The sequence below is a fragment of the Paenibacillus polysaccharolyticus genome (assembly GCF_900102085.1).
In the GTDB taxonomy this organism is placed as follows: domain Bacteria; phylum Bacillota; class Bacilli; order Paenibacillales; family Paenibacillaceae; genus Paenibacillus; species Paenibacillus polysaccharolyticus.
The window spans coordinates 1-57,671 of record NZ_FMVM01000012.1 but is presented as its reverse complement, the minus strand read 5'-3'; the positions used below and the strand labels follow the sequence as shown (position 1 = coordinate 57,671).

General features: G+C 43.2%; 50 protein-coding genes (1 of these 50 running past the window's edge). 47 read left to right on the top strand and 3 right to left on the bottom strand.

The genetic code is table 11. From position 1 onward, the window contains the following. The 4 genes from BLQ13_RS17440 to BLQ13_RS17425 all read left to right on the top strand — a co-directional run. On the top strand, positions 1-100 hold the final stretch of the coding sequence (locus BLQ13_RS17440) for a DUF2953 domain-containing protein (RefSeq protein WP_167375775.1). Its footprint begins 638 nt before the window's first position; only the last 100 of its 738 coding nucleotides appear in the window; its start codon lies beyond the left edge, outside the window; it ends in the stop codon at positions 98-100. 231 nt (positions 101-331) lie between these two features. After that, positions 332-805 carry a GerW family sporulation protein gene (ytfJ, locus tag BLQ13_RS17435; protein WP_090922394.1) on the top strand — a complete coding sequence of 158 codons (474 nt, stop codon included), beginning with the start codon at positions 332-334 and terminating at the stop codon, positions 803-805. A gap of 169 nt (positions 806-974) precedes the next feature. After that, positions 975-1,397: a phage holin family protein gene (locus BLQ13_RS17430; protein WP_244159356.1), complete on the top strand. Its 423-nt coding sequence runs from the start codon at positions 975-977 to the stop codon at positions 1,395-1,397. Beyond that, positions 1,397-2,188, top strand: coding sequence for a peptidoglycan recognition protein family protein (locus BLQ13_RS17425; protein ID WP_090922392.1), 792 nt, complete (start codon positions 1,397-1,399; stop codon positions 2,186-2,188). The genes BLQ13_RS17430 and BLQ13_RS17425 overlap by 1 nt, the downstream gene beginning before the upstream one ends. A gap of 434 nt (positions 2,189-2,622) precedes the next feature. Here the strand turns inward: BLQ13_RS17425 and BLQ13_RS17420 are convergent, their stop codons facing one another. From BLQ13_RS17420 to BLQ13_RS17410, 3 genes are all read right to left on the bottom strand, one after another. Further along, entirely contained in the window at positions 2,623-2,904 is a 282-nt protein-coding gene (locus tag BLQ13_RS17420; protein WP_090922390.1) for a hypothetical protein, read from the bottom strand. A gap of 141 nt (positions 2,905-3,045) precedes the next feature. Beyond that, complete coding sequence (locus BLQ13_RS17415; protein ID WP_090922388.1) at positions 3,046-3,309, bottom strand: hypothetical protein; 264 nt, start codon at positions 3,307-3,309, stop codon at positions 3,046-3,048. 183 nt (positions 3,310-3,492) lie between these two features. Beyond that, the gene (locus tag BLQ13_RS17410) at positions 3,493-4,233 is read right to left on the bottom strand and encodes a GT-D fold domain-containing protein (protein WP_090922386.1); all 741 of its coding nucleotides are present in this window, start codon (positions 4,231-4,233) and stop codon (positions 3,493-3,495) included. A gap of 203 nt (positions 4,234-4,436) precedes the next feature. Between BLQ13_RS17410 and BLQ13_RS17405 the strand changes: the two genes are divergently transcribed. The 43 genes from BLQ13_RS17405 to BLQ13_RS17190 all read left to right on the top strand — a co-directional run. Further along, entirely contained in the window at positions 4,437-5,096 is a 660-nt protein-coding gene (locus BLQ13_RS17405; protein WP_090922383.1) for a glycosyltransferase family 2 protein, read from the top strand. Next, a complete protein-coding gene (locus BLQ13_RS17400; RefSeq protein WP_090922382.1) occupies positions 5,074-6,147 on the top strand; it encodes a glycosyltransferase in 1,074 nt (357 codons plus the stop codon). The genes BLQ13_RS17405 and BLQ13_RS17400 overlap by 23 nt, the downstream gene beginning before the upstream one ends. Before the next feature lie 6 nt (positions 6,148-6,153). Further along, positions 6,154-6,798 (top strand): hypothetical protein, encoded by a 645-nt coding sequence (locus tag BLQ13_RS17395; RefSeq protein ID WP_090922380.1) that lies wholly within the window; start codon positions 6,154-6,156, stop codon positions 6,796-6,798. Between the two features lie 253 nt (positions 6,799-7,051). Further along, positions 7,052-7,873 (top strand): hypothetical protein, encoded by an 822-nt coding sequence (locus BLQ13_RS17390; RefSeq protein ID WP_090922378.1) that lies wholly within the window; start codon positions 7,052-7,054, stop codon positions 7,871-7,873. A 131-nt stretch (positions 7,874-8,004) separates the two neighbouring features. Beyond that, positions 8,005-8,484: a hypothetical protein gene (locus BLQ13_RS17385; RefSeq protein ID WP_090922376.1), complete on the top strand. Its 480-nt coding sequence runs from the start codon at positions 8,005-8,007 to the stop codon at positions 8,482-8,484. Positions 8,485-8,504: 20 nt separating this feature from the next. Further along, positions 8,505-8,837 carry a hypothetical protein gene (locus BLQ13_RS17380; protein ID WP_244159355.1) on the top strand — a complete coding sequence of 111 codons (333 nt, stop codon included), beginning with the start codon at positions 8,505-8,507 and terminating at the stop codon, positions 8,835-8,837. A gap of 65 nt (positions 8,838-8,902) precedes the next feature. Continuing rightward, a complete protein-coding gene (locus BLQ13_RS17375; RefSeq protein ID WP_090922374.1) occupies positions 8,903-12,733 on the top strand; it encodes a coiled-coil domain-containing protein in 3,831 nt (1,276 codons plus the stop codon). A 33-nt stretch (positions 12,734-12,766) separates the two neighbouring features. Further along, positions 12,767-13,417: an S-layer homology domain-containing protein gene (locus tag BLQ13_RS17370; protein ID WP_090922372.1), complete on the top strand. Its 651-nt coding sequence runs from the start codon at positions 12,767-12,769 to the stop codon at positions 13,415-13,417. A 48-nt stretch (positions 13,418-13,465) separates the two neighbouring features. Continuing rightward, a complete protein-coding gene (locus tag BLQ13_RS17365) occupies positions 13,466-14,869 on the top strand; it encodes a hypothetical protein (protein WP_090922370.1) in 1,404 nt (467 codons plus the stop codon). A gap of 15 nt (positions 14,870-14,884) precedes the next feature. Further along, the gene (locus tag BLQ13_RS17360) at positions 14,885-18,007 is read left to right on the top strand and encodes a M23 family metallopeptidase (RefSeq protein WP_090922368.1); all 3,123 of its coding nucleotides are present in this window, start codon (positions 14,885-14,887) and stop codon (positions 18,005-18,007) included. Beyond that, the gene (locus BLQ13_RS17355; RefSeq protein WP_090922366.1) at positions 18,007-18,423 is read left to right on the top strand and encodes a hypothetical protein; all 417 of its coding nucleotides are present in this window, start codon (positions 18,007-18,009) and stop codon (positions 18,421-18,423) included. Before BLQ13_RS17360 ends, BLQ13_RS17355 begins: the two co-directional genes overlap by 1 nt. Positions 18,424-18,441: 18 nt before the next feature. Further along, positions 18,442-18,852 carry a hypothetical protein gene (locus BLQ13_RS17350; RefSeq protein ID WP_090922364.1) on the top strand — a complete coding sequence of 137 codons (411 nt, stop codon included), beginning with the start codon at positions 18,442-18,444 and terminating at the stop codon, positions 18,850-18,852. A gap of 12 nt (positions 18,853-18,864) precedes the next feature. Continuing rightward, positions 18,865-20,748 carry a hypothetical protein gene (locus BLQ13_RS17345; RefSeq protein WP_090922363.1) on the top strand — a complete coding sequence of 628 codons (1,884 nt, stop codon included), beginning with the start codon at positions 18,865-18,867 and terminating at the stop codon, positions 20,746-20,748. Positions 20,749-20,763: 15 nt separating this feature from the next. After that, on the top strand, positions 20,764-21,909 hold the full coding sequence (locus tag BLQ13_RS17340) for a hypothetical protein (protein ID WP_090922361.1): 1,146 nt from the start codon (positions 20,764-20,766) through the stop codon (positions 21,907-21,909). A 79-nt stretch (positions 21,910-21,988) separates the two neighbouring features. Continuing rightward, positions 21,989-27,670: a hypothetical protein gene (locus tag BLQ13_RS17335; protein ID WP_139168916.1), complete on the top strand. Its 5,682-nt coding sequence runs from the start codon at positions 21,989-21,991 to the stop codon at positions 27,668-27,670. Positions 27,671-27,715: 45 nt separating this feature from the next. Further along, positions 27,716-32,368: a hypothetical protein gene (locus BLQ13_RS17330; RefSeq protein WP_090922357.1), complete on the top strand. Its 4,653-nt coding sequence runs from the start codon at positions 27,716-27,718 to the stop codon at positions 32,366-32,368. A gap of 16 nt (positions 32,369-32,384) precedes the next feature. Next, a complete protein-coding gene (locus BLQ13_RS17325) occupies positions 32,385-33,530 on the top strand; it encodes a hypothetical protein (RefSeq protein WP_090922355.1) in 1,146 nt (381 codons plus the stop codon). Positions 33,531-33,591: 61 nt separating this feature from the next. Beyond that, positions 33,592-35,367, top strand: coding sequence for an RHS repeat domain-containing protein (locus BLQ13_RS17320; protein ID WP_090922353.1), 1,776 nt, complete (start codon positions 33,592-33,594; stop codon positions 35,365-35,367). 2 nt (positions 35,368-35,369) lie between these two features. Beyond that, on the top strand, positions 35,370-35,717 hold the full coding sequence (locus BLQ13_RS17315; protein WP_090922351.1) for a hypothetical protein: 348 nt from the start codon (positions 35,370-35,372) through the stop codon (positions 35,715-35,717). 12 nt (positions 35,718-35,729) lie between these two features. Continuing rightward, entirely contained in the window at positions 35,730-36,791 is a 1,062-nt protein-coding gene (locus BLQ13_RS17310) for a hypothetical protein (protein ID WP_090922349.1), read from the top strand. Further along, entirely contained in the window at positions 36,791-37,732 is a 942-nt protein-coding gene (locus BLQ13_RS17305; RefSeq protein WP_090922347.1) for a hypothetical protein, read from the top strand. Before BLQ13_RS17310 ends, BLQ13_RS17305 begins: the two co-directional genes overlap by 1 nt. Before the next feature lie 15 nt (positions 37,733-37,747). Further along, on the top strand, positions 37,748-38,539 hold the full coding sequence (locus BLQ13_RS17300; RefSeq protein WP_090922345.1) for a hypothetical protein: 792 nt from the start codon (positions 37,748-37,750) through the stop codon (positions 38,537-38,539). Between the two features lie 849 nt (positions 38,540-39,388). Next, complete coding sequence (locus BLQ13_RS17290) at positions 39,389-39,790, top strand: hypothetical protein (protein ID WP_090922341.1); 402 nt, start codon at positions 39,389-39,391, stop codon at positions 39,788-39,790. Between the two features lie 12 nt (positions 39,791-39,802). Beyond that, complete coding sequence (locus tag BLQ13_RS17285; protein ID WP_090922339.1) at positions 39,803-40,720, top strand: hypothetical protein; 918 nt, start codon at positions 39,803-39,805, stop codon at positions 40,718-40,720. A gap of 76 nt (positions 40,721-40,796) precedes the next feature. Next, entirely contained in the window at positions 40,797-41,120 is a 324-nt protein-coding gene (locus BLQ13_RS17280) for a hypothetical protein (RefSeq protein ID WP_090922337.1), read from the top strand. Beyond that, positions 41,089-41,280 (top strand): hypothetical protein, encoded by a 192-nt coding sequence (locus tag BLQ13_RS17275; RefSeq protein ID WP_090922335.1) that lies wholly within the window; start codon positions 41,089-41,091, stop codon positions 41,278-41,280. Before BLQ13_RS17280 ends, BLQ13_RS17275 begins: the two co-directional genes overlap by 32 nt. 215 nt (positions 41,281-41,495) lie before the next feature. After that, complete coding sequence (locus BLQ13_RS17270) at positions 41,496-41,873, top strand: Na-translocating system protein MpsC family protein (protein WP_167375774.1); 378 nt, start codon at positions 41,496-41,498, stop codon at positions 41,871-41,873. 607 nt (positions 41,874-42,480) lie between these two features. Further along, positions 42,481-43,044 (top strand): sigma-70 family RNA polymerase sigma factor, encoded by a 564-nt coding sequence (locus tag BLQ13_RS17265; protein WP_090922332.1) that lies wholly within the window; start codon positions 42,481-42,483, stop codon positions 43,042-43,044. A 172-nt stretch (positions 43,045-43,216) separates the two neighbouring features. Further along, entirely contained in the window at positions 43,217-43,576 is a 360-nt protein-coding gene (locus BLQ13_RS17260) for a hypothetical protein (RefSeq protein WP_090922330.1), read from the top strand. A gap of 91 nt (positions 43,577-43,667) precedes the next feature. Further along, positions 43,668-44,111, top strand: a complete 444-nt coding sequence (locus BLQ13_RS17255) for a hypothetical protein (RefSeq protein ID WP_090922328.1) — start codon at positions 43,668-43,670, stop codon at positions 44,109-44,111. Further along, on the top strand, positions 44,102-44,317 hold the full coding sequence (locus BLQ13_RS17250; RefSeq protein ID WP_090922326.1) for a hypothetical protein: 216 nt from the start codon (positions 44,102-44,104) through the stop codon (positions 44,315-44,317). The genes BLQ13_RS17255 and BLQ13_RS17250 overlap by 10 nt, the downstream gene beginning before the upstream one ends. A 110-nt stretch (positions 44,318-44,427) precedes the next feature. Next, the gene (locus tag BLQ13_RS17245; RefSeq protein ID WP_090922324.1) at positions 44,428-45,252 is read left to right on the top strand and encodes a sigma-70 family RNA polymerase sigma factor; all 825 of its coding nucleotides are present in this window, start codon (positions 44,428-44,430) and stop codon (positions 45,250-45,252) included. 155 nt (positions 45,253-45,407) lie between these two features. Further along, a complete protein-coding gene (locus tag BLQ13_RS17240) occupies positions 45,408-46,595 on the top strand; it encodes a D-alanyl-D-alanine carboxypeptidase family protein (RefSeq protein WP_090922322.1) in 1,188 nt (395 codons plus the stop codon). Between the two features lie 61 nt (positions 46,596-46,656). After that, on the top strand, positions 46,657-47,283 hold the full coding sequence (locus BLQ13_RS17235) for a nucleoside recognition domain-containing protein (protein ID WP_090922320.1): 627 nt from the start codon (positions 46,657-46,659) through the stop codon (positions 47,281-47,283). 6 nt (positions 47,284-47,289) lie between these two features. Next, on the top strand, positions 47,290-47,823 hold the full coding sequence (locus BLQ13_RS17230) for a spore maturation protein (RefSeq protein WP_090922318.1): 534 nt from the start codon (positions 47,290-47,292) through the stop codon (positions 47,821-47,823). 63 nt (positions 47,824-47,886) lie between these two features. Continuing rightward, positions 47,887-48,705, top strand: coding sequence for a S1 family peptidase (locus BLQ13_RS17225; protein WP_090922316.1), 819 nt, complete (start codon positions 47,887-47,889; stop codon positions 48,703-48,705). Positions 48,706-48,927: 222 nt separating this feature from the next. Next, the gene (locus BLQ13_RS17220) at positions 48,928-49,677 is read left to right on the top strand and encodes a pseudouridine synthase (protein WP_090922314.1); all 750 of its coding nucleotides are present in this window, start codon (positions 48,928-48,930) and stop codon (positions 49,675-49,677) included. A gap of 134 nt (positions 49,678-49,811) precedes the next feature. Further along, positions 49,812-50,339 carry a redoxin family protein gene (locus BLQ13_RS17215; RefSeq protein WP_090922312.1) on the top strand — a complete coding sequence of 176 codons (528 nt, stop codon included), beginning with the start codon at positions 49,812-49,814 and terminating at the stop codon, positions 50,337-50,339. A gap of 14 nt (positions 50,340-50,353) precedes the next feature. After that, entirely contained in the window at positions 50,354-52,027 is a 1,674-nt protein-coding gene (resB, locus tag BLQ13_RS17210) for a cytochrome c biogenesis protein ResB (RefSeq protein ID WP_090922310.1), read from the top strand. Further along, positions 52,024-53,286 carry a cytochrome c biogenesis protein CcsA gene (gene ccsA / locus BLQ13_RS17205; RefSeq protein WP_090922308.1) on the top strand — a complete coding sequence of 421 codons (1,263 nt, stop codon included), beginning with the start codon at positions 52,024-52,026 and terminating at the stop codon, positions 53,284-53,286. Before resB ends, ccsA begins: the two co-directional genes overlap by 4 nt. A gap of 138 nt (positions 53,287-53,424) precedes the next feature. Beyond that, positions 53,425-54,141 carry a response regulator transcription factor gene (locus tag BLQ13_RS17200; protein WP_090922306.1) on the top strand — a complete coding sequence of 239 codons (717 nt, stop codon included), beginning with the start codon at positions 53,425-53,427 and terminating at the stop codon, positions 54,139-54,141. After that, entirely contained in the window at positions 54,110-55,594 is a 1,485-nt protein-coding gene (locus BLQ13_RS17195) for an ATP-binding protein (RefSeq protein ID WP_276326750.1), read from the top strand. Before BLQ13_RS17200 ends, BLQ13_RS17195 begins: the two co-directional genes overlap by 32 nt. A 194-nt stretch (positions 55,595-55,788) precedes the next feature. Then, a partial coding sequence (locus tag BLQ13_RS17190) for a collagen-like repeat preface domain-containing protein (protein ID WP_090922304.1) occupies positions 55,789-57,671 on the top strand: 1,883 nt, incomplete at its 3' end.

The window sequence follows — 57,671 nt, the reverse complement described above, 5'->3', positions numbered from 1 at the left end:
GGGTGGCTGGCGAATGTGGATTAAACTCCTTCGGGAGCAACGCCGCAAATCAAAGCAAAAGAAGAAGCATAGGCACATTGCGGAAAAGGAAGCTCGTTAAAACAGAACTTAACTAGTCTGAGATTGAATCCACTGTATTGGTGTTAAGGTTCTGCGACGAGAACATGCGATAACGATTCCCTGTATTGATTACATAAGTCCTGCAAGTTTGGGGATGATATGGTTAGATCAAAAACCTATATAAGTTGATTAATCATTGACACAACTTGTTTGTGTTAATCTGCTTAAGCTCAACGGATATAGTTTATTATTGAAACTGGAGGGAAGTCACATGTCAGATCATCCAATTCAAGGATTAATGGAAACTGCAATGGAAAATATCAAGGGCATGGTGGATGTCAATACAATCGTTGGCGATCCTGTAGAAACACCGGATGGTACGGTTATTCTGCCGATTAGTAAAGTTGGATTTGGCTTCGCGGCAGGCGGAAGTGATTTTAATGTAAGTGATGGAAAAGGTAACAACGCATCGAGCACAACGGAACATGCTCATTCCGCAAAGGTTGCTTCCCCATTTGGCGGTGGTAGTGGTGGCGGTGTATCCATCCGTCCAATCGCTTTTCTGGTTGTTGGCAAGCAAGGTGTGCACATCGTGCCGCTTGACAATTCGACGCACTTGTTCGAAAAATTGATTGATTCAACACCTTATGTACTCGATCGCATTCAGGAAATGTTCCGCCACCGTAATCATGGCACAACAGAACATGATGTGCGAGTGACAACGGATCATACAACGTATAGCTGAGTCATATGATTAATTCGTAATCCCTCTGGCACTTTAAAAGTGCAAGAGGGATTTTTGCTGTTTGCATAACGACAATTTATTGTATTTTAGGATGATTCCATTTTAGATGAGACAGAAGTCTGTGAACGGCCTAACCTAAACATCAAATAGATCTGAAGGGGGAAAGGCAGTGCATAGAGATACAGTATTTATGGTTATGTTTGGGTGGGCGTTATCAGCTGTCGTTTATTTGGTAGGTGGAATTAATCACCTATTGATTGCGGTGACCATTTTTGTGGGACTGGATTATATGACAGGTGTGATGGCGGCTTGGTATAAAAAGGAGCTTTCGAGCAGGATTGGATGGTGGGGACTTGCACGTAAATCTTTAACTTTTGTTTTCGTGATCATTGCTCATCAACTTGATATTGTGGCAGGCAATGAAAGTGATTTTATGAGAGATGCGATGTTAATGTTTATAATTGGCACGGAAGGCATCAGTATACTGGAGAATATGGGAAAGTTAGGGCTCCCTGTACCCAAATTTATTACATCTGCGTTGTTTAAACTCCGGGGCAATGATCATCAGGATGAGGATCGGGGGAATACATAATGGTACAACTTGTCGAAGACTACATTCCTTTAAATAAGTACAGCAGATCTGGTCTGAAGTTAAAAGCAAAGCGTGGGATTGTTTTGCATTACACAGCATCTCCGGGTGCTTCGGCAAAGAATATAAGCAAATATTTTGCGAGTCTTGCCAATCAAAAATCTAGCGATGGTGATAAGGGGCGTTATGCAAGTGCCCATTTTTCAGTGGATCGTACAACGATTTATTACAGCCTTCCCGATGATGAACTGGCATATCATTGCGGTAGTAAAACCTACACCAAGCAAGCTTTGCAACTATTGGGGAGTTACCCGAATAACAGTACGGTAGGTATTGAGATGTGTATCGAAAAGGATGGAAGCATTCATGAGGATACGTTCAATCAGGTTGTTGATCTGGCTGTGTATCTCATTGAACAACGAGGTTTTCCAGAAGTCTTTTTCACTCACAAAGAGGTCGTGGGTTGGAAGGAATGTCCATTACCATGGATTAAGCACCCGGAAGAATATGAAAGGTTTAAACAAAAGGTACATCAAAGGTTATATCCAATGCAAGATCAAGCGGTTACGGAGGATGAAGAAGATATGGATAAAGTGTTGGCTTATGCAGAGTGGGCATGGAATGAACTGGACAAATATATTGGCGATGCGTACAACGATCAAATCATTCATGAATGGACATGGGTGGAAAAGGTTCGGAAAAGAAAACTAACCTACGGAGAATTGCTTATGCTCAAGGTACTCATTGATGAGCGCAGACGTAAGGGGATTCAGGGACAGGGTCAAAGTAGTTAATCCTCGATTCTGGAAGAACCGAGCAAGGCACTGCGTGCTGGGGGTTGCACGCAGTGTAAATTAATGTTCAGTTACCCAAGCGTTGAAGTGAGCTATGTCCTTCAGAAAATAAAATTCTTGTATAATGACAATCCTCTCTGGATGCTCCAACTCATATTGAAGATGAAGGGAAGAGGAATCCACCGATCCGACCAAGGAGGTAGAATCCATCAACGACCGCTCATCCGGTATCATGGAATGCAATAGTACGATCAACCTTTCTGTGTAAAATTGAATCTGATGTAGAGCTACTTGAGATGAAATCAAGATCCTTTGTTCGTTATACGATTTCTGTTCTTCATGGTTAACCCCAAATTTAAAAAAGCAGAACCCTACGTCGATGTTGACGCAGGGTTCTGCTTTTTCTGACTTGAACGATGTGACAATAATGCTTTCTAAGAAAGTGGGACCTCCGATTGTGCAAACGTAGCTAGATCGTTATCCGTGAGTTCAAGATTACCAAAGGCTTTGCATAATTGTTGAAATGCTCTGATCGTATTCGTCTCATACAGAATTTCCATAGGATCGAATCCTAACATGACCAGCGAATCTACAAGTTCTGATTGATCTACTTCTTGATACTGAAGAACTTCGAACATGGTTTCTATTACGGTTAAATATAAAATAGCTTTGTGAACGGGCTCGATGACGTTTCCCTCCTCTGGATTGTATCCCATATGCGCCTATGATTTCCTCGCATATGATTAGAGTAAGTCCAGGGAGAAATAAACTAACAAAAAGTTGATAGGGGACGGTGTGTCATGGATGAATTGGGTTATAAATCTTGTGTATTACACGCGTGGTATGTACGTTTAATCCTATTCGCTGACTTCCTGAAGGATGGAATCAATCAATTGATCATCAATCAGCGTGCTTGCTTTTTCCAGAGCTAGTAAAATGCCCTGAGGCTGTTCAAAAAAAACAGTTTGAAGAATGGGAGCTACCTCATCCAGTTCAATTTTTTCTGCTTTTACCATACTAATCAAGGCAACGACGATCTCGTGCCCTTCTACATTGCCTTCCATAAATCTTGCCCTTAGATGATTAGCCACGGTTTCGGTCTTTGACTGCGAGTACGCCATTATATTTCCCTCCAACAGTTCGAATATCTTAGCAGAACTCCCCCAAATGCAAGTCTAAACCAGGTTAGATTAGGAGTCTTAACAATAATAAGGCAGATGGTTTATTTTATCAACAGATTATCGGCAGAAGGATGGGCGACACATAGTGCTGTTTATAGACCGAAAAAAAGACCCTTCTACGGGTCAGTTCTGGGGCCGGCCTTCCCAGTAATCGGGGAATCCTTGATAATCCCACGCGTTCAGGTTTTCTCTATCGGCCTGAATGGCAACATCTGCCCCAGAACCAAAGTCCACACCTACGGTATGTAGTTCCTTGGCTTTCACCGTAAGTACTTTACCCGGAGCACCTGCGCATACCAACGCAAGTTTCCAAGGAGATTGCTGATAGAGCTGTTCCATTTGCACACATGCTTCATCCACATGAGACCAGGAGGCACAATCAATTGTTCCTACAATGTTGCTCCAACCATATCTTCGTTGCAACACCTCTCTGTACAGATCGGCCTTGGCTCCGCAAATCAGAATGGGGACGGTTTTAAATAATTCATAGAATAACGGGTAACGAGCAATATAGTTGTTCTCAAATGCATAGAACGTTTCAGCCGGTTCTACCTTGTAATAGGCGAGACACATGGCAAATAACGGTTGGAAATACCAATGCTCAGTCTGTGTTAAATGCCCCACGTAATCGGCTTGCCTCAGACAGTGCACCAAGGTCTCCCGCGCTTCTGCATGAGGTAGGGTAATTCCGCAATATGTGGGATCACTAAGCCACCCATAATGGGACCTAATGAAGTCCATAGTCAGCACAGCATCGTGAGCCAAAATGGTATTGGAGGCGTCCCCGAACCTGACGGTAGCGTGTGCCTCCCCATCAACAGCCTTCTGATGCCAGCTTCGAATTAAATCTACACTTCCTAGCAATATTCTCACCTTCTTTTCATGGATTGTTTAAAGTAAGCAGGATCATATCAACTCGGGTTTAACCTGTTCACCCCTTTCAATTCTAGGATAGGGGGAAAACAGACTTCTCTCTCTGTTTTGCTGAAAATGAACATTTTTATCATGTGGGTGCAAAGAATCTAAACAATCGGTCTACTCTATGTAAAAGGAGAGAGGGGATAATTGTGAGTAAAGTATTGATTGGCAGTCCTGTAAGAAACCGTGCCTGGGTGCTGGAACGACATCTGCAATCCCTTCACCAACAGGCGGTTCACAAACAATTCAGGTATATCTTGAATGACAGTGAGGATCACACGGAACATATTCTTCAAGAACATCGAATTCCTTATTTGACGTACGATCTGGGGAAAACATACGGACACCTGCGCGGGCAATATGCTTATGCACATTTGGCAAAGTTGCGAAATCGGCTGTTGGAGGAGTTTTTACTCACTGACTGTGATTACTTGTTCTCTGTAGATACGGATATTATTGTGCCGGAAAACAGTCTGGAGCAACTCATGCATAACGACAAAGATATCTGTTCGATGCTGATCCGTAATCACCCGCAGATCAAAGCGCATAATGCCCTCATCCGAGGACAACATGTTCCTGGATTCAGCGAAGGTGTAATTCCTGTTGACTTAACAGGGGCGGTATATTTAATTAAGCGAGAAGTGATTGAAGCAGGTGTGCGGTATGCGGACCATGCCTCAGGGGAAGATGCCCCTTTTTGCGAGCAAGCCAAATCATTAGGTTTTGAACTTTTCGTGGATACACGACTTCGGCCAGTTCATGTCTACGCGGAAGGAGTGGAGTTGATTGCTCAATTGGCTGCTTCCTAAAAAGAAGGTACAAACAGGTCAGATCTTCCAAAGCATCGAAATGACTATTATTTATCCACCAGCACTAGATTGGAACTTGTTATTTCAGCGTCCGCAACAGTTAATGACGGCGTTCTCCAAGATCAAGGGAGTGCGGGCCATTTTTATTAATCAGGAAACATATCGTAAGCAGGAAAGACCCATTGAGAAGCTGAGTGAGGACCTGTTTCTTGTAAAGCAAGGCATTAATTATGATCATCTGGTCAAGGGTAAAAAGGTACTTTGGTTCTCCAGTCCAGCACAATATGATTATTCGGATGCAAAAGATTTTGATTTCAGAGTATTTGATTATCTCGACAATTCAGCAGATGAGTTTGCAGTGTGGAAGGATTATATTCCGAGGTGTTTCAATCGGGCGGATTTGATCTCAACTACGGCAAAGATCATGTATGAAGCCCATAAACATGATGGAAAACCGATATTTATGTGTCCTAACGGTGCAGATTACGATCACTTTGAAAAAGCACAGACGCTACTTCCCAGACCATCCGATTTTCCTAAAGTAGATGAAGGCCAATACATCGTCGGTTTTCACGGAGCCATGGCTTCCTGGGTCGATTATTCGTTGATTACAGATATAGCTGATTTAGGCTACCATGTTGTACTCATTGGTAACAATGCTTTATATCAAAAGAGAATTGTTCATCCCAACATTACTTGCTTACCACATAAGGATTATAGGGTTCTTCCCGCTTATATTGCCCAATTCGATGTATGTATTGTGCCATTTAAGCTCACAGAGATGATTCGAGGTTGTGATCCAATCAAGTATTATGAATATTTGGCAGCAGGCAAGCCCGTTCTGACTACATGTATGGACGAGATTATACATAAATACAGCCAAGTGACTTATTTTATAGACCGATATAATTGTGGAAAGATGCTCGCAAAAGCGATTCGTGAAAACGATCATCATAAAATGGCAGCTCGCACGCAAGTTGCCAGAGCCAATAGTTGGGATGGCAGGGCAAGGGATGCTGTTAAAATGATAAATCAGGTGATGGGAGAGTAATGCAACATGATTAAGATATTTAAAAGATTGTTAGGTAAACAAGAGCAATCTCCTCCAGTGAAGGAATTGGAAGCGACTGTGCCTCTTACAGATGACATTGCCGTGTCCAAGGCTTACGTGCCTGTTACCGAAACAACGATAGTCTATCTACCTGCTATTGATTTTCATAGTGAACGATTTGGAAGGCGTCCTCAACGATTGTTAAAAGCACTTGCTGAAGTGGGCTACCACGTTATATACCTTAACTCCAGTGATGAGTATTATCAGGTGGACGATTTCGAATATCCCTATGAGAATCTGCCTCATTTTGTCGTGGCCAGAGCAGGGCAGTCTGTGCGCCATTTATTTGGTCATAACCGAATCGTGTATTGGGTCAATGATAGCCGGCTAAGTGACTCGGTGGAAGCAGCGTATCCCCATCTGGTGATCTATGATTCTTTAACCGACCCGGATCATTATGAGAAACAGAAACATGCTATGGAAGCTGTCGCGGATACCGTTTTTATCACGCCTGAACGAATCTATGAACACGGCAAGCACTGTGCGCATGTGCATCTGATTACTGCTGAAGAGTTTGAAATACAAGAGCGTGCAGAACAAATCGCCAAGATAATCGATCATCTGCCCAACAGACCGGCTCCTCTGATGTAATGGAGGGGTCTTTTTACTATAACTAAAGGGCTCTTTCTGGAAAAAACGAAAAACTATTTCTTGCTAAAGTTGATTTATTTTTAGTAATCGTTAGTGAATGTTGAAATGGTTCTACACTATATACACAGAGAGGATAACAAGCAGCCTGGTCGTAGCTTGGATCTCCCGACCAAATAATGGTACGGCCACGGTTCAGCTTATCCATGTCTCCGTAATCATAGATTATATACCTATTTAAGGAGTGGACAAATTCATGGCAAAAAAGATGATTATTAAAGGTGTAGGCACATTTATGGCTAAACGTTATCCTACAGACCCGATGGGTGCGATTGAAGTTGTTACCCTGGGAACACTCCAGGATCTGAAAATTGACCTGAACGTTGAGCTAGAAGATATTTTTGGTGGTGACGGTCTGTTCGCGATTGATGTACTTGTGAAATCCAAATCCATTGAGGTATCCGCTACCGATGCCAAATTCGATCTGGATGCCATTCAATTGATGATGGGTTCAACGGTACAAGAGCAAGTCAAGTCCTACGTATGGGTTCTGAATGAGCAGACGATTGCTACTACGGGAACAGCAAATTCCGGATTTGCCGAAGCGAAACCAGCTTATGCAAGTACCATCTATGAAAAAGATGCGGGTATTGCCGTTCGTTTGAAAGAATCCAATACATTGCTGAAGCAACTTGCATCTAAAGGTTCTACGATTAAGCCGGATGAGTTCTTCTATGATGCTGCTAACGGTGTAGTGGTCCTCAACGCCGTACATAACGACAAAGAATTCGTATTGAATTACAAACGTGATGAAGTGGTCGACATGGTAGATCTATTAGTGGATGAAGTGCCGTTCCCGATCTCTGTAATTCACCACGGTACGTTCCAACAAAAAGATGGCACATTTGCGGGTGTGGAAACCGAGTTGTACATGTGCCGTGCCAAAGGAACGTTTAGCATTAATGCTCAACGTGCTGCTGCATCTGCATCGGCTATTTCCTTGCAAATTCTTGATCCGGAACGTCCGGATGGAAAAATCGGCAGCATTAAACGTTTCAGTGCGAAAAGTAAAATCTAATCCAGATTCATGATGATTGCTCCTGGCAAGGTATTTCAATGGCGGCTGTGTTCTCCCCTTCACAGCGCCTTGCCTTATCAGGCTCTTTTATATTGTGGGGAGAAATGTAATGTATTGAGGGGGCGTAATCGATGGAAACAGATCAAGAACGGGCTGAGCGTGAGCTTGCGGAACGTTTGAATGAAGAAGCTGCCAGCAGAATCAAGCATGATCCTGAGAACCAAAAAGCAACATTTGAAGAAATTGAAGCAGCAGAGCGTGCATTTTTTGAAGATGATGAGATTGTAACCCTGCGGGATCGGCGTAAATATAGAATTCCCCCATGTAATCTGAAGGATGCCAGACGGCTGATGCAATTGCTGAAAACGGTGAATATTGATGCCATCATTCTAAATTTTATCCCGACGGACAATGACGAATTGGATCAGCGGCGGCAACAGGATTTATTTGATGTGCTCGGTATCGCTTTTAAAAATTATCCGCATATTGTGACAAAAGATGACCAAGGTGAATATATCATTAATCGAGATTATTTGGACGAGTATCTGGATCTCAATACAGCTCGCAAAGTCATTGATCTGATGATTGGTCTCAACGGACTAAAAAAGTAGAACGCGCCGAGGGAGAGCCTTTGGAGGGAACCGAAATCCGTGATACGGAGACACAGGAACCCGTGCACTGGGGAGAGATCTTCTTCACCCTCCATAAGCATTGTGGATTGAACAAATGGGAGATTTGGGAGTACACCCTCCCTCAGGTTGCAGCGCTGTGTAAGTCAGCCGAGAAATATATTCAGTTTGAGGTTGAACTCATAACAGCACCTCTTCGCATGTTCGGTAGTGGTGGAGGTGAGGAAGCTGGAGAAGATGGCACTGTTAAGCGGACCAGAACTTTTGAAGATGAGGAGTATACCGAAATATCGGAAGAGGATATTGGTCTGCTCGCGCAAGCGCTTGGAGGATAAACAAAGAATTTCCCGTTTTGCCTATGCGAAGGTGGAACGGGATTTATGCATAGAAGGCGGTGAAGATGATGGATGAACAAAACAAGAGTACACACTCTTTAAGAGAAGAAATGGTTAACCAGGTCAAATCCAATACGGGTGAGAGCGATGCACCAAAACAGCAACATGTTACCGGTATCCGCACGTTAATCAATAAAGTGCATACGATGAGGGACTCCATGCAGGAGCAGTGGATCGAATCCTTAACGGTGGATCTGGAACAATTCTACCTTGGGGCATTTCACGAGTTGAATTCCCTTTCTGTAGCTCAATCCCTGGATATGGAAAATTCTGTGGCACATATGATGAAGTATTTGTCGATGGGGCAATGGAAGGGATTCTCACCGTCGAGGCTAAAGCGCTCACTTGAGTCCTCACGTCAGCTTGAGGAACAAGTTGCCAGAGCAGAGCAGAATTTTGAAATCAAATCTACCCGGCAAAGGAATCTGACTGAACCGGAGACATCAAAGCGAGATACGGTTAACCAATTGCAAAATATTGCAATGCAACATGGGATGAATCAGGAAGACGTAGGACTAGCCTACCGTATTGGATCAAGGAAATATAACCGTTCTTCGGAAGCCGTACGTTTTGCTACAGAAACGGCCAAAGTACAAGCAACAGGCCACGGCGATGTGGAGCAAACTGCATCAGGTCTTGAAGAGATCTCGTCCTTGTGGTCAGCAGCTATTTCCGAACTCTCCAAAATGACAGACATGATCATTCAAGCTTCATCCATGCTTCAAGTAAGTGCGCATGAACTTATAAGAGAGCTTCAACAAACAAGCATTCAGTCAACAAGTCAACCGGAAGCCAATCTCAGCCGAGATGACCGAATGGCGAGTTGGATCAGTCAGGCAGCCTGGTCCGTTCACACCAATTCAGGTATGGGTAACGATCAGACCAACTCGTCTAATCGAGTTAGGGTGGACATTCTGGCAGAGCAGCTGAACTCAGTCGTTGAATCAGAACTTAGCTCTGCGCAGCTGGGTTCTACAGATCATATGGAGATACAGCAGAAAAAATGGGAAACGATATTTCAGATTTCGACGCATCGTGTGATGCAAAGCCTGAACGAAGAATTTGCTTCATTTGGAAACGTTCTGCTGGGCATGTTGCGATTGATTGAAAATCAAGCTGGTGGAGTCGTGGACCATATGGATCTTCTCAACCGCATTATGGACAATGTAGGTGTTCAGGTGGACTGGGAGAAGGTAGGCCACTTCATGGATCAAGCTGATCAGAAACGATATGGTCAAGCGAGATTGAATAGTGATAGCTCCGAAAACCGGGATGCAAGTTCAATGAATCAGATTCAGAGCGCTGATATCCAGCGTGCGGGTGCGGTACAAGAGATGAAGCAGCAACAGAATCGTATGCAATATTTCCAACAGCAAAAAACGGAACTGTCGAATAAAACGTTGGGGAAACAAACGGACCTGACAAATGCCAAACAGAGTCGGGACAATCATAGCGAAAAGCAACATCTCGCGTTGCAACAAGGGAATTCTGTGGCGACTGCCTTGTATGCAACAGAACAGCAGGAGGCTGAGAAAAAGGTAAGAACCTATGCAAGGGAGCTCTTTTTACTCCGCGAAGAGATGGACGCTTTGGATACCCAGATCGCCAAGACGAAGCGGAACCTCCAGTTTCTAAGTCGTGAGGTAGATGATACGGGTACATCAATCATGCAACTTGAACATCAATCCAGAAGATGGTTAATGACGATGAATGATATGGACCTGGAGGCTGTGGAGCTTCGAAACAAGTTGTACTATCTAAACACGGAGCTTCAATTGGGTGCAACCGACATTCAGCGTTATGAATCTGATATGGAAAAGCTCCAAAGACAGTCTGACATACTGAATAATGCTCTGAAGAAGTTGAGAAGTGAAGTGAATGAGTTAAACATTTCCTTTAGAAAGGGATTAACAGATGCGTCTGCCTACATTGCTAAGCTAAAGGAATTGGAAAAAGTTCAACTTGGTATGATGATGAATGGCTCTGGAGGTATGTTGGTTGCCCCTGGAGCAGGGACTGGAACCTCACCCGCAAAAGAGGAAAAGAAAGAACCAGAGAACAAATCCTTTGTAGCCCGTCATGAAGACCTGATCAAGGATGTTATGAAAGATGCAATTATGGATGGGGTAGATTACGGAGGAAAGAAAGATAACAAAGTCAAAAGGAGAGGTCTCCTATCCCGATTCAAGGATATGAAAGACACGGGAAATCGCAAAGCCTTTTTTAACAACCATGCGCCTCTCCGGGATCCAAGTGGGACTATTCTAAAAGACAGACATGGCAAAGTTATTACAGAGCATGCCATCAATGCAGAACGTGCTGCCAGAGGTATCAAAGTTCCAGGGAAATTATCCAAACTCGTTAAATTTGGCTCCCGATTGGTAAGGCCGCTGAAAGCTGTTCCGGCTCTTGGGGGCGCCATGCTTGCTATGGATGTTATTTCAGGTTTGGTGGATCCGCTTAGCAATATGGGTAAGTCAGAAGCGGAGAAGCAAAATATCCGAGCAACAAATAAGGAAGAATTGGCGAAGGATTTTAAAGATATGAAGGATTCCTCCTTTGTGGGGAAGGTCTGGAAGGGATTCAATCTGGGGATGGATGCGGTAGTATCCGGAACGATGAGCTCTCTTTTTGGCAACAGTGCTACCAACAATAAGTTCGGAGACTACAAAGATGGGTTTATGGCACTGTGGACGGAGAAAGATGGAGCGGCGGTAGAGAAGAAGCTGGCGAAGGAATACAACTATGAGAAGGAGAAAAAAGAGTCGCAGCTTCAGATGGACAAAGAGACTGGCAAAACTCCTGAAAATGAGAATGGGCCCCAGTCTCAAAATAATCAGCCACAGATACAATACATACCGGCTCCACAGTATATTCCAGCAGCTGGATCAATTGGATCTATTGCAAGTGGAGCAGTGCCGCAACCTAAGAGCAATGGCGTCGAAGAGATGATTGCCAAAATTAACAGGCAGCTGAGCAATTCCACAAGTAAAAATGAAACAAACTATCAGGTAACACGTTCCCGGCTACTCATTAGTGGAGTTCGTGAAGACTCGGGTCAGATGCGTGCGTTGATGGAAAAGTATTTGCAAGAAAATATCAAATTTTTTGATAAAGCTATTGCAAGCTTGCAGAAAACGTACGACAAGTTAGCCGAAGGTAAAGAAAAAGAAGATTTAGGGATGGAAATTAACGAGAAGAAACAACAGAAGGCTCAATCCGAACTGGAATTAAATAGTGTTAAAAATAGTAAAATTGACGAGTTAAAACGCAAGATGAGTGATCAATTGGAATTAACCCAGATGGATTATGACAAACGGATGTATGATCTCCTCGCTGCCAATGGGGGCAGGGAAGATTCGGCTGAAGTGACATCACTCAACAAGGCTCGTGCCCAAGAGATGAATGTCAAGATGGGCGAATACAAGCTGCAATGGGAAAATCTGCTTAAAAACGGCGGATTCAATGTTAATTCTGATGAGTACATGACTATTCTGAAGGAATTAAGCTCGATCGGAGTGGAACAGTCCAAAAATCTGGCAGAAATCAGCAAAAAGATGGATAAGCCTGTATCCACATTTAATCTCCCGAGAGGACTTAAAGTGATGGACTATTTTGACTACATGACGGCAAGTAATACCCATAAAAGTGTAATGGTTGGGTCAGGAGATGTCACCGTTCACGTCAATATTGATAATATGACAGGCAGCACCAAAGATGTGGAGAAGCTCACATCCGCTCTGGATAAAACATTGAGACAAAATAACCCGGGTTTAGTGAATCGGATGGCTAGTAACGTTGGTGCAGGAATGGGAAGCACGCATATTCCAAGATAATAAACGAGTAATGAACGAAGGAGGGATTCAACTATGCCTCAGCGAGACCCATTTGGTTTGGTTAACGACCGGTACAAAAGAGCGCTTTTTGTCGATACCGGTATGAAGTTCGAGCCTGTAGCGGGAAGAATTATTGATCCGTATTCTTCCCCCTCACCCAATCCGCAGGTAAGAGAGATTAAAATGATTAATGCTCCCTCTCATTTTCATCAAATGGGTGTGTCCTCTTATAAAGCCATCATTAATGTGTTGTTTCGAGATAAAAAGTCATATCACGACTATGTGATGTATGTAGGCTGGACACATAAATTTTATGATGAAAAAGGCAATATCTATGTTGGTGTTGTTGAGTCGATTAAAGTGGACCCGATCTTCTATCATCAGGATACGATGGATAAAGACCAAAAGGGATACAAAGTTGAGCTGACAATGACGCTCATCAAAAAGGACGGCTATGATCGCAAAAGCGCTGTTCAATTTCAAGATTTACAGACAACTGAAGGTCAAAATCATTGGGCTAAAGCGTCTATTGAACGTTTAGCTGACCTCGGTTTGACCGTCGTTACACAACTGGATGGGACACCCATTTTGTACTTCCGTCCGAATGATTTTATTACCAGAGCAGAATTTGTTACGTTCCTGATGCGTACCAAACGTCTACTGGAGCGAACAATTCGAGAGTAGGGTGACCTACTCTTTTATTCTGTCTATCCTAAATATAGGAGGTGTATCATGCGAAAATGGGTTGACGTTAATGAAGGCGATTGGTTCTATAACGATGTCATGGAAGCGACGAATATGGTGCTCGAAGATGGGGAAGTTTTTGTAGCCGGAATTAACTATAACAAGTTTAAGGAGGGAAAACCTTTTGTCTACGAAGAGATCAAAGGCACATCGGGACAAACCTCATTTAGCTTGCCGGTTCTGATTGAACCGACGGATGAGAATCCGTTATACGTTTTTATTGATGGTGTGCAGACGATCTATAAATCGGCAGAGAAGAACAATAAGAATTTAACAGATGTTGAGCTGTATACAGGTGTGAAAGCAGGACAGGTTGTATCTTTTTGCAGTTACGGGGAACCACTTCTGGATGAGAAATGGAAAAGACCACCCGTTTCCTGGACTGGAAATTTACCACGAGCAATTCTAGGTGCTGCTACCACGTATTTTTATGATCCGTTTAGTCGGAGTCATCAGGAATACATGTATGCAGGCGGCCAGCCGCTTCGCAGACTTAGTATTCCTTCCGAGATATGGGCGGATAGCATGGGAGATGTAGCAGCGGTAACGAAGATTGCAACCAATGCGATCGGTTATCGCACAGATGTGTATTGTGTTAGTCCGGGAGGATCGGTTTTCCTGCCTTTTAACTTGAACGGGGTGACTTGCAAGTTTACTTATTGGACGAAGACTAGCGGCGGGGCATTTAAGTTCATGAGTGAGGAGATCAAGGCCAAGTCAGACAATCCTACCTATAACAACTGCTTTTTTCCGAATGCCATTATCCAACGTGGGGAAGCTTTTCATCTCATTAACAAGCTGCGCAAAGTATTTTATGCCAGATTTACGGATATGGATGCGCCGACAAGGGGTATCGATCAGAAGATTACAGCTTTTCAAGGTCAGCGTGTCTTTCGATTGAATGGTAATTACCCGTCGGGAGCGAAGAAGTTGCAGGTAAGCGTGGAGTTGAAAGATAAGAAACACACAGTGCCGGGTTATACCGAGATCGACAATCATACCGTTGTTTTTAATGGACCTTTGTCTGAGGGTGATGAGGTCATATTTTATTATCTCAAAGAAGCAAGTGAACGATTTGCAGATATAGGAAGACCTTCAGCGATTTATTATCAAAACAAGGGTGAACGGGTGGAGCAATCCAAAGATGCATTCTGGAAAATCGCTGTTTCTGAGATGGAGGATGAAACCTTTTCCAATAATGATCCGCTAATTATGGGTATCCCGGTGAAAAGAAAATTAAATGGCGCAGCGGTCGTGACCGATATGGGGACGCCCGTCAATGGTATTGATCCGGAGGAAACCTGGTTCTTGGGAAATTCCGCCATGACGCGTGCCGAGGCAGCAGCTTTTTTGGATCGTTTTATGAAATGGACGATTGAGCGATTTAAGTAAAGGAGGTGGACATTAATGATACCAATTTCGGATGAGGTTTTAAGCGTGTTGTCTGAGCGGTTAAAGCTCGGAGAGTATGCCCTCCCCAATATCCGAGTCGAGGTGGACAGGCTTGCATTTATTCCAGGGAGAACAGAAGAATTCAGGCATATGGTTTCCGAAGCTGTTCCGATTATGAATACACAATCGGCATGGGTAGATGAAACAGCCAATGGTACATATAACGGCTCAACGCAAGCGAGTTCGCAGGATATTTGTTTTCCGGTGAAGGGAAAGACAATGAATACCATTAAAGTTACAGATAATTTCGGGGCTGCAAGGTCGAATGGTCGGACACACCGGGGGATTGATCTCTGGGATGAGATAGGCACACCGATTTTAGCGGCCTGGTCAGGAAAAGTGGTTCGTATCTCGAGAAGTAAGACAGAAGGTGCAGGGAATGCCGTAAATATCAGGCATGCTGGTGGCATCATTACGAAATATTTTCATCTGAAGGACATTCACTGCTCTGTGGATGATGAGGTGGCACAGGGGGATGTCATTGGAACATTGGGCAATACAGGCGGCGTTTACACAAATGGTCATAAAGTATCGGCTGCTGAGCGAGCGGCTGGTCGAGGGAGACATTTGCATTTTGAAATTTGGGAAGGCGTTAACTCAACGACCAAAACGGGTGAAGGCGGCAAGGCGGTTAACCCCAGATTGTATTTGGAAGGCAAGCGTAAATTACATGGTAATGCAAAGACCACGTTTCGTGATGTTACACCAGTAGATGTCGGAGGTTACCCGGGAGAAATCAAGCTGAATGAAAAGTTCGATAAACGTAGCTGGTATGAGAAAAGTGTATACAAGACAGGCTTGAAATTTACGGATTACGCCAAGATTGAATCGGGCTGGACGCTGTCTGATTCGGGAGGAAAACTCGTGTATACCTTTGACAAACAGCAGGTCGTCGTTGAGTTTGAGATCGATGTAACCAAGCTGAGCATGCCTACACAAGGGCTACTTAGCATCGGATTAGGTACTAATTTTAGTGGGTCGGAAGGGGACTCCTTCACGGTAGTTATCGATGGCAAGGCATATGCATATGTAAACTCGTTTTCCGGTGCTTATGATCTGACGAAGCTGACGGAATTGAAAAACATTGTGATTCCTGCGAAGGCTAAACGTATTCAGATTAAGGTTACATATGGTGGGAAATCCAAGAATGCTTCTTCTCCAGATACAAGTGTGGCTTTTAAGAACAAGTATAAGAAATTGGCCATTGATTATATTCGCATCCAGGAATTGTTGCCTGCTCCTTTGAAGAACAAAAAGGCTGAAGAGGGACTAGACCCTTCCCAAGGTTATTTTCAGACCCATAGTTATGAGAGTTTTGTAATGAATAATCGTCCGGAAACGGATGTTATTCAAGTTGGATCTTTTGTATACATGGACACTCAGGTACTACCCAATATCATTGCTGCAGAGATTGACGATGTATTTGATGCAGAAGCAAGGGAAGCGAGACTAACAATCTCCAATCCCCGAGGATTTTTTTCCCCGGATTACAATCCAGCTTATTTCCCGGAGCTGGAGGGCACACCGTCACCTTGGTCGTATTACGCTAATGGTTTTCATGTCGGGGTGTTGAGCGAGAATACACCGATACGTATCTATATGGGATATGGTCAGCATATGATGCGCGTTTTCACAGGATTAATCGATAAGATCGACATCAATGGCGAGGACTCTACGCTTGAGATTACGGCAAGGGATATGTACAAGCGGGTGATCGAAAAAGTTATTTCTGAGAAAAAGGCTTATCCCGAAGTCGATGAAATTGACAATGTACCTGATCCGCTTCCTCCTGCTGCTATTCAAACAGATCGGACATCGACTATTATTCAGGCCGCTCAAGTGCAAGCGGCAGCTTATGGTGTCCCGGATCACAAATTCTTACTTGCTATTTGTAGGCATGAAACGGTAATGGGCACTCAGGGCAGGGGCAGAGAGGCTAGCGGGAGCTTCATTCTAGGATATGGAATCCCTGATAAGAAATATAGTGGCATTCAGGAGCAGATGAAGCGCGGTGCAGAACGAATGTCTCGGGCTCTTGCATCCAAAGGCAAAAAAGTAACGTCCAAGGCGGATGTCCTTTACTTCCATCGAGGTGGAGATATTGCACCTATGACTTGGAGTGAAGATGAGGACAACTGGGTGAATCGAGTGTGGGCGTATTATCAAGAGATGTTGGCCGACCCGACAAGCTGGAGCGTCACAGCTACATCTGCTGCATCGGTTGCTCCGACATCCCCTCAGCCAGTAGAGTTTGAAAAAGCAGCCTGGGTGAAATCAACCGTCGTACTGGATCTTATTAAACATGCGGGTTTGGTCGGGTGGAGAGCTACGAGTGAAGATCGTTCGTATCCAGATTATGTGATTGACGAAACGTACTTGGTTGAAGTGAACCAGAAGACAGGCAGAGTTATTGTTCCAGTGCCCGGCCAAGAAGGCGAATTTGAAGTGAAGGATGCAAGTACAGTTCTCACGCCAAATGGTTGGTTGAATCCGTTCACAGAGGAATACGGTAAAACATTTGAACAATGGTCTGCAAAGGTGACGGAAGCGGTTCAGGAGATCATCTCGGAAATCCCTTATCGAAGCTACTGTGATCGTTACGGTACGTATCGTTTGGAACGTATCAATTACGACAAGCCGGTAGTTTCGGAATTTTCGGAATATGACAATCTGATATCGATTACCAAATCTACCGATTGGTCCAGGGGCAGAAGTCATATTGTGGTTGTGGATGCGAACCGGGGACAGAGTAGTTTCGTTGATAAAGAAATTTTACTGGAGCTTAAAGGAGAAATACGAACGATGGTACTAAATGTACCTTGGGCGAAAACAACAGAGGCCAAACGCCAAGTTGCAGAGCGAGCTTTTTTCGACATGAAACGTATGTGCCGTACGCTGCAAGTATCCATTCCGGCAAATCCTGCACTTGATCTACTGGATAACGTTATTGTAACGGATAAAACAACGACTACACGGTCGATCTATACGATAAAGAGTATTAAGACCACATATTCTGTGGATCGCGGTATGCTTCAAGTCATCGATCTGATGTGGGCTAGAAAGGGAGTAATGGTGTAATGGCAGGTATCGTAAACGAGAATATCGTATTTCCCGTTTTGGATCTGATTCATCGAGAGATGCGCAAATTCAGCAGTGCAAGTCATTCCAGTCTTTTGCCGCTTGAGGGAGAACCCTCAGTCTCCTTGTATCGAGAGCACACACAGGACCCCGACCGTGTAACTGGGGCAGACTTGTTTTATGAATCGGAATGGAAGGTTTCCATCTGGATGAAGTTTGGCTCTGAGGATGAGGAAAACTTCCCTTCAAGTGTAGGCTACGATCATCCGGATTATGAGTATTACAAGTATTATCGTTTGACCCAAGTGACGGCTCGTACGTTTGATGCAGGAGGCGAAGAGATGTCCTCTTATAATATCGTTCTTAATTATGATGACGAAGGACGCTTAACTGGCACAAGTGTACATCGTATATAACTTACAGGAGGTGGTTTCATGGCATTTAATGTATCCTACATCGCGGGTGGCGTCATCGACAAAGTGCGCGAGCTGCCGTACCCACACTTCAGCAAAAAAACAATCCCGTTCATTCGGGGACAGATGTTGGACATTCCAGCGGCAAAGACCACCAAGTCTGATACGTTCACACTGGCGTATGACACAGAATTCCTTAGCATTGCGTTCGCGGCAAGTCAATACTGTGTGGGCGATTATTGGGAATTGACGATCGGGAAAGAGAGAATTTGCAATACGATCTATACGAAGGAACTTCCCGAATCGGTATCAATGGGGAATAGCTTCGGCATCGTATACCCGATCCCTGCAGGAACCACAATCAAGTTTGACTTCGTAAGTGTGGTGCCTGAAGCCAAAACGGTCTGGTACAACATCAAATTTTTGAAATAAGGAGGGTGGACGATGGCGCAAACAGTTCCATTAACAAAATTTAGTGCATTTGTGTCAGGTGAAAGTAAGGCAGAAGATATTATTTTTAATCTGACGGATGCCATTGCGAGTGCGAAGATACCTGCTGCAGATGGTTCATTTGTTGAAAATAAGTGGGAGAAAGTGTACGAATCCAGAGCGGATTTGTGGGTGACTTACCAAGAGCTGAAGCGTTCAGGTGTGCAGGGCAAATACAAACACACCGATGGGAAGTTGTATGATGTATTGAAGATAGCTTCTAGTCTACCTGAGCTTACCAAAATGGAAGATGAATCCTCTCTGATTGATGAAGAAGGTTATCTTCGCGAGGTAGATTCAGCTTTTGGAAATAGGGAGACTGGCAAGAAAATCCAAGTGCGTTCATTTGATTATGTTGACAGCGAAGGCTCAACCCAATCAGTCACGGTACCTGGAAGTCTTATTGCAATTATTCCGGATCGAGACACTCGTTGGGGAGTAAAGGTCTATCTATTGAAACAAGTTTATACTAAAAAGAACGGCGTAAAGGTGGATAATACCGACTGGAACGAGTTTGAGTTAATTACAGAGATGCCTAGAGATTGGGATTATGCACTTTCTCTGTCAGGATATAAGTTAAGAGTTGAGAGAAATAGAACCTATACCAATGGCAACTATAATTATTATGACCAACAACCAGTCCTAGCATCAAAATATAGCTTCACAGAGCGTTATTATGTGGCTGATCCAACGAACTATACGACACCTAAAGTAGTATTAAAAGCTACCCCGGATGTACCTGAGGGTATCTCTGCGCGAAATTTCTTCATTATGTTTACTCAACCACAAAACTTTCGTGGTGGAGACTACAACTATTTTGATTGCCAGCACGGCGTAGGTTTTATAGGTCGATTAAGCAAAGGCGATCCTTCACTTACATACAAAGGAATTTGCAATCCCTCAACCGTTTCACCAGGTTCCACACCGGTTGTACTTGATCAGACGGCAGCAGAGGCCGTGTATGAACAATGGAATGATCCTGAAGCATCCCAGCTCTATACTCCACCAATGATTTCATGGGAGAAAGACTATGACGGTGTTACAGAATTAATTAGTCCGGCCTCACATTTCTTTTACGGACGTAACTCAACGGTGAAGTGGTTACCAAATAAAAAACGAAGACCCGATTATCTTGTAAACTATCATATTTCAATCAATAATGACCGTGCTGCTGTGGTTATTGAGGGTGACCCCTCACCAAATATCCATGGGTATTACCGCAACTTTGGCTATTTTGGTAAAATTGTACCTTTTAATGACCATGATCATATCGGAAACTTTGGCTTAACTGTGGGTATGGGAGATTTGAACCAAGAACTAACAGGGTATACGAAAACTGATATTTTAACCGAATTGAATCCTGGAAAATATGCACAGTATGGGGAGTATACTTCCAACGGCATGGATTCAGTATCTTTACTTCGAACCCGAGGTAACGTGCTCTATCAAGCGCACTATCCTGCGTTTATTACTCAACTTCCCAATTATCCCAATGTTGGAAGTATTCCGAGAGAGCTGTCGAAACTCGTACTGGACAAGGATGGTTTTCAAAAGTCGCTATGGACCGGAAAATATCATGCAAGCCCAGTTTATTTAGTACATCAGGCAGAAGGTTACCGGGGCTACATGGATGGAGTCGTTGCAATTTATGATCAAAATCTGGTCAATCTGGATGAGTTGATTGTAGATACCGAGATTCCCAAAGACAACTCGAACCCTGCAGCGGGTAACTGGACAGAAGTGTACAAGTTTTTCAGTATCAAGTCACCAATGAATTTTTTCAAGCAGTCTCCTGCACCTGACCAGGTTACGATTGCAATTCTGAAGGAAATTAAATAAGGGGGATTCAAAACGATGACAAACTTTAAATATGTAGAAACGATTACAACTTCGCAGGATCTGTTAAATAAAATGAAAGAAGAGGTAACTTCTTTCGAGAAATACCCATTCGAATCCACGGCAGGGGAGACGGCTGAAAGTAACTCCTGGAAAGTATTTTACGAGGAAAAGGATGCGGAGAATCGTATCAGTCTGCTGATTCTTCAAGGTACAATGAGCATTGGAACAACCGATAAACCACTGACTAAAAAATATTATGTACAATTCACGAACCATGCAATTGTACCGCGTGTCATCACACCAACACCTAAATACGTAGAGCACAGTACACTTACAGTGCAATTACTTGAAGGACTGGAAGGAGAAGAACCGGCTGCGCTGCCAGTGAAAACCCTGCCGACGTTCAAACTGACAGGTCACCCGGTACTGTATCAGTGGGCACTGGAGAGTCACACGCCAACGGATCGTAATAAAGAAAAACCGGTCTACATGTACATCAATGTGATGAATAATCGTTTGGCTATGGTGCTCGTTGCTGATCCAGCGGTTAACTTCCTGGATTATAAAAAATCCTTCCTCTATGTTGGCGCACTGAAGCCGTTCAAATATAATCTGAATGATGTTGATGGAAATGTAATGTTAACAGCAGGTGCAGTTATTGCTGAACCGGACATTGCTCAGATCGCCAAAGATGAAACTTACTACTACGGTCAATACACCTCTGCAGGTAACAACACGTTGCAGATGCTGAAAACCAAATCAGGTATTGAGTTCCAGAGTCATTATCCATCATTTATTACTCAAGCACCTCCGGTCGGCAAAGCGTTTGTTGATCCTGAACTTGGCGATACGGGTCTTGAATTGGAACCGCAAGGTTTCCAAGCCTCCAAATGGACATCCAAGTATCACCTGTCACCGATTTATGTTGTTCACCCGTATGAGGGATATCGTGGCCAGTTTGATAACTGCATCGCGGTAACGAAACATAATATTCTTCATCTGGATGAATTGATTATCGACGTGGAAGGTAAACCTTGGCACCAAGAGGTCTATCGTTATTTTGATACAGATACTCAACAAAACTTCATGAATCTATCAGCTAACCAGCGGATGGGTGTTGCGATTCTGAAAGAGGTACGTTACTCCAGTAAACAAGTATAGATCTGAATCGTATAGATTCAGGAGAGGGAACCCTGACTCCGCTCAGGAGTTCCCTTTTCATTTGGAGGGGGTGATGCCGTTGCTCACAACAAACGAATATTTTTTTAGTATTCGCGACATTTTCCAGACTTCTCAAGGTTATTTGCTCATGGTAGGCAGTTCGGGAAGCAGACCTTTGGATTATAAGTTCGTCTACATCCCTTATAGTCGATATGCCAGTATTTTAATGCTGGATTTCTATTTGGCTCGAAATGAAGCGGACCATGTTATCAATGAAGAATTGATAAAGTCCATCAAGAATGATCTGGAAGGAGAAGAACAATTTATTGTTCTTTCCGATAAATCATCAAAAGAATCGAATAATATGCATTCTGTAATTAACGGTGACAAAGAAGATTCGCTTCATGGTGAGATCAGCGAAGGTATGCGTGCCATGCGGGAACGATTAAGTTCCGAGATTGAAGAGCAATTGCATGACGGTCACCTAGAAAATACAAGAAACGGTTTCTTTGAAAATGAACTTGATCGGAATCTGGCTGGACGAAAACAAGATTTACAGCGTGGTGTTCAACATACAGATCATGCCGCATGGCGGATAGATGATAACAAAGAGTTGAAGATATTCAAGAATGTTGCTGTTGCACGTAACCTGTTGAAAAACTTGGACAAAATCCACCCCTCTCAATGGGCACTTCGTTTATCAGATCAGGATGTCATGCTGGATTATATTGAAGATTCGGAGCGAAATACTAGCGTCGAAGTCATCGTAGAGCGCATCTTGGAATCGGCGAGAGAGCAGGGAAAGCATACTCAAAATGAAGTATTTCAAGTGGCTAATCGAACCATTTGGATGCTTACAGATCGCATGGTGACCGACGGGGCAGTAAAGGAAATAGAGCGGGATAGTTTCATTGAGAGAACTTTAATGAGTGTTAAAGAAAGACTGAAGGATACCTTTTTGTCCCAATTAGTGGCCTATTCAACGTATACTCAACGTGAACTCTATCAATTCTATGAAGAGATGCTGACAGGTAACAGAAATCATCATCGAGATATTGTAAGAACTGGAATAGAGGGATTTTCACGTCTTCAGCAAAAACAAACAAGCAATGAACTGAAACAATTCGACGCTACTCCTAATCGAACTGTACGAGAGAGTTGGTTGGAGATTTTTCATAAGCAAATTTCAGCTTCTGTTCATCACCTGTTTGAAATGGACTTGCATGATCTTTTTTCTTCTGACCGAACCAGTCAATTCGGCGGTCATTTGAACGCACATACGAAGGCTTCACGCCAAGCCAAGTTTGAAGCACAGACGAATGATGACAATCAATGGGGCTGGCGCAAGAGTGATGTATCCGAAATGGTAGTGTCCCAGGGAATCCAAGGGAAGTTGAAGACGCGTCAGTTTCCAAGCCTCATTCATCAGAGTGTGTCATCAGAAAGAAATGCAATACATGACGTGTTGCTAACCAAATCAAAATTATATAATCGTGCCATGGAGCATCATGTTTCCTCATTCCGAAACAATGGAATTATGGACGGAATAAGAAGCGACCAAGAAGTTCCTGTCATCATTAATAAAGGTTATACATGGGGAAGTATGGATAGACGGGTCCAAACAGATATAGATAGACCAATCACGGACAGCTATCACCCACTTTCCGCATTAAGAGAGTTTCAAAGTGATTATTGGTTCATTCCAACAGAGTTCCCGGAAGCCGGACGGATTATAAGTAATCATTCAGTTCAAATCAATCAGGAGTTTCCGAAGAGTAATAGAATTATACATCATAATCCTGTTTATATTGAGGATGTCACCACTCAGCTGAAAGCACATCGTCTCATTGTTGTGCTTGGAGCGTTAGAAGATACGGATAAGCAAATGGTTGCTTCAAGAGAAGCAACGGAATTAGGCTACCTTTTCAGAGCAAAGCCCGATGCATACCGCGAAGATGTGGAAGTGGCACACGTTGAGAGGGATAAACCTGAAAGTACACGGATCGATAAAGAAGCCGCACATTTGCTAAGGGAGTATTCCGAAGGACGAAGAATTGATAAGTTTGAAGCTATGGTGGAGGAAAAGTATTACAAGGGTAACGTTGGACCAAGGTCTTTATATCTACCCAAAATAGAAAAAGAAGCTAAACGGATTCATAAATCAAGTATGGAATTTCAATCTTCCAGACTGGGAGGGCGAAGTTCCGAAACAGAAATATGGGTACCTCAACATATACGTGCAGAACGTGAAGAGAAGCCTTTAACGATAGAAGATACCATTTATGAGGTCTTAAAGAGCAGAAATCATAAACAACTTTTTCTCAATGATGAATTATATATAGGTCATAAAGGTCGAAAAGAGTTAGATATAGCACGTCTTGGGACATCACAAAAAAAGATGACACAGAAATCTATGGTCTACATGGATGAAATGTTGAAGAAGTTTATAAGTGATGGTGGAACGATCGGCAACAAATTGTATCCGGGTCATTTGGAAGATTCACTGCTCGCCGCCGAATTGTTGGATCGCCCTGCGATTGTACTTGAGTTGATGATTGATGCGGTGTATCAGAACGACGATTATGCATTTCTTGATGAAAATCTCCTAGCCGGGATTCGAGATCGAATAGAAGCTTTAATTGAAGTAGGCATTCTGAGTTCAGGAAAACAGAGTAGTGATGGACTTATTACATTTAGTTCTGAGGGCATATTGGAGTTGCACCAGGGAATCATTCACTCGGATATGCCAGAAGCGTCACCCTTGATAGATAATGCGTGGAACAATACAACATTCATTGCTGCAGACCCAATGGTTCGTGAAGCGAAAACAGAGGATACCTTATCCGAATCCACCAAGGAGAAGGATAGTGATTACACGCAAATAGGGGTGTTGGATGAACAACACGTAGGTTCCAGATTGGATCATCGTGGAGAGACGATAGAGGTTACCTATGCGGATTGGGATGCAAAACCTATTGTTTTTAACAAGGACAATGCACTTGGCTTTGTTCAAGCATCCGCTGCTTATTTTAATGATAACGTCTCCGATATTCATGCTTCACAATTACAACAAAGAGGTGGACTTGAAACCGAAACGATTGAGGCGAAGAGTCCATTCAGAGAAGGTCTAAACCGTGAGAAAGAGTATGAGATAGCACATACCCTTCTTCGGGCAGGAAGTTCTCTTAATCATTATGATGCAGGTTCAATGGATTACCGTGAGTTCGACGTTAGTGAAGAGTACTCGACTGGTCTGCGTTTTATGCAACAAGCAGAGGTCAGTGAGATATACAACTTAGGTAGTGCAGTGAATCGCGAACTACAGGAGACAGGGGGAATCCTCTCTGTGGATAGTTCGCAATCAAGGAGAGCACATACGATCCATCTGTATACTTCAAGTACATCCGGGCTTCGTCAGGCACGTACTAGCGAAGGGTACGAATGGGGATCAACCCTTTTACGCCAGGCTCTTTATGATGATAATCAATATAGTCAAGGTTATAGAGATTTGCACGGGATGGAGTGGGTCGCAGAGGACGTCGTAGCTGAAACTTATACTCGCGACGGTGAGATCCTGAAAGAGTCGTTTTCTGCTCTTAGTAACCTAAAACAAGCCATGTTCACTGATGATTCTGTATTTGGAGAAAATTCGAAGCGATTGGGCGAATTGGAGTTTTTAGACTATGCCATTCAAGAGAAGTACTCAGAACGTTTAGAACAGATTTTTGGGATTCAGATTAAACGTGGTCATGAAGAATCGTCTTGGAATTTAGCACTAAAAGAGAAAGATTCTTGGATAAACGAAGATGTTCAGGGACAGGTGTACAAACTTGGAAACCTGGAGGAACAGTGGACAGCGAACAAGCCTCAAATAGGTCAATTGGAAGTCCAATGGACTGCCAGCAAATATCAGTATGGACTGATTGATGAGGAACTTAACGGTGGAGATAAACCAAGATACGCAGATGTGCCCGTGGAATCTATAGGAGGTCTACCGCTTAAATATGGACAGATTGAAGAGGAGCTACAGGCGTCCAAACCTCAATATGGAAATCTGGAAGAACAGCTTCTTGCCATCAAGCCACAGTACGGAACTCTGGAGGAAATATTCACTTCCATTAAACCGCAGTATGGAAAGTTTGAAGAGCTACTTTTGATGTACAAGAGTGAGAGAAACTCTGGACTTGTCTTTGATGTTAGCGGCGATAAGCTGGGACGAGATGCGTACACGGTAGAACAAGAGTACGGAAGTAAAGGACAGCGTCTCTCACATATTGAAAGCGAGATAACGGGTAAGCTTAATCTGAATGAAGCTATAATTGAATCATTGCGGTTTGGCGTTAAACCAGAGGTCAAGGGTGAATGGCAGGAAACATTACTAAGCCGTGAGACGCTCCGTTTCTCTACTTTGAATGCTGTAACTGAAGCGTTAAGTATCCATCGGGCTGGAGAAGTGGGACAGCAAGTTGAGGGCAGAAAAGACGATTCTTCCATGCTCCTGCTCGATGAGACTGCAGGCTTGCGGAAGGTTATGGATGGTGAACTAGACAGCTTCACATGGGCTGGATCGAGTAATCATCGAGACGCTGAAGCAGCAGCAGAATTGGCAGGAGGTTACGATGCCCGGGAAACTTCACTTCCATATCATATGATGATCTCTAGTAAAGAGATTACGCAGGCAGAGTTTGATCAAGAAGAGTCCACCACATCCATAAAGTTAAATGGCATGGGGCTAACGGCTGATGATTTCTCCTATGCAGAATTTGAAGAAAGAATTGCTTTGGTTCAGCAAGAGAATATTCAGGGTGATCGAGATCATGAGTGGAATTCTCATCATGAATATCAGACGGAAGAGGCTTCTCTGGCCAATGCACGTCTGTCCGAGATGCAAAATCCGGAGGATACATTTGCTACATTTGAGGAACGATGCGCTCAGGTTATTACAGGATTCATATTTGCGGAGCGGCCTGAGATGAGAGCCGAGTATTTGGAGCAGCTGTACGCATTTCTGCCGGAGCGGACAGCCCACTTGATGAAGATCTATCATGTAGCCAAGACAGAAGGTAGATCATCTGAGATCGAGATCGATTCGGTATTAGCCTATCGGGACCGTATTACTGATGGCTACCTGCCTATGATGGATACAATGGCACAAGGACTTGTGTTCGATTATTCTGACAATTTACTGGATCGTGGTATGAACCCCGAGGATTGGGAAGGCGGATTTGGTGTACCGGAAGAATATGATCCGCATGATCCGTTCAACGTCTACTATCCATATTCAAAAGAAATGGATGCACTTGAACTTGTCCAGTCGGATGAGTGGCTGTCGTTTGGAGGTGGCCAGTGGAAACGTGATGAACAAATTGGCAAATTTTATAGCGAGTCTGCTATCCCTGAGATGAATGGCTGGTACCGCAATAACTTTCTGGGAGAACGGTATAAATTCTCTGTCGACTTCAAGGTGGATGGTAGCGAGAAACGGGACGAAGGTGTGGGTATCATTTTTAAAATGAAAGATATTCATAACTATTGGATGTTCATGATTAGTGGCGGTGATTCCGCTAATATGCTGGATATGAGAACACCCATGCAACTCTATCAAGTGGTGGGCGGGAGACAGGAACTTGTCGGATCGCCGATGCAACCTTTCAAATGGGAGAAGGACAAGTGGTACACCCTTTCGGTATCGGTGCTGGAGGGCAAAATGCAAATCTATACCGATTCGAAACTGCAATATGATCTGATGGACACTGATTAACTCAGTGTTCTTTTTTTCGTATAGAGGGAGTAAGAGGTGATTTTTGTGGGTCATACATTTGGATTATTTACAAAGTCCCAGCAAGGTGTATTATTTGCCAATATGAGAGCCAGAGTTGCGAACCAGAATGATTACGAAAATCCTAACCATCCGAAGCATCTTCCGGAAAGCCCCAACGCACCAAGGAGTGAGACGGAACGACATGGTGATGAAAAGAATCCGATTCTCGGTGACCCGGGCTTCGGGCAGATTGGGCGATGGCAGACGGTTCAACTGGATGCGCTGGAGAATAGCATTGATCAGATGATTGAGCAATATTTGCAAGATAAATCATGGTATGCAAGTGTCAGATGCCGTGAAGCATTATGGAACATGTATCGGCGGATTGAGTGGTGGGTAGAACAGCAGCATCCACCCGACAAAACGCAGTATCAGCGTGTACTTCAGATGATTAAAGACTGTATTCACAAGATACTTGAAAATGCTCAAGAGCCTGGTGGCAGCCATCATGGCGTATCTCTACCCGTGTGTCCAGCGCCATATTATCATCATTTTAGCGGTAAATACTTCAATCATTTTGATGCCAAAGTGTACGAAATTCCGCTATTTTCAATGAAAAAGGATGTTCCATTTTCGAACAAATTTCCGGACTTTTTCAGGTATGTTTCATCCACCGAGGATCAGGAATGGGTCACTGTTCACTCTGTAGGTAGAAATGAACAGTCTGGATCGGAAATGATTTTGAAGCTGAATTTGGGTCTGTTGCAGATCGGAAATTCATCCAAAATCACATTTAACTGGCGCGTAAAACGGTATGGACAAATTCGCTTCAAATACATGGTCAGTGCCAAACGTGGCAATGGCATGTTGTTTTATATTAACGGACAACAGGTAGGCGGCGAATGGAGCGAAAATACAAGTTGGCAGGAAGCTGCGTTCACCCTACAGCCTGGACAAATGTACAAGTTTGACTGGTTAATTCGCAAAATGCGGCCCGAAGTATGGCAGAATAACGGGATTTATATTAAGGATATTGAGGTAGTTGAAATTGTGGATACCCGCAAGCCGCCGGCTCCTTTGGATTACGATCTGGATGGGGAGCATGTGTATGAGGAAGGTAATTGGGTGGTGAGGTCACCACAAAGTATTGCACAGACGAGGTTCCAAGGTCAGTTCATTTCAGATGAGTACCGAAAAAAAACGATGAAAATGAATCTCGAAAATGAGTGCGATGGCTTGATTTCATTTGCCTACAAAATGGGTGTCGATGAAATACCTTATCCCGCTGAAGATTATAATTTATTTTTTGACGATGAGATGTCTCAACGAATTCAAAGAGGGGAAGGTAATCACGGGAGCTATGTTCAATCCCTGCACGGTGCAGAATGGATTTTAAATAATGAATACTCAGAAACAAAGGGGAGTCGCTCAACAATAGAATATGAAGTTGTTGCCGGCTCGGATTCGTCTGTTGATTTAAAGGGTGTGGTTGAGCTTATATGCCCACCATATGAGCTAGATCATTGGAAACCATATCAGTTTGGAAAAGAGATTGATAGCTTTCAGTGGCAAATATCAGGTAGCCCTCAATGGTTAAAAGCGGGGAATGTCTTAAGGTTGGATGAACCGAAAGAAGGTGACATGATTGCTGAAACTGAGGTGAATTTGAAAGATGAAGGCTGGTTTATTTTTAATTATTCCCATCAATTGAGAGTCACAGAAGCATTTGAGGTCACGGTAAACGGCATGTTGGAGCACTATACAACAATGCAGGGTCATGGTGAGCAGATTCGTATCCCCCTAGAACAAGGTTCGAACATTATACAGTTCTACATCCGAGATAGATTGACAGAGGAGCCTTATATACATCAGATTGAGAAGTTGTTCACCTATGGAAACAATACTGGGAATACCTATCGTACCTCGACTACCTTGGGGTCATATGTTGATGTAACGCGAGGCTGGGATGTGACAGATGCTGGAGCTAGAACAGAAAAATCTGGAGATACGATTATATATAATGCTGAATTGAACCCTGGTGCTAAATTTACAATTCAAGAGCATATGCGAATTTATCCTGCAATGGACTCCTCATACAATCCGGTATCTGGTGAAACGAGGGATTTTAATGTTTTCGAAGAGTTATTTAACGATGAGGGCAAATATAAAAAAGAACTGAAGTTTACGGGCAATTGGGTTTGGAAAGAAGTCACGAGTGGCGATGGGGTCATGTGGGCACAGGGACATAATCAGGAGTTTATATGTGATTTCGAAGCCCATATGGAAAATTCGGGTTACATCTGTTGGCAATATGGAGGGCAATTTGATCCGGGGGAGAAACTTGAGCTTCAAATCGATGGTATCTCTGTATGGACAGGAAGCCGTTCAGATGATCAAAAAGGAACCGATTGTATGTACCCACTACCTCCGGGAAATCATCATTTCCGCTGGAGATACCGAGATGGTAAAGCATACAAACCAAGCAAGAGTAGTACAAGTGAGTCTGAGAGCAATTTAGGATATTCTTCAGAAGAAAGTTCAATAAATAGACAGACTACTCCAAATCCATATGGAGAGAAATGTTACCCTGGGGGATTTAAAACTCACTATATACCTTATGGTCAAAAAAATTATTCAGGAAAATCGGGAAGTTCTGCTTGGTGGAAAGCAAACAATGAAGGAAAAGTTTACTTTGCGTCAGGTAACGCACATGCCTTGGGTGTTATGAAAAATAAAAAATCGATTGTGCGCAGTTTCACTGTTCCGAAAGTTGGAAAAGTAGATTTTTCCGAATTGCTTACCGTATATCCTGTAGAGAAAATAAAAGTGCGTGGATTAAGAATGCTTAACAAATCTATTTTTCGGAATGACGATAAATCAGTTTCATATGCTAAGTCTAGAAGTTCAGATTTTTCAATGGATGTTTTTAATACCAGTCCAGGAACGCCGAGCTCGGATTTCAAAAGCGTGCATACAAAAAAAGTTTACGCAGAATTTTACTGTGATCGCTCGTTTAGAATAACTTTCAATTACATGTGTTATTTATATGACGAGAACTTAAAAACGCAAACAGCTAGATTCCGAGTTTATTTTTACAAAGGGAGACAAGAGGAGTCTAAAGGCGGAAAAGTAATTTTAGATGAGTCTAAGAACTTTGGCTATAAAAACGGGAAAATTAAATATTGGGAAATAAAAGATGCACACTGGAAAGACTCTGAATATTTTAAAGATGATATAGATGTTAAAGAACCTGGTTACTACACCATATGTATTGGACTTACAGATACCAACGATGACAAAGATCAAGATAAAAACCAAATACCGTATCATGCATCCATAAAAAATTTACGAATTCAAACTACAGATCTTAATGGAATTAATGGAAGCGATCTGGCTACAATTGCGCGGGATAATTCATCTTTTGTAGACGTTCAATGGAAAAATATAACGACTGGTAAAAAGTTCACTCCAATTAGAGTTAAAGTTGGAAATGGGAAAACAGAAAAATATATTGAACCTCCTGAACTCAAACCAGGGAATGAATATAAAGTAACGTACACACTAAATAAAAACCAGAGTTTGACTGGAGCTAGCGGTCTTGATGCTGGGGGATTCACACTTAGTAGTGGTAGCTTTACTGAAGAATGGGATCCATATTGTGTAGATGCAAAAGGGAACATATATTACAAAAGCCAGTCCCCACATCCAAGCGAAGAAACATGGAATCCTCCAGCTCCGGAAGTTACTGTTCCAGATGGTGGTAGCCATGCATGGTTAGACGTTATTCGATTGTACAGAAATAACCATAATTTATGCAATGGAACTAAAATCGTGATTGAGACTTTCGAAGAAGGAAGATTTCTCAATTCCCAAGATGTGAAGAACGAAGATGACAAAATTATTTCAATTGAGTTAGAGAATACTTCGAATGAAAAAAGAAAATATGAGGTACGTGTTCGTTTTGTACAAGGATGTCCCGGAGATGGTGCTATGATATGGGGCGGCCAACTGAGAATAGATGATATAGACAAAGTCGATCCATCTTGGGCTGAGATTACGCATTTCGAAGTATGGGAAAATCAAGAAGTCTGGATGGGAGGCTGCGATAACAGTAACATGCAGGTGAAAATCACCAGAGAAGATGGAAAAGTGCTTTTGAATGAAAAGTATTATGGTGATGGTTATCATGGTTTTGAACTATATGATTTGGCGCCAAAACCCTTTAGCAAATATAAGGTGGAAATTACAACGGATCAGCGGGGAAAGATCAGTCAAGTGACCGGCAAGCCGTATCTGACTACCTTTAGACTGCACGACTTTAAAGCTTATGAAAGATGGATATGGGTGCCCGAACCTTTTGATTGTCAGCTGGATTTCTTCATCGACAATACTTTAATTCAAACCTTTACTCAGGAAGGTGGGTACTATACGTTTTCACATCCGGTACCCAAAGGGAAACATGAGTTCAAATGGGTGTTTACTTCCATGCAGGAAGAAGGGACGCGTAGTTATGAGTATGCCAATCTGGACTGGATGGAGCTAACCAACTGGATATGCGATGACGTCTATGTTATTCCATATTGTGAAGGTGGCGGTGGAGATCAGTGTGTAGAAGCGTTGATTAAATGTTTACTTGAGGTGTGGAAATCAAGACCTAAAATGTGCGTGATCGGCAAGCGGATATGGCTGTTTACGTAATGAAAGGAGGTTGACCATGGGGATTTTGAGAAAGCAACAAACGGGCTTGATTTATGAAGATCATTTTAGTGAATCCAACCTTCACTTGGGATGGGAAGTGCTATCGGACGATCCGGATCGCTATAGTATCGAAAAGGGAGCGTTGGAACTGAAGCACGGAGATTCGCCGTTATATATGTTCTTTTCCACGTTGACCGGCATCGAAGAATTTGTGATGGATATTCAAAATGAATATAACCCCACGACATCAGGTGATACCGGTGGCATTATAGTTTATGTGGACGATGATAACATCGTAAAGCTGGAAGAGTACTTTGATTCAGAGAAAGGGATAGCCAGAACGTATCCATGGATTCGGTTGGTACGGAGTTTTCATGTGTATTCCGCGTACTGGTCTGAAGACGGCAAGATCTGGAGATTCATCGGTAATCAGGAGGTGATCTCTTCTGTGCCGAAGATTGGTCTTTTCCTCGAAACGGGCTCTGAAGGAGAGCCTTTGATCATCAATTACATCAGAATACAGAGGGGTTCTAGGGTTACGATTGATAATTTGAAACAGGACTATCAGGTGGAGCTTCGAGATGCTTCGAATAAGTTGCTTGAGAACAAGGTATGTAAGTACGGGAATACTTCCGTTTCGTTTGATCTCCAGAGATATGGTTATCCTTTATTGGGCAGCTTCTGTGTAGTTTTACCGGAAAACAACCGGTTTGAAACGTCGGATCAGTGGAACGTATTTGGTGGAGATACCTATTACTTTCAACCTAGAGTAGATCTCTACTACCGTGAGTTCACCAGTACGGGGGAGTATGTCGACGTGCGATTGCAGGATAATCAGGAACGTTTTCTAGGATACATGTCCTCTGGTCAATCCGTCACCGAAAATGTGCTATTCATCGCCCAAAATACATTGAAACATGGTGTGTTTAAAAATGTACATTTTGAGCTAACGCCTTATCGTGGAGATCAATATGAGAATGCAGTACGGTTGGCACCGGATGTAAAGGGTGAACCAGGTGCATGGAGTATGCAAGTCAATGCGACTGAAATTATGCCTGAACAACCGTTTTATTTTTGGGCCCAAGTCGAACGACTCGATACAACAACCAATTATGAGGCCCAAGTCACATTCGGAATCAAAGTGTCTTCTACTTACATATGATGTTTAACTTTGAACTTCCGATCACGTATAGACTAACTAGGGGTTGAGTGGAGGTGAGAATATGTCTGTCCGGTTTAAGGGGACAAGTTCAGGGACGAACGTAGGAAAGCTACTAGATCACAATAGTTTACTGAACAAAGGGACCCGATCCCACCAGGAGATTGATGAACATCTTGCTGAACTGGAGGAAGCCCGAAGTAATTACGCTAATCTTCCCGAACGTTTAGACGAGATGGAACGTGTAGGTGAAGAGAATGACTCCGTTTTGGAAGGTCAAAAATCTCGTCTAGCAGTGCTGGAGCCTAAGGTGCTTAATCAGGGAATATTACTTGAAGACCTGAAGTCCAGATTGGGAAAGAATGAACAGGCCGTAATCGAAATACACACAGATGTAAAAGAGCAAGATAATCGTTTATCTCAAGTGGAAATCGAGATCGATGAGGCACGTGGAAAACGGGAGTCACTGCACGAAGTGATTGAGCAGCTTGAAACGTCTATTGATGATCTGAAAACAACACCTTTATCTGATCTAGCAATAAAAGAAGTGAAGATGCAAACGAGTGGTCAGCTTCAGCTTCAGTTCAACGGTGGGTACGCAAGCATCAACAGCACAATTGTTCACAAAGAGGACTCTAACTATTCCTTTCTTGCTGAAACGGATTCAAGATATTATATATTTCTAAAAGCTGACGGAACATTTGTACATCTGAAAAGTTCAGATGAGCCGGATGATGCCATGATTCTGGGGGCGGTTACAACAGGTGCGACGGCAGATACCGTGTATGTGACGGATTATCGTTATTATTTGACCAAAACGGTGTCTACCGGAGATGTTCAAGAACTCCGAACCCGAATGACAGAAGCGGAATCTCGGCTGGGTACATTGGACGATGAAGTAAACACATGGATCGATCACACCAAGGATTTATATACACAGGTTGACAAGTTGAGTGAAACGCAGATTGAAGTGTTGGATTCCAGAACGGACAATAATGGTGTTATGTTCGACAAGCTGCCTGATCGTCTGAACCATATGCAATCCAAGCTGGAACTAGCTGCATCCAGAGGAACGGTGGAGAATCAATCCGTATTTCGAATAGAATATCCACCCGATATTAGGTCTTCAGAGCAACGGAGTTTTCAGTGTCCCAAGTACAGCATCGGCTCTGATGGTGTAGAAGTACTTCTCGACGGCATCAGGGTAACCCCGGGCGAGGATTATATTGAATATACAGATACCGAAATTCGCTTTCTCTATGATGTTCCTGTGGATTCACGTGTGACTTTGCTTAGTCGTGGTTCGATCATCAACACATCAACTACATCAGAGTACGAATATGATGGATCGGGTAGAATTAGCCGTGAAAAGATCAAGGGTGGTATCAACCGGGTTGTCGATTATCGATATGATGAGCAGGGCAATCTTGCTGAGGAATTGATCACCGAAAGTGATGGACAGATCAAGACGATAAAGTACGAACGTGAAGATGGCAGGATTATACGAAAATCCAATAATGGAGCGATGTACTTTTACTTGCAAGGCAGCAATGTGTATGACGATCGTTCAATCAAACAACGTTTAACCATGCTTGAAGATATGGAAGAGCAGGATATTGTATATGAATACGATGCAGAAAGTGGTTTGATCACCAAAGAAACGACGTATAACAACGATGAAAATACATCTATTATTAAAATTTTGGAGTATACTTACAATCCGGACGGTAGTGTAGACACCGAGAGTGTGGAATGCAATGGAGCGAAATTAATCAAAAAATATGTCTATGATTCGCAAGGAAATATTCTGCGTGTCCAAAAAAGAAAAGGAGGTGTGTGAGAATGCAAACGCATTTCTCCATGACCCAAATCAAAACGGGCTTTCGTCCGTTGTTTGACAAAATGGTAGGTACAAGCGAGACACCTGTCTCTGATGAAGAGGTAGAGTTACTGAAGTTTATGCTGAGCAGCGATATCATTTTCGACGGTATTGGGCAACAGTACATTGGAATGTTTGATGCATTGGGTGATGTGACTTCTCTTAATATTAGTGAAGAAGTCAGCCAAGAGCAGATTGATCAAGATCTGGAACGACAGGAAAAAGAACGCCAGATGCAGATTCGGACTATATTTTTGATCGCGATGAAAGAGTCTATGCTTCAGGATCTGAAAGTACGATATGGCATCTAAGGAGGTGGCAGTATGACAGCAACAGTGGTTCAGGGGTTCAGAAGGTATGAGTTTACAAGTTCAGTAACGAGTTTCTTAAGTAATTTAGCAAGAGAAATGAATACTTTCCCGTACGTAGATCCAAATTGGAAAGTGACTTATTTCCCAGATGATCCCAACTCGCAACCTAGGGCATACAACAACAGAAATCAGACGTATTCTTCTCCTCAAGGAGCTGTTTCCATTGAAAATGTCAATAATGATTCATTATTTTTTTCTTTGTGTTTAAATCTCCCATATCAATATAACTCTTCTGGTTCCAGTTATATACAAGGTTATCAATTAAAGTGTGGGTTGAATAGATCAACGAATGGCAATGCACCTTATCCTGATATAGCGTTAAATATGGGTGAATATACAAATGTTCCTTTTAGTACTAGTGCTACTGGCTCCAGTAATAATTATAACATTTCGTATAAATGGACTATATTTCCAATGAAAGAATCTATCTTTATCTTTGGAGAGGCAACGAACAATCTGGGTTATGCCTATCCTTTTAGACTCTATATGGGGAAACTTTTAACGCATGATAAAGAAGACCCTGCTGTCGAAGGTGGTTTTATTGGTATCTTCTCTCATGCTCCCGTTGAAAGTAGTAGTGAGTGGACAAATAATAGTCTCTTTAATGTTGGCAGGGGAGTTGTGAAGACGTCACGCAACAATAAAAAATATGAACTTTATAACTTTTGCACCAGCGCCCAAGCGACCTCCCCAGGTGCAGGGAATAGATATTTCATATCTCCATGGTATGTTTATCAACCCAAAGAAGGAGTTAGAGGAGAGTTTCAACAGATGAAATCAGTTGTGTTCAAAGATGCCAGATCATATCCCGATGGTTCGATGATTGACTTGGAAGGCAAGAGATATCATGTATTCCATGTCAATGATCAGCAACAACCAACAAACTATAAATACTGGATAGATATCTCAGGTCAAACTCGATATATCCAGCCCTACTTCTTTGACAGCAATACTTTGCTGGGAGACGGGCAAAGAGCAATTTTATTTGAACTACCAACGGAGGTGTCTAATTAATGGCAGTACCTAAACGATACTCTTGGGTAAGTACCATAACTGAATTTGCCAACAATGTGGAAGCACAAATGAGTGGAGATGCATGGTGGGAAGTGAAGAAATACGCAACAGCTGCAGTGACCGGAGGGGGTAATTGGGGCAATGTCGTTTTTACAAATTTAATGGATCGAAGTCTTGCTTTCACTGTGGCAATTCAGAGTGGTAACGGAGCTACAATTCGCTGGGGAATATTAAACAACTCCACACCAAAAGCTGATGTACATCTGGATTCTCCAGATAAGCAGATGACAGATACACCATTTACATCGGGTGCAAATAATACCAATACAACTTACAAGTGGACCGTTTTTACTACGATTAATGGTATTTTCGTTCATGGTGAATATCAAAATAACACTACTTATGCTTATCCAATAAGAATATACATGGGCAGACTAAATCCCCTTGAGCAAGAAGATCCAGCCATTGCTAACGATTTTGTTGGAATTTTCACACATATGCCTTCAAATATAAGCAATGCTAACTCTGCCACGTATGGAGACTACAATGTAGGTCGTGGTATTGTAAGAAAATCTCGTAATGGAACGAAGTATGAATATTACAATTTTACAACAGATGCTCAACTTACGTCTCCTGGCGTAGGGGGGAGGTATTACGTAAATCCATTCATGGTATTTAACCCGTCTGAAGGGGTAAGAGGACAGTTTGCAGATGTGCATACAGCATGTTTTAAAGATGCCTCACAACACCCAGATGGATCAATCTTGGACCTTGGCGAAAACAAATACTATGTATTTCATGTGGTAGATCAACCTATGCCTTATAACGGGAATTATACTCTTTGGTATACCTCGCTAGGCAACGCACGTTATAGTGTCCCTTGTTTCTTTGGCAGCAACAACGTTATGGGTGGGCAACGCGTTATTCTATTTAAAATTTAAGGAGGATGGGTACATATGTCATTTTTTAGCGGTAAGGTCAAAATGAATCTGTTATTTCAAGCTTTAGTCAATGGCTTTAAGGGAATTGCATCCTCGCCCTGGTCTATCTATTTCGAAACTTCCGATAGTTTAGTGATTAAATCTGCCGGATCGACTGGTAAAGATAAGTTGTTTATCAAATTCGAAAAAGGCAACACCAAAGATGCTAACGGTAACTACATTACAGTGACTGTAGCAGAGGATGTCGCTCTGGCGGACGGTAGCATTCCCGATGGGAAGATGTTTAGCACCAGAAATTTTTACTGTCATACAGCGGTAGTTGACTCCAATTTGTTAACAGATTATCAAGTATCCGTGACCGCAGATCGTGTGATCATGTGGATGGCAGGGGATGTGAACTCGGTAACGGGGATATCCAATCTGGGATATTTCGGTCTGATGTATCGTTATTCTCAGGAAAATCATTCAGGTGCCCAAGGGATCGGTGTAAGTTATCTGGGGTTTAATGGAATTCGCACCGTTAAAGATCTGGATAACATCCAGACTAACAACGTGTATAAGTCGTATGCAGCCATGGTACCAACCAACCCGGGTTGGGGGGGGCTGTATCATCTTTCACCTTGTATCATGGCCAATAACGCGGAGGGACCACGAGGTGAGCTGCATGATATTTACTTTGCACCAGCTGCAGGAGTGAGTCATGGGGATGAAATCACGGTGAGTAACAAAACGTACAAAGTATATTCATTGACTACAGGTGGTTCAAGCTTCCTTCCGGGTAACACGGTAGCTGTATTGATGCAGTAAGAGGAGGGGGATTATGGCCGCAGCAGGGACAGAACAATCCATATATACGCCTCAACGAGCAATAAAAAAGCGAAATACTGGAGTGCTCTATACATACGTTAGCAGTTTATATTATTCCAACAGAACCATAACAAGCAGTACCTATATTCCCGAGATGGCGGGGAGAGAAAAGTATACAGGTATACGTTACGAGTATAATCAGGGGCAATATCAAACAAACAAAACACAAGATTTGTCATTGTATACAAGCAAAAGTGCAGGTACATCAGGGCAATTAAGATTGGCGGGTGTTCAGCATTGGTTCAGGACGGGCGAATTACACCATCGGAATTCAAGCACCACGTCAGAACAACATATCTATTCCATTTGGGGATATGATCAAGAAGATCTTCCGCAGTTGTACAAAGGACGTTTCATGCCGACAGATACACATGGTGTAATCATAAGCCACAGTCATGAACTTAGTTTATATAACAATATAGGCTACCTTCCTCTACACAACAAACCGGGAAGTAGATACACAGGAAGAATCAGTGCTGAGGATTACTCTGGTACTCTAACCCAACGGGGGAACGGCAGTTGGAAGGTTGTGACGGAGGTTGTGCTACCCTCCAGACGAGTAGCAGGTGGGATTATACGTTCCTTTATCTCTGGACAAAGAACCCTAGCCTCTTCTGGTGATATAGTCATGCAGTATATTTTAAAGCATACCCAGGGAAATGATTCGATGACTTTAAAAGGACATTTTTCAGGTCAACCTGGGAATATGTCTGATCCAGAAGTCTCCAATCATATACCTCCACGAAGGTATCCTGCTACGTATATCCCTGTTCGAAGGAGGTCCTTACGATGAACAAAACATGGCAAGTGTTACAGGAGATAAAGGAAGCTTTTAAACCAGTTGAATTATCTTATGTTATTGAGGAGATGGATGGTGAAGGAGCGGCAGTTCAGGTGTCTATTCCTATGAAAAGCCCACGTTTTCTGATCAAGACCGTACGTGTCATTCCCACTCAGGAAACCAATGTGGAGCTGCATATTTTGAACCGGGCGAACAAGGAAGAAGCTCACATTATTTATTTTAATACAACAGAGTATAGTACGGGAAATTATGTTGATGGTATATACGATAATGTAGATATCCCATATGAAGATAAGGATGGCAATGCTCATTTTCATTTTGAAATTATTAATCCGGGCTCTGTACCTTCGGGATTCACCATTGAGGTAACAGGTTTGACGGTTAGATAGGAGATAAAGATCATGGATATCATTACATATGGTAAAGTGGTCAAACTTTCCAATGAGGTTAAGGATGCCAGGGAAGGTAATGTAACACTCGATGCACGTTTGGACAAAATCGAATCAGGCACCATAACCGTTGTGAACGATAAACAAGGGCTTCCAGTTCAGGGTGTTTTGCGTACCATTTATGCTGTTATAGCAGATGAAGATCATCAGAATATGCCAATGTTATATACTTGTGGGCCTAATGGGTATGTGCCACTTAAAGGTGTGAGTATTTCATATAAGTCGAACGGTATTCTTAACATTGCAGGGGAAGACATCACAGTATATAAGCATCCCGCTTCGCATAGTGCTGACATATTGAACGATGGAGAGTTAAACAAAGTTTTCACGGCTGAAGAACGGTTGAAGCTCTCCGGTGTAGAAGCTAATGCCAATCACTATACCCATCCTGACACACACAGTGCGGATATCATCGTTGATGGCGAAACTCATGTGAGTATGACTACGGCAGAGCGAAAAAGGTTAAGCACGATAGATCCTTGGGAGATCTATAGTGATCTGGTGGATTACGTAGATGTTGTCACTTATTTTGCTTTTGATGAGGAAGGAAGAATCATTAGGCAAGTTGTAACTGACAGTTACACGGAGCAGTCCGTTATGGAACCGATGTGGACGATACCATCTTCTACCGATTCATATGCGGAGAATGATGCATTTCTGTTGATTTCCGTGGGCGAGGTCTATCGATATGATGGTAACGAGTTTGTTCAACTGCCCGCAATACTTGATGCCATTTACGAATACGATGATGAAGGGCGGATGATTTCAAAGTCGATTACGACTATGGGATCAACACCGATAAAGACTAATTATACATATGTGTACGACTCCTCAGGCAATCGCATAGCTGTAAAGAAATATCAAGGATAGTTTAGGCTATCCTTTTTTCAGTTAACCTTGTTTGTATCGTTTCGTATAGAGAATAGTGAAGAGGAGGAGTTACAGAATGAACATTGAACTGACTGCACATTTCTACTTTAAAGGCAGCGGGAAAAAGAAAACGGTAAGTTGGGTAGAAGATAATCCCAGATTGCAACAAAAGGAGAAAGATTCCGATAAGGTTGTGCGCGAAATTCCGTTAACAGCAGACGAAGTGAAGCAGGAGTACCGCCGACTTTTTACGAAACATAAAAACGAAGGTAAGTCGATCACACTTGAAGATAACACAGGGATGGTACATATCATTGATCTAACAGATATACGAAATATCGAGCTGACTTCGAGGGAGGTAGAAGCAGATGCTGTACAGACTGACCTTTGCGCTGAATGAAGAGGAGATCGTGACTACGGAGATGACTTCGGATAAAGAAGATCTGGTTGGAGCAACGGAAGAAGCATTTGAACAAATCGAGCAAGAATATGGACCTCAGGCTGCTCTAAATCTGGTCGCATTCAGTCTATTGAAACTGGAAGGTTTGAAAGGCATTTAAGTTACGAATAATTCAGTTTGAAGGAATAGGACTCAGCCTACATCTGGGGTCTATTCCTTTTTCATGTAAAGATAAGCGCTTGCTGGATCATTGATTCGCAGGAAACTTGTCTTGCATAAGGACTTTTGATTAAATTAGGTTGAATTCATATATTCAGGGGTAGTGCAAGGCCGGGAGGTTAGGCAGGAGGCGATGGGAACATTGAGATAAAGGACTTGGAAAGAGAACTCGCCAAACTGGCATCGAGAGTCAGAAAAAACATTACGGAGCGCGGGCCGGTAGATACCAGGGTCTCCATCATGAATCATTTTATCATCTTAAAATTTACAGCAAAATTCACGAGTCCCGAAGCTTTCATGCTTGAACATATGTATTCACACTCAAGTCAAGTTTTCACGGATTATAAAATGAAGCTTGCACTCGTGCTGAAAGAGAATTTCAATCCTGTCTTTTCTTATATTCATATGGGGTTGCAGATTGAAGACATTGAAACCACATTTTTCGGACATGAATTTACAGAGCAAGTGACAGTCTTCAAAATGAACAAGGATATTGAACTTTTGCTGAAAAATGATGAGATAAATATGCCTTAAGAACTACACGGTTGCTTGTTCAACCACATTTAGGTTCTGGGGAACTATTTTTCTTGTTGACATTATCCTACATATTTCCTTATACTATCCTTATGGCGATTGGACAGATTAATAATCTTGAAGAAGCCTATATTCGTATTATGTATTGTAGACCATACTCTCGGTAATTGGAACGAAATAAGAAGTCAGACCAAGACCGACACATTCCACCCTTCTGGATTTTTCCAGCGGTGTGATCTGTGTTGGTCTTTTTAGTTTTATTCCAAGTTTCTTTACCTTAATTAAGATGTTTCGTATATAGGGTGTAAAAGAGGCAGAGGGCGATGACATAAAAAATAACTTGCGAACAAGAGTTCGTATTTGTTATTCTAAATGTAATAAATGGAAGAGGGGGCTTTGAATAGGTTGGTATTAAGTAAGCTGAGGAAGTAGATATATCGGTTTGAATGTTTTGGAGATACACAACTACATAAGTTTGCAAGAGTGGATGGTCAATTTTAGCCTGATTAGATTTATTTTTAGAATGGTCGCTAGGTAGAGTTGGGGGAACTAAGGTAGTGGATCAAGGCCTGTTTTTTATTAATTTATTATATGGGGGAAAAGTATAATGTCTGCTACAACAGCTATGGGGTTTGATGCATTGTTCGAAATCGGGGATATGGATATGTTCCTGAACAAGGCTCAGGAGAAATGTCGTCACAAACTGAGAGGCAAAACGTTCGCCGGGATGGAAAAGGAGGATGTTACACAAGAAATTTTGATCAAGCTAATGAGTTCATTGGATAAGTATGATTCGGAGAAAGCGAAAATGTCGACGTTTGTGGATCATTTAATTGATAATAAGATCAAAGATATGTATCGCAAATGCATGTCCGAAAAAAATCTCAGTGTCGTTAACGCAGCTCAGATTATGACCACCGATCATGGTGGGGATGAAAGTGATGGCACAGATATGGCTGTGGTGTTAGGGCATACAGGTTTTGCATATGAAAACTTCGAATTTCTTACTGATATTATGGAGAATATGAGGCTGAATGATCGCGAGAAGCATATTTTCAGACTGCGAACGTCCGGTTATGAATTTGTAGAAATTGCAGCTATACAGGGAGTATCCAAAGCACGAATATCACAAATATGGAAAGGCATTCGCGCCAAATACGAAGCCTTGTAATATCATAGTTATAGTGGCAATAAATAGCCTTTAGATGTAATGGAGCTACGGATAGTATCATTATTTAGATTTAATACTTACATAGAACGAAGAGCACCCTTAACAGGGTGTTTTTTTATATCGTATAGAGAATGTATCATGAAACTTCGACAAAGATTGGAGAGACAGAAACATGCTTAGTGTCATTGTACTTGGTTTTAAGACAGAGGAATTGATTCAAATTCCTGAAATTGCTTGGGCATTCCATGATTCTTCCGCATCTGCCGGGTTGAGTGGTCGAGAATATGCATTAATTATTGAAAAAATGGTGGATCGATCTGATGCTATTTTGGTGAATCTGAACGTTGAGGTAATGTCCACTGCAGAAATTATAATCATGCACCGGGCTTTCAAGACGAACAAATTCATATTATCTGTCGGTTCCAATATCTCTGATCCATTAATTCATTCTCTACCCACGCAACAGGTAAACGACTTGAAAGAAGCATTGCAGCATATGCAGACACATTATATGTTGATAAGTCAGGGGTAACCTTATCTGTATCTCGGTCTTTACCTTGTTTGAGTTACCGCGTATAGAGCATGTAACAGAACATTATTTAGATAAGGGGAGGCTTTTCATTGTGACTCAAGTGATTAAAGCAAAATCGGATACATTAACGGAAGATATTGTAACAAGCATGATTGGCAAGTACGTTCACGCACCCACGAATATACACGAGGTTCAGACTCCAACGGGGGCAATGACCAAAGCAAATGTCTGGTTTGCCGGTAAGGTTGCTGGTTACGAAAAGGCAGTCATTGGATTCAACTATGAAGATGGGGAGTTCAGTGAACAACCGGAAACGTTCTTTAATGTACATTTAACGGATGGTATGGGGTATATTCTTACAACGGCTTTTGAACTTGAGCTACTGGAATTAAGTAAAGAGGAATTTGAGCAACTTATAGCAGATCAAAAGAAAGAAGATATGGAACATTCCCATAACAATGAAGAAGTGAACGAAATTCTTTCATTAGACTATGCAAAAGAAGATAGCACACGAGATGATAAAGCATGCAAGTAAACAATTATGCCTCTGATTTGGCTGTAAAGACGTTCGAATCTGCTGAAACATCCGATATCGAACAACAGATTAATATCTGGATGCTGGCTTACCCACATATGTTTGTGACAGGGATTGAAATAAGCACCTCCATTCATCCGCAAACACACGAGACTCAATATATAGCCGTAATCGTTTATCAGCCAAGTGAACAAAATGAAATTTGATCAGGGAATGAAGCTTTAGTTCTCGTATAAGCAATTTTGAACATATATAGATCAGTTTAGTCAGGATATAGATTGTGAATGAATTAAGATACATACATAGGGAGATCCAAATGGGAAAATATTCAGAACATATTCTTAGCAAGTTAAAAGAAAACAAGAACTATTATAGTATGGACGATAATTCTAATATAGAACGCTGTCAGACGGATGAACATTTTCTCGGAGAATGCATTTTAGTCAATGAAAATCTGATCTGGCACTCTGTGCACAAGTACATTGGCAAACCTGAACTGTTGACTAAAAATCACTGTGTGGAGAAAGATGACATTCTTCAATTGGGCCGATTGGGATTCCTGAAAGCTGTTAAAGCGTTTGATACGTCCCGGGGTGTGAAGTTCAGTTCGTTTGCAGTCACAGCTATCGTTAGAGAGATTCGTTGTTTTCTGAGAGATAGCGCGAGTATTATTCGTCCAACACGTACAGCCACGGATTTAATTCACCGTATCAATCGTTTGGAACATGATATGGGGTATCTTCCAGTTGCGCATGAAATTGCATTTTTACTTGATGAGGAAGAAGACAAAGTAAACAAGGCACTTCAGGTGGGCAAGGGTGTCAAATACCTGGATGAGCCCGTAGGGGCAGATGATCAGCATCATCAATCGGTCACATTGATGGACACCATCTTTAGTGGAGAAGATATGGAAGCGAATGTGTTGGACAAGATGTATGTTGATGCTGTGCTTGATTCAGTGAAACGTAAGCTTAGTGAACAAGAAGTCACGGTGTTGAAACATCGTGTAGACGGACTCAACCAGACACAGACAGCCGATCTGGAAGACATCAGCCAGATGAGAGTATCCAGAATTATGAGAAAAGTAGCTAAGATGCTGGATCAATCTAATAAAATGTATATGAAGAACGACAATAGATGAATAGATGTAGTTTGAATGACGAGGTCTTACATAACGATCCCTCTGGCACTTTAAGGTGCAAGGGGGATTTTTGCTGTTTTTTCCTGTGCGGGACATACTCCGGGTTGTCCAGACATAGGATAGTACAAGATTCCAAGCGACCCGGAGGAATGTGGATGCGAAAATTAATAAAGGTTATTGTAGGTACGCTCTTGCCTGTACTGTTACTTTCAACTATGGGTGCATCGTCAGTTCAGGCGACCATTGCTGGACCGTCTACTCATGCGCAAAGTGCAGCGCTCATCGATGTGACATCAGGGCGAATTCTGTATAGTAAAGATGGGGACAAAGAGTCGCGCATCGCAAGTTTGACTAAAATCATGACTGCCATCGTTGCGATTGAAGAAGGTAAGTTAGATGCAAAGGTCAAGGTTACACCATCTTCTTTTGCCAAAGAAGGATCTTCGCTATACCTTAAACTGGGCGAGGAGATGACACTAGAAAATATGTTATACGGTCTTATGCTTCGCTCAGGTAATGATGCGGCTTCGGCAATTGCTGAGCATGTCGGCGGTTCAGAAGAAGGTTTTGTTTTGCTTATGAATAAAAAGGCAGAGCAGATCGGTTTGACTCGTTCTCATTTTATGAACCCACATGGTCTGGATGCCGAAGGTCATTACTCTACCGCAAACGATCTGGCGAGGTTAACGGCTTACGCGCTCCATAACCCGGTATTCAAACGCATCGTGGCAACAGAAAATAAATCCGCCCCCAATCCGAATGAAAGCTGGGAGTACTCCTGGCATAACAAAAACAAAATGCTTCGCTTGTATGAAGGTGCGGATGGGGTGAAAACTGGATACACCAAAAAGGCATTCAGATGCCTGGTCAGCTCAGCGACTCGTGACGGGCAACAGCTGGCCGCGGTGACACTTAACGATGGCGATGACTGGAACGATCATGCAAAGATGCTGGATTTCGGCTTTGAACATTTCCCACTAATCGAGATTGCCACACAGGAACAGCCTGTTCAGAACATGGAACTCGTAACAGGGCGTGGTTTTAAATACCCGCTCGCCAAAGGAGAACAGGAAGACATAACCAAGACATTGGTTCTGCTGGATAAACGTACACAGGACGCTGTGACAGAGAATAAACAATCAACAGATCCTTCGTTTGGACTAGCCGGGCGAATTGAAATGCAGTTGAAAGGCGAACCAATCGGCTCGATACCTGTGTATTACAAAGGTAGCTATATTCCGCCAGAGCCACCCATCGCAGATGCTACTATAGGTGGAATAGGAGAGGTCACGAATTGGGTTTCCGCGTGGAAGGCAGTGCTAAGTCGACTGTTATCACCTTGATTTTGATTTAAGGATAGAAAGATCGCTCTTGTGCTTGCTGTTACTGGGAGGAATGATTCCAATGATCAATCTGATCTGGTTAATGATGATCTTGATCGGCTTTGTTTTTGCGGCAGTGAACGGGAAGATTGAAGTGGTCACCCAGGCAGCATTTGATGGTGCGGCAACCGGTGTGACGGTATGTTTCGGTCTGATCAGTGTACTCGTATTCTGGATGGGAATGATGAAAATGGCCGAAGATGCCGGCCTTCTTGGACGGATTGCAAAACTTCTTGGCCCGGTGGTCGGATTTCTATTTCCCGATGTACCCAAAAACCACCCGGCTATGGGTTACATCTTATCCAACATGAGTGCAAATTTGCTTGGACTAGGGAATGCGGCTACGCCCATGGGAATCAAGGCGATGCAACAATTGCAGGAACTGAATCCTGACAAGCAGACCGCATCCCCTGCTATGTGTACACTGCTGGCGCTGAATACCGCGAGTATTACGATTATTCCAACAACGCTGATCGCGATCAGGTTGAACTATCATTCTGCGAACGCCACGGAGATTGTAGGCACAACTTTAATGGCTACCATTATAGCTACGCTTGCTGCCATTATGGCTGATCGCTGGTATCGAAATAGAACTCTCCGCAGATCGCCGCGCATATCCAAGAGCGGTAATCCCGGCATGAAAGGATGAGCTACCTTGTTAACCTTCATTAACTGGATATCTGTCTGGGCCATTCCGGTTATTATCGCGTTTGTTCCATTATATGCGTTTACCAAAAAGGTCCCGGTCTATGAATCCTTTGTTGATGGGGCCAAGGACGGCTTCTCGACTGCAATCAGCATCATCCCACATCTGGTGGGAATGATGGTTGCCATTAGTGTTTTTCGTGCCTCGGGAGCACTGGATTTTGTGATTCAGTTCTTCACTCCTCTCGTCTCGTGGATGGGTGTGCCTGGAGAAGTCCTTCCGCTAGGGATATTACGACCATTAACAGGGACAGGCTCGCTTGCATTTACAACGGATTTGATCAAAACGTATGGCCCTGACTCCATGATTGGCCGGATGGCCTCTACCATTCAAGGCAGTACGGATACAACGTTATATGTGCTAACTGTGTATTTCGGAGCAGTTGGTATTCGGAACGGACGGTACGCGCTTAAGGTTGGATTGTTTTCGGATGTCGTTGGATTCATAGCTGCACTTGCCATTTGTTTGATCGTTTTTGGTTAAACTATTACTCCTTTCCTACCGATATACTAGTTATGCTAGAATAATAACGGAGGAGAGTGAGACATGCAGAAGAGTTGGAAACGAATGCTCCGTTACGGGTTGACAAGTATGCTCGCTATAACGATGCTTGCAGGTTCGACAGGGTTAGCAGGTGCTCAAGCTGAACAGACGATTCATTTTACAGGTTATTTTGACAAATCATTACGTGCTCAAATGGCGACTACGGCCGATTCTTTTCCGGTTGTTAATGTGCGTTTGGTTAAAGCAAATGAACCGGATATGGTTTATTATGACGTGGGAACTTCGATTCTAATATCGAAAGATGAAGTATTAACCAATTACCATGTTGTTCAGGAATTCGCTGAGCTGTCTGGCGGAGATAAAGGGACTTTGACGGTTGCGAGCCCAGGTGCGCTCAATCAGGCGGTTAAAGCTAAAATTGTTAAAACTGATTCTGTAACGGATATGGCTTTACTCAAGCTGGACAAACCGATTGACGCTGAACCGGTGAAGTTTGCTGATGCGAGGGACAATCAGGTTGTTTATACTATTGGATTTCCTAAAAACCCATCGGGAGATCTTGTCATATTAGATGATGATTTTCCTTTGACATACAACACTATAGCGAAGAGTCGGGTATTTAGTGCTCTGGCGAGTGAAGTACCGGGAAAAGTAGGCATTGGAAGCATCGTCAAAGCAATGGCTCAAGGCAATTCAGGTGGACCAGTGCTTGATCAGAATAAACAGGTCATTGGCATGATGACATTTGTATATGGTGGACGGACTTATTTTATTTCTTCAAAGACATTGCAGACATTTGTGAAAGAAGCAGCTGTTCCAGCGAAAAAGCCGGTTGTGGTGGCAGGCAAAATTGCGAATTAGAAATGAACTACGAATTAAATAGATGATAAGGGTTTACCTTTGCGTGGTCTGAACGAAATCAGCCGTGGCGAGGGTAAGCTTTTTTTGTATATCGAGACTATAAAATATCTGTTCTACAACGCATAAATTAGCGATAAAGCTCGAACGTTCACAAAAACATTGGATAATCCTTGTGATTTCCCGGTTGGATGGGTATCATTAGTGTGAGGTGACATGACAAACATGGAAAGATTACAAAAAATTATCGCGCAGGCAGGCATTGCATCCCGCCGCAAGAGTGAGGAACTGATCCTGTCCGGCAAAGTGGAAGTTAACGGGGAGGTCGTAACCGAACTGGGTACGAAAGCAAACCCCGAAGAGGATATCATTACGGTCAATGGAAAATCGATCCGCAGTGAGAAAAAAGTGTATTTGATGCTGAATAAACCTAAAGGGGTTATTACAAGCGCATCAGACCCGGAAGGCCGGAAAATCGTATCGGATTATCTGAAAGGCGTTAAGGAACGTGTTTATCCGGTAGGACGTCTTGATTATGATACCGAAGGGCTGCTTATTCTGACCAATGATGGCGAATTTGCGCACTTGCTGACGCATCCTAAACATCACGTACCCAAAACGTATCTGGCAACAGTTAAAGGTGTACCACATGGTACGGAATTGGAAAAGCTCAAAACTGGAATTATGCTTGAAGATGGTATGACAGCGCCAGCAGAGGTCGAGTACAAAGATGTGGACACAGCAAACAATGAGGCTGTTATTTCGATTACGATTTATGAGGGACGAAACCGTCAGGTAAGGCGTATGTTTGAGGCAATCAATCATCCGGTAACACGTCTGAAGCGGATTTCGTTTGGAGGCATTTTGCTGCAAAATCTGAAAAGAGGGCTGACACGTAATCTGACCAAAGAGGAAGTTAACAATCTGATTACGCTCGCAAAATCGGAACCCGCCAAAAAAATGAAAAAAAGGTAATGTGAGGACACATAATTTTCATAAAACCGCCGCAGATTTGTGACGAAATTCGCTATAATTGTTCATAGAGTGTTCACAGTTTCTATAACAAGAAGGCAAATCAATAATATCGTCACTTTAAAGGGGAGCAGCACATGGGAAAATCAAGAAGAACGGTGCAAATCGTTATTTTGTGCTTGATCCTGGTGTTGGGTGGATACGCGATTACAACATCGGTATCCGGCTCGAATGGCAAGCCAAAGGAAGGGGATCAAGCCCCTTCTTTTGAACTGCTGGGCCTGGATGGTCAAGTTCATACGTCTGATGAGTATCAAGGAAAAGCGATGGTTATCAATTTTTGGGGCACATGGTGTGAGCCTTGTGTGAAAGAGATGCCTGCTCTTCAAGCGCAGGCTGACAAATGGAAAGATAAAGGTGTGCAATTTGTTGGAATCAACGTTGGAGAAGATCAGATGACGGTAGATAATTTTGTACGGCAGGTGGGTGTTACATTTCCGATTATGTTAGACCGGGATAAAAACTCCGTTCGAGACTATGGGATCTCTCCGATGCCAACAACGTTTTTCGTATCTGAAACGGGAAAAATCTCCACGATTCATATCGGGCAATTGGATTTGGACACACTTGACGCTCAAATCTCACAGCTGGCGAAGCAGCCCTGACAGGAGGTCTACTTGTGTTCCAAAATACGAAATGTGAGTGTGGTCATCAGAATCCGGTAGGAACCGTATTGTGCGAGGCGTGTGGTAAGCCGCTTCTGGAGGAAACCGCTCAATCGAATGAAGTGTTAGAGATGCGTTATGATGGGATGGCTCGGCGTTCACAGCGAAGTAATCCCAATATTATTGATCGCATATGGAATTTCTTTTCATCTGTCAAAATTGCAGTTTATATGATTGTGCTCACGCTCGTTGGTTCCATGCTAGGTACGATCTACCCGCAAGAAAGTACATTTCTGAATATTGATCCTTCGGTTTATTACAAAGAAACCTATGGTCAGTTAGGCCATATTTATTATCTTCTCGGACTGTCTCATACATATGAATCCTGGTGGTTTATTCTACTGCTGGTGATGATCGGAGCATCGCTTGTGATCTGTAGTCTGGATCGTGTGCTTCCACTGTACAAAGCGCTGAACAAGCAGCGGATACGGAAACATCTGCAATTCCTGACGCGGCAGCGACTTGTGTATCAAGGTTCTATTGAAGAGGCACCTGAAGAGTGGATTAAGAAAGCGGTTACGCCGCTTCGTAAGAAAGGATATCGTGTTCACACACAAGGGGATGCTTTGCTTGCGGAGAAGCAACGTTTTAGCCGCTGGGGTCCATATGTGATTCATATCGGACTTATTATTTTTCTGCTCGCTGTACTCGCTCGCGGACTTCCAGGTCTGAATCTGGACGAACATGTTGCTTTTCCCGAAGGGGAAATTAAAAAAATTCCAAACACGTCCATGTATCTGAAAAATGAGAAGTTTAATGTGGAGTTTTATAGTGACGACGAGGTTCCTGAGCAGTTCAAAAATTTGAATAAAACAGTTCCCAAGTTGTTTGAAACCAAGGTTGTTTTGTACGAATGCACAGCCGATTGTTCGGATCTCTCCAAAAAACCTCAGCTTGCAGAGGTTGCAAGACATGACGTACGGGTGAACCAGCCACTGAATTACCAAGGTCTTAAGGCATACCAGTTTGACTATGATCTAACCCCGACGATTCGCTCGGTGACACCGGATCTGGTCAATGTGAAAACGGGTGAAGTATACGGTTCTTTGAAGATTGACATGATGGACACACAACGCACCTTTGAGGCAGGACCATATACATTGACGGTGAAAGAAAAATTTATGGATTTTGCTCTGGATGATAAGGGAGCACCAAAATCAAAATCACCTTCACCCAATGCACCTGCATTTCTTTTTCATATTGAAGGTCCGGATCTGCCAGAGAAGGGGATTCAATACTTATATTTTGCCAAACAAATTGACAAGCAACGTTTTCAACAGGATGCAATCAACCGCCAGCTTGTAGGAGGGGAACTTCCATTACAACTGGAGGTCGACAGTATGGACAAGGTAGATCTTATTCAATCGGTAAGCTACCTGAATATACGTGTGGACAAAGCGATGCCTTTTGTATGGGTAGGGGCAGGCATTGTCATGCTGGGTCTTGTCATGGGCTTTTACTGGCATCATCGCCGCATTTGGATTCGGTTTGACGATGAGCGTATTACGCTTGGCGGGCATACCAACAAAAACTGGTTCGGCTTCAGACGAGAAGTTGCTGGCATTTTGAAACAGATGAATCTGGAAGTGGATGAGAAGTCGTTGGATAACGGGGGGAACCAAGCATGAATATACTGGATTTCAGCAGCGACGCATTTATCGTATCTTTTTTTCTGTATTGTGCTGCGTTTTTATTATATGCAGTGGCCGTCATGGGCAAGAAATGGAGTAACCGCGATCCGATCGATCATTTGAATCGTTGGGGTAAACGGGCGTTTATCGCATCTACGGTCGCGTTGGCAGCGCATTTGGTTTTCTTTGTAACCCGCTGGATTGGTGCAGGCCATATTCCGGTAAGTAATATGTACGAATTTATGTCCTTTTTATCCATGATGATCATGGTAGCCTTTATCGTTGTGTACGCAATTTACCGCAAATCTCTGCTGGGCTTGTTTGCACTTCCACTCACGATTATCATTATGGCATATGCAGCCGTATTTCCACAGGAAGTTCAGCCATTGATTCCAGCATTACAATCGATTTGGTTGAAGATCCACGTTACGCTGGCTGCCTTGGGTGAAGCTTTTTTTGCAGTAGGTTTTGCTGCGGGATTTATGTATCTGCTTCGTACCGTTGATTTTAGTGGAAAAGACAAATCTTCTCGTCGTCAGCGCGGCTGGGTGGAGTTTACGCTCATTACCATCGTTGTGGTGATCGGATTTATTGGAACCGTGTTTGCCTTCCGTGCATCCGGTTATGAGGCCGTTTTTGTACAGAAAACAGTCACCATTGACACAAAGGGAGAAGAAAATAGTACAATAGAGAAAGTGATTTATCGCATGCCTCCTATTTTTGCTCCATATAATAGTGAAGTGGAGAGCTTGAAACCGTTCCTTGGAATGAAGGAGCCGTTGCTTGAGACGCCTTCATGGATGAATGGCGTGAATGCAGGACGTAAGCTGAATACAGTCATCTGGTCAATCATTACGGGTCTGATCTTATATGGAATCATTCGTTTAATTGTACGCAGACCGCTTGGACAAGCGTTACAGCCGATGATGAACGGAATTGACGCGGATGACCTTGATGAGATCAGTTATCGCGCTATTGCGATTGGATTCCCTATTTTTACGCTGGGAGCTCTGATCTTTGCTATGATCTGGGCACAAATTGCCTGGAGTCGTTTCTGGGGCTGGGACCCTAAAGAAGTGTGGGCACTGATCACTTGGCTGTATTATAGTGTGTATTTGCACTTGCGTTTATCCAAAGGATGGCAGGGACAGAAGTCCGCTTGGCTTGCTGTGCTCGGTTTCCTGGTTGTTATGTTTACACTGGTTGGTGTAAATCTGATCATTGCAGGATTGCATTCCTATGCTGGAGCAGACTAGTAAAGTCAGTTAAAAGTAGTGGCAAAACAACGGTAATTCATGATATATCCGTTCCAGTAAAACGGGTATTCAAATATTGTTCGCAAGATCGAACATAATAGAAGTGATGAGGAGTATTGTAAAGGGGCTTGAGTGGGCATGTCAGAACATGAGAATCGTATATTGGTCGTGGATGATGAAGAAAGAATCCGCAGACTGCTTAAAATGTATCTTGAAAAAGAAGGTTATGAAATTGATGAAGCAGAAGATGGCGAAACAGCACTTCGTAAAGCAACGGCCGGAGATTACGGTCTGATTTTGCTGGATGTTATGCTCCCGGGCATGGATGGTGTTGAAGTGTGTACCCGACTTCGTCAGGTGAAATCTACCCCTGTATTAATGCTTACCGCAAAAGGGGAAGAGATTAACCGTGTACAAGGTTTTGAAGTAGGGGCAGATGATTATGTGGTAAAGCCATTCAGTCCGCGTGAAGTGATTTACCGGGTGAAGGCTATTCTGCGTCGCTCTTCGGCAACGGCGTATCTTTCCAAAGAAAGCAATTCAAGCAACAATATTGTATTTCCACATCTTGTTATTGAGCATGATGCACACCGCGTAACTGCGGGTGGTGAAGAGATCAGTTTGACACCTAAAGAATATGAGTTGTTGCATTACATTGCAACATCGCCAGATAAGGTTTTCTCCAGAGAAGAATTGCTTAAGGATGTATGGAACTATGAATTTTTCGGTGATCTTCGTACCGTGGATACCCATGTGAAGCGTCTTCGCGAGAAGCTGAACAAGGTATCACCTGAATCGGCTGCGATGATAACAACCGTGTGGGGTGTCGGTTATAAACTGGAAGTACCGAAATAACTTTGCTTTCTGGAGATCACTGGTTGGAAAGTTATGGATTACAATTATATGCCTTGTGGGCTGTGTGCTGATTGCGCTGGGGCTCTTTCTGCTACCCTATATCGATACCAACTTTGCTGAGTCTGAATCTAGGGATATCAAAAGGCTGTTTACTTATATTTGCATTGTTGGATTCAGTCTAACAACGTTTTTTGCATTATTTCTGTTCACCAAAATTACACAGCCTATGCAACAATTAATTCAGGCAGCTAATGCCATCCGTAAAGGGAACTATGGCACGAGACTTTCTCTCCGTACCAATGATGAAATTGGTGAACTTGCAAATACATTTAATCACATGGCTGTTCAACTGGAAGATACCATTCGAAATTTGAATCATGAGAAGGAACATTTGGCGAGCGTTCTGCGAAGCATGACGGATGCCGTGATTACTTTTGATGGTGAAGGCAAGGTCATTTTGACGAATCCGCCTGGTGAGAAAATTATGCAGGCCTGGTATGCTCTAGACTGGGCTCAGGAGGATGAGGGTTTGGATGGTCATCCTTCTGCGAATCCGTCCCGTGATGTTCCTGAACCGCTTGTACCCTTATTCAGACTGGTGATGGAGCAAGGTGGGGACCAGAGTTCCAATGTTCATGTGCAACAAGGAGTATGGTCTGTTCAAATGGCCCCTTTGTATGCAGATAGTGTGGTACGGGGTGCGGTGGCTGTCTTGAGAGATGTTACCGAAGAAGTGAAGATGGAGAAGATGCGCCGGGACTTCGTTGCTAATGTATCTCATGAAATTCGTACACCGTTATCAATGATGCAGGGATACAGCGAGGCTTTACTTGACGGGATGGCAACATCGCCCGAAGAGAGTGAAGAACTGATTCAGGTCATTCACGATGAGTCATTGCGGATGGGTAGACTGGTCAAGGATTTACTTGATCTGGCCCGTATGGATGCAGGGCATACTGACATGAACATGAAGGAAGTTGAACTCGGTGAACTTCTCGAACGTATTTATCGCAAATTTATGGTGCGCTCGAAGGAACAGGGGATTCAACTTCAATTCGAATGCAAACAGCAGATGATCTCACTTCAACAAGCAGATGAAGACAGGCTGGAGCAAGTATTCACGAATTTACTGGATAATGCATTCAGACATACACCTGTTGGTAAAAGTGTGAAAATTTCTGCTGAGCTTGTCACTAACTTGCGTGCTCCTTTTGCCAGAGTGAGTGTAAAAGATCAGGGTGTGGGTATTCCTACATCAGACCTGCCTTTTATTTTTGAACGTTTTTATAAAGCGGATAAAGCTCGCGTTCGGGGAGAAAGTGTGGGAACCGGGCTTGGCTTGGCGATCGTAAAAAACATCGTAGATGCTCATCAGGGCACGATTCATGTCAATAGTGTGCTTGGTGAAGGAACGGAGTTTATATTACAATTTCCGGTAGAATCTTCGAAATAGGTTGATTTTAAACAAAATGTGCCGAAACACCCTCTGATAGAGGGTGTTTTTTTGTTGAAGTATTCCGTTTAATCTTGTTCAACGTGGAACAAGGTCGTATCCTTTTTTGTCCGCAAAAAAATGTCCAAGATAATTTTTGAACTCCTCCTTCATAAGATTGAAAAATAAGATGTCTAAGGAGGATTGATTAAAGTATGTCCGATGGACGTAAAAGAGTAAATATTAAAGCGTTTTTGGAAGGGAGATCATTCCGGGCAGGTTCGCCGTTTATACCCATGACAGCTAGTGAACTTGAGCAATATGAGTCGATTCTTCGTTCTCTTGCTGTAACCATTCCCGGTGCAATTAGTCAGCCGAGTGCATCAAATATACTTGCGTTGCAGAACGGATTACGTCAATTACTTACTTTTGTTAATGAATCTGAGTTCCGAGCTGGGGTAAAAGCGGAGCTTCAAGCTGTATTAGAACTGACCATTGCTTCTTCTGAAGTCATCCCTGTTGCTTTAATTAATCTCGCAGGGAATTTGCAAAATCTGTTGGATGACTTGTTAAGTTTAACATTGCTTTTGGAGGTACCTCCCGAAGTAAAAGATCGGTTAGTCGGATTAATTCGTTCCATATCTATCTCGTTAAGCAGAGCCACAACGACTTTCGGTACGGGGGGGATTACAGGTGCTGCAGGTCCTCCCGGTGTTCCAGGCGTACCAGGGGTCCCTGGAGTTCCTGGATTAAGAGGAGCTACTGGTCCAACAGGTGCAGCAGGGCCAACTGGTTCTGTGGGTGCTGCGGGTGCTGTCGGCCCTATAGGCCCGCAGGGTCCACAAGGACCACAAGGAGCGACAGGAATTCCAGGTGTAGGGTTAAACAATATTACAACGTTTAATCCTGCAGCTGGATCAACTTATGCGCAAGGCCAGGTAGTTAGTTATGATGGAAGTCTTTTTGTGGCTAACGTAAATGGCCCGGTAGGTTTACCTGGAAGTTCACCTGATTACACGCTTTTGCTTGCAGCTGGTTCTACAGGTGCAACCGGGGCAACGGGTGTAGGACTTTCTGGAGCTATTCCTTTTGATGCTGCGCTTGCGCCGGGATATGCTGCAGGTCAAGTGGTTACTTATAATGGCAGTACTTATATTGCCAGTGTAGCAGGTCCGACAGGGACACCGGGTACATCTTCGGACTATACATTGATCGCTGCATCAGGAGTGACAGGAGCTACTGGGGTGGGCCTTAACGGTGCTATCACCTTTGACCCGGCTCAAGCGCCAACGTATTCAGCAGGCCAAGTGGTGACGTTCAATGGTAGTACGTATATTACCAATGTCGCTTCACCGACAGGCACGCCTGGAAGTTCACCTGATTATGCATTAATCGCTGGTGCAGGACCGACGGGGGCTACCGGCGCTACAGGTGTGGGGCTCACTGGGATTGTACCGTTCGATCCTGCTCAAGCGCCAACATATCCAGCAGGTCAGATTGTAACGTCTAATGGTAGCACATATATTACGAATGTCGCCGCGCCAACGGGTACACCTGGAAGTTCACCAGACTATTCGTTGCTTGCTGGAGCAGGCTCAACTGGAGCAACCGGAGCAACAGGTATAGGTTTAGAGGGAGTTATACCATTTGATCCGGCTGTTGCCCCGACGTATTCAGCAGGTCAAGTGGTCACATTCAATGGTAGTACGTATATCACCAATTTGGCTTCACCAACGGGTACACCTGGAAGTTCACCAGATTATACATTACTTGCTGGAGCAGGACCAACAGGAGCTACAGGATCGACAGGAGCTACTGGTACAACTGGAGCGACGGGTGTAGGGTTGAGTGGAATCGTCGCGTTTGACCCAGCAGTAGCTCCGACGTATCCAGCCGGTCAAGTAGTGACATTCAATGGTAGTACGTATGTCACCAATGTGGCCTCGCCAACGGGAACGCCGGGCACCTCGCCGGATTATACGTTATTAGCAAGTGCAGGAGTCACAGGAGGAACAGGTGCTACTGGGGCGGGTGTAACCGGTAGTACGGGAGTAACAGGGACCACGGGAGCAACCGGTGTAGGATTAAGCGGAATCGT

Bases quoted from the DNA above. Each gene is read 5' to 3' on its own strand.
- ytfJ (WP_090922394.1), top strand. From the start codon at position 332: ATGTCAGATCATCCAATTCAAGGATTAATGGAAACTGCAATGGAAAAT.
- BLQ13_RS17425 (WP_090922392.1), top strand. From the start codon at position 1,397: ATGGTACAACTTGTCGAAGACTACATTCCTTTAAATAAGTACAGCAGA.
- BLQ13_RS17420 (WP_090922390.1), bottom strand. From the start codon at position 2,904: ATGGGATACAATCCAGAGGAGGGAAACGTCATCGAGCCCGTTCACAAA.
- BLQ13_RS17415 (WP_090922388.1), bottom strand. From the start codon at position 3,309: ATGGCGTACTCGCAGTCAAAGACCGAAACCGTGGCTAATCATCTAAGG.
- BLQ13_RS17395 (WP_090922380.1), top strand. From the start codon at position 6,154: ATGATTAAGATATTTAAAAGATTGTTAGGTAAACAAGAGCAATCTCCT.
- BLQ13_RS17390 (WP_090922378.1), top strand. From the start codon at position 7,052: ATGGCAAAAAAGATGATTATTAAAGGTGTAGGCACATTTATGGCTAAA.
- BLQ13_RS17385 (WP_090922376.1), top strand. From the start codon at position 8,005: ATGGAAACAGATCAAGAACGGGCTGAGCGTGAGCTTGCGGAACGTTTG.
- BLQ13_RS17375 (WP_090922374.1), top strand. From the start codon at position 8,903: ATGATGGATGAACAAAACAAGAGTACACACTCTTTAAGAGAAGAAATG.
- BLQ13_RS17370 (WP_090922372.1), top strand. From the start codon at position 12,767: ATGCCTCAGCGAGACCCATTTGGTTTGGTTAACGACCGGTACAAAAGA.
- BLQ13_RS17365 (WP_090922370.1), top strand. From the start codon at position 13,466: ATGCGAAAATGGGTTGACGTTAATGAAGGCGATTGGTTCTATAACGAT.
- BLQ13_RS17360 (WP_090922368.1), top strand. From the start codon at position 14,885: ATGATACCAATTTCGGATGAGGTTTTAAGCGTGTTGTCTGAGCGGTTA.
- BLQ13_RS17355 (WP_090922366.1), top strand. From the start codon at position 18,007: ATGGCAGGTATCGTAAACGAGAATATCGTATTTCCCGTTTTGGATCTG.
- BLQ13_RS17350 (WP_090922364.1), top strand. From the start codon at position 18,442: ATGGCATTTAATGTATCCTACATCGCGGGTGGCGTCATCGACAAAGTG.
- BLQ13_RS17345 (WP_090922363.1), top strand. From the start codon at position 18,865: ATGGCGCAAACAGTTCCATTAACAAAATTTAGTGCATTTGTGTCAGGT.
- BLQ13_RS17340 (WP_090922361.1), top strand. From the start codon at position 20,764: ATGACAAACTTTAAATATGTAGAAACGATTACAACTTCGCAGGATCTG.
- BLQ13_RS17325 (WP_090922355.1), top strand. From the start codon at position 32,385: ATGGGGATTTTGAGAAAGCAACAAACGGGCTTGATTTATGAAGATCAT.
- BLQ13_RS17320 (WP_090922353.1), top strand. From the start codon at position 33,592: ATGTCTGTCCGGTTTAAGGGGACAAGTTCAGGGACGAACGTAGGAAAG.
- BLQ13_RS17315 (WP_090922351.1), top strand. From the start codon at position 35,370: ATGCAAACGCATTTCTCCATGACCCAAATCAAAACGGGCTTTCGTCCG.
- BLQ13_RS17310 (WP_090922349.1), top strand. From the start codon at position 35,730: ATGACAGCAACAGTGGTTCAGGGGTTCAGAAGGTATGAGTTTACAAGT.
- BLQ13_RS17305 (WP_090922347.1), top strand. From the start codon at position 36,791: ATGGCAGTACCTAAACGATACTCTTGGGTAAGTACCATAACTGAATTT.
- BLQ13_RS17300 (WP_090922345.1), top strand. From the start codon at position 37,748: ATGTCATTTTTTAGCGGTAAGGTCAAAATGAATCTGTTATTTCAAGCT.
- BLQ13_RS17290 (WP_090922341.1), top strand. From the start codon at position 39,389: ATGAACAAAACATGGCAAGTGTTACAGGAGATAAAGGAAGCTTTTAAA.
- BLQ13_RS17285 (WP_090922339.1), top strand. From the start codon at position 39,803: ATGGATATCATTACATATGGTAAAGTGGTCAAACTTTCCAATGAGGTT.
- BLQ13_RS17280 (WP_090922337.1), top strand. From the start codon at position 40,797: ATGAACATTGAACTGACTGCACATTTCTACTTTAAAGGCAGCGGGAAA.
- BLQ13_RS17275 (WP_090922335.1), top strand. From the start codon at position 41,089: ATGCTGTACAGACTGACCTTTGCGCTGAATGAAGAGGAGATCGTGACT.
- BLQ13_RS17265 (WP_090922332.1), top strand. From the start codon at position 42,481: ATGTCTGCTACAACAGCTATGGGGTTTGATGCATTGTTCGAAATCGGG.
- BLQ13_RS17260 (WP_090922330.1), top strand. From the start codon at position 43,217: ATGCTTAGTGTCATTGTACTTGGTTTTAAGACAGAGGAATTGATTCAA.
- BLQ13_RS17250 (WP_090922326.1), top strand. From the start codon at position 44,102: ATGCAAGTAAACAATTATGCCTCTGATTTGGCTGTAAAGACGTTCGAA.
- BLQ13_RS17245 (WP_090922324.1), top strand. From the start codon at position 44,428: ATGGGAAAATATTCAGAACATATTCTTAGCAAGTTAAAAGAAAACAAG.
- BLQ13_RS17240 (WP_090922322.1), top strand. From the start codon at position 45,408: ATGCGAAAATTAATAAAGGTTATTGTAGGTACGCTCTTGCCTGTACTG.
- BLQ13_RS17235 (WP_090922320.1), top strand. From the start codon at position 46,657: ATGATCAATCTGATCTGGTTAATGATGATCTTGATCGGCTTTGTTTTT.
- BLQ13_RS17225 (WP_090922316.1), top strand. From the start codon at position 47,887: ATGCAGAAGAGTTGGAAACGAATGCTCCGTTACGGGTTGACAAGTATG.
- BLQ13_RS17220 (WP_090922314.1), top strand. From the start codon at position 48,928: ATGGAAAGATTACAAAAAATTATCGCGCAGGCAGGCATTGCATCCCGC.
- BLQ13_RS17215 (WP_090922312.1), top strand. From the start codon at position 49,812: ATGGGAAAATCAAGAAGAACGGTGCAAATCGTTATTTTGTGCTTGATC.
- ccsA (WP_090922308.1), top strand. From the start codon at position 52,024: ATGAATATACTGGATTTCAGCAGCGACGCATTTATCGTATCTTTTTTT.
- BLQ13_RS17200 (WP_090922306.1), top strand. From the start codon at position 53,425: ATGTCAGAACATGAGAATCGTATATTGGTCGTGGATGATGAAGAAAGA.